The organism is Martinezella rhizogenes (assembly GCF_000799715.1).
In the GTDB taxonomy this organism is placed as follows: domain Bacteria; phylum Pseudomonadota; class Alphaproteobacteria; order Rhizobiales; family Rhizobiaceae; genus Rhizobium; species Rhizobium rhizogenes_C.
This window is the reverse complement of record NZ_JUHG01000004.1, coordinates 1-55,679: the sequence shown is the minus strand read 5'-3', so window position 1 is coordinate 55,679 and position 55,679 is coordinate 1. Positions and strand designations below refer to the sequence as shown.

The window sequence follows — 55,679 nt, the reverse complement described above, 5'->3', positions numbered from 1 at the left end:
CCATAGGTCAGCTGCACGATGCGTTCGGAGCGGATCGCCTTGCGCATGAGGGAGAGATCGGCCTTGTCCTCCAGCGCGCGGCGGGTGGCGACGACAAGCGTCGCCTGCTCGACGGTCTCGCGCATGTCGTCGGGCAGCACGGCGGCGATCTTGGCAAGCGCATCCGCGCCGGCTGCCGCCAGACGCGCATCGGCGGCGCGCGCCACCCAGCGGGAGCCGAGCACCAAGGCCTCGATCTCATCCTGGGAAAACATCATCGGTGGCAGCATGAAGCCAGGTTTCAGAACATAGCCGATGCCCGGCTCGCCCTCGATCATCGCGCCCTGCGACTGGAGGCTGGCGATATCGCGGTAAAGCGTGCGCAGGCTGACGCCGGTTTCACTCGCCAGAACCGCGCCGCTGACCGGACGACGATAGCGCCTCAGTGTCTGCAGCAGGGTCAGCAAGCGTTCCGAGCGCGCCATGGCGAACGAAGACCTATCGTTTCCATTCCACCCAGTCGCGCATCAGGCGATGGGCGATGGCGCCCTTGGGCGGGGAAGTGTTGCCGGAAGCCGAGACGTGATCGAGCATTTCGAGCGTCTCTTCCGGCGTGAACCAGCGGCAATCATCGAGCTCGGTGGCGTCGATATGGATCTCCGTCGACTTCGCCTCGGCATAACAGCCGATCATCAGGGAATGCGGCATCGGCCAGGGCTGCGAGGCGTGGTAGCGCACGCGGCCGACCTGGATCCCCGATTCTTCATGCGTCTCGCGGCGCACGGCATTCTCGATGGTTTCGCCCGGCTCGACGAAACCGGCGAGACAGGAATACATGCCCGGCGCGAAATGATGGCTGCGGCCGAGCAGGCAGAGATTTTTCTCCTCGTCGACCGTCAGCATGATGACAACGGGATCGGTGCGCGGGAAGATCATGTGCTCGCAGGCGGTGCAGACCCGCTTGTAGCCGCCAATGCGACTTTCCATCACCGAACCGCAACGGCCGCAAAAGCGATTGTCGCTGTTCCACCGCAGCAGGCTCATGCCCTGCGCCGCCTCACCGAGGATTTCGCCCTCGAGCAGGAAATCGCGCCAGAGCGAGCGCATGTCGGCGGGCTTGTAATGGCTGGCGAGGTCATCGGCATTGATGCGCACCGGCACGGCCAGCCGCGGCTCGCCGGTCTTGCGATAACCGAGCAGCACGGCCGCCTCCCAATCCGGATCGAGTTCCTGCAGCTCGTAGCGCGCAAACAGCGGATCGAGCACCTGACCGTCATGCTTCAGAACAAGCCTGTCCCTGGCGAAAGCAAGAATATGCGTGCCTTCCCTGGACAGCGCGCTCTGGATCGTTTCCTCGTCACGATGCTCGGCGTCCCGGTTGAGCTGGTTTTCCGCAAAGGCCGTGAGGCTGCTAGCTTCCGGGTGAGGCGCGTCCGAAGAGAAGATTGAATGGTTCATTGTGAAAGCGTGTCCCGCAACTTGGCTATGAAGCTGTTCATGTCTTCGTCCGTATAGGGTTCCGCCTTGCCGTGGCCCCAGATCGGACCGGGCCAGTTCGCGTCCCCTTCGAACCGTGCAATTACATGAACATGAAGCTGTCGGACGATATTTCCAAGAGCCCCGACGTTGATTTTTGTCGCTCCGGTCACGGTTTTCAGGGCGCTCGCGACCTTGTTGGTCTCGAAGGTCAGGAGAACCTGGTCCAGCGGCGTCAACTCGAATATTTCCGATATGCCGGGCCGGCGGGGCACTAGCACCAGCCACGGCCAGCGGCTGTCCTTCGACAGGCGCACGTCGCAAAGTCCGATGATCACAACGGAAACGCTGTCATTCGCCAGACGTTCGTCGAGCGTGAATTCCTTCAATGGGCGGTCCTCCAGAGTGTTTTATCAAATGTTTAGCAGTTTTTTTTGACCTTGGCTTGCTTTTGATGAGGATATTGCCGATATGTGCCTCCGGGAGGTTGGTGGTGGACGAGCCACTCGCCAACCGGGTCAGGTCCGGAAGGAAGCAGCCCCAACGAGCCCGGCACGGGTCATCGTGCCAGCCTCCCACCCTTTTTGAAAGCAAGGCCCGGCTTTCTGCGGGCAATAAGCAGGGCCATGAGCGACACCGAGCGACAAGCAAAAGATGCCGCTTCGACCGGCACCGGTTACCGGGTGCTGGCCCGCAAATACCGTCCCAAGGATTTCACAGACCTGATGGTCGGCCAGGAGCCGATGGTTCGCACGCTGACCAACGCGTTCGAAACCGGCCGTATTGCCCAGGCCTATATGCTGACCGGCGTGCGCGGTGTCGGCAAGACGACGACGGCCCGCATTCTGGCGCGCGCGCTCAACTATCGAACCCCCGAGATCGACCGCCCGACCATCGACCTGCGCGAGCCCGGCGAACATTGCCAGGCGATCATGGAAGGCCGGCATGTCGACGTCATCGAGATGGACGCCGCCTCGCATACCGGCATCGACGATATCCGCGAGATCATCGAGCAGGTGCGCTACCGTCCGGTTTCGGCGCGCTACAAGGTCTATATCATCGACGAAGTGCACATGCTGTCGACGGCCGCCTTCAACGGATTGTTGAAGACGCTGGAAGAGCCGCCGGAGCATGTGAAGTTCATCTTCGCCACCACCGAAATCCGCAAGGTGCCGATCACCGTGCTGTCGCGCTGCCAGCGCTTCGATCTGCGCCGCATCAGCGCCTCGGATCTTGTGGGACTGTTCACCACCATTTCGGCCAAGGAAGGCATCGAGGCGGAGACGGAAGCGCTCGCCATGATCGCCCGCGCCGCCGAGGGATCGGCTCGTGACGGCCTGTCGCTGCTCGACCAGGCGATTGCGCATGGCAGCGGCGTGGTCGTGGCCGATGCCGTTCGCTCGATGCTGGGTCTTGCTGACCGCGCCCGCATCGTCGATCTCTTCCATCACATCATCCAGGGCGATGTCGCGGCCGCCTTGGCGGAGTTCAACAGCCAGTACGAGGCCGGAGCCAACCCCGTCGTCGTATTGACCGACCTTGCGGATTTCACCCACCTCGTCACCCGCCTGAAATATGTGCCCGACGCTGCCAACGATCCGTCGTTGAGCGAAGTCGAGCGCAACAAGGCGGCGGAATTCGCGCAGGGCGTGGCGGTCACCACCCTGTCGCGCATCTGGCAGATGCTCCTGAAGGGCATACCGGAGACGGAAAGTGCTGCGCGCACCGCAGGTGCCGCCGAAATGGTGCTGATCCGACTGGCGCATGCCGCCCATCTGCCGGCCCCGGAAGATGCCGCGCGGCGGCTTGCCGAATTCTCCGACGGTAATGGCAATGGCGGCGCACGCCCCTCGCCCGCTTCGCCCAACGGCAATGGCGGCGGAACGCAGGTTTCCTATCAGGGCAACGTGATGGCCCGCGCGGTCGAGACAGCCGCGCCACGGCCGACGCCACAGGCACCGGTCGCCATGCTGCGCGCGGTTCCGAATACCCAGCCGGACTCTGCTCCCATCGGCCGCATCGAACAGAAGCCGGTTGAAGCGCCGAAGCCGCTGGTTGCCATCAATTCGATGACCGACATCGCCGAACTTGCCGGCCAGAAGCGCGATCCGAAACTGAAAGCCATGGTGCGCAGCTTCGTGCGTCCGGTGCGGCTGGAACCCGGCCGGCTCGACGTCAGCCTGACGCCGGGCGCGCCGGGCACGCTCTTGAACGAGCTTGCCGTTAAGCTGAAGGAATGGACCGGCATCCACTGGATCGTCAGCCTCAGCCGCGATGAAGGCGAGCCGACGGTAGTGGAAGCCGAGGCGAACGCGCAGCGGCAGCGGGTCGCCGATGCCCGGCAAGACCCCGATGTCGCGGCGATCCTGTCGCAATTTCCGGGCGCCAAGATCATCGACGTGCGCGTGCGTGCGCCCGATATCGAGGAAGAGGAACAGGTCGCCGCTCCGGCAGCCGCCGAATCCGACGAAGGCGATATCCTGCCGGGCGATGACATCGAATTCTAAAGGTACGGTGCGGAATCGAACAGCCGCGCGGCAAAATCTGCTGGGTGGCTTTCGAAACATATTGTACTAAATCATAATGAAAGACGCGGCAGAAGGACGAGCGACGATGCGCGACATCATGGGCATGATGGGTAAAGTGAAAGAAATGCAGGCCAAGATGGAGAAGATGCAGGCTGAGATCGCCGACATCCGCGTCGAAGGCAAGGCAGGCGGCGGCCTCGTCACCGTCACCGTCAACGGCAAGGGTCTGATGCTGGGCATCAAGATCGATCCGTCGCTCTTCAAGGAAGACGACGTCGAAATCCTCGAGGACCTGATCGTCGCCGCCAACAAGGACGCCCAGGACAAGGCCGAGGCGATCACCGCCGAAAAGACCCGCGAACTCACCGCCGGCCTGCCGATCCCGCCCGGCTTCAAGATGCCTTTCTGATAAGCACTCTTCCGAAGCGGTTTAGCGCGCCGTCTTGCGGATGAGTTCGCGGCCGATCGGTTTCGCCGGCTCGTTCCGCAGCACCAGCGATGTCGTCACGGCGCCATGCCGGGCGATGGTGTCGACGATGGTTTCAAGGTCGGCAGGCGACGGCACCAGCACCTTGAGCAGGAAACAATCTTCGCCTGTCAGCCGCAGGACCTCGATGATCTCCGGCATTTCCGAAAACTGCTTCAAATAGGGGCGGATATACTCATGCGTCGTCCTGAGCCGGATGACGGCCATCATGCCGAGACCGACGGCGGCGGGATCGACGATGGCGCGGTAGCCGGCGATGATGCCGCGCTCCTCCAGCCGCTTCAGGCGTTCGGACGCGGCCGGCTGCGACAGCCCGACGCGACGGCCGAGTTCCGATACGGAAATCCGCCCATCCGCTTGCAGGATCTCGATCATCGATAGATCGGTCGGATCCAGGTCTCTCTCGAAGCTTTCCATGTTTGAACCTTCAATTCATCGGTATGACCAATTTTTCTCCGATGGTTTGCAATGTCAACGACCGAAGCGCCATGTCAAATTTCCCACGTCAACAAACTGCGAGAGGAAAGATATGAGCGATATCATCATCCTGCCCGGCCTTGGCGGGTCCGGAGAAGACCATTGGCAAACCTTGTGGGAACGGCAGGACCCGCGAATGCGCCGGTTTCAACCGGCGAGCTGGGACAGGCCGGAGCTTTCGGACTGGATCGCCGCGCTCGATCGGGAAATCGGAAGGGCGAAGACGCCGCCGATCCTTGTCGGCCACAGCCTTGCCTGCCAGTTCATCGCGCATTGGGCGGTTTCCGCGAAAACGCAAATCCTCGGCGCGTTTCTCGTCGCGGTGCCGGACCCGACGGGAGAGATCTATCTGGGTGAAGCTCCCAGCTTCGCCAATCCGCCGCGCCGACGGCTGCCGTTTCCTTCCGTGCTCGTCGCCAGCACCGACGATCCCTATGGCCCGTTCGACTATGCCAAGGAAAGCGCCTCCGTCTGGGGCAGCGAGCTTGTCGATGTCGGCCCGCTCGGCCACATCAATGTCGGCTCGGGACTTGGTGATTGGCCGGAGGGTCGGGCGCTGTTCGAGCGCTTCCGCGCCCGAATCGGCTGACGGGCCACGCGATCCGTTTGGAAAACAGGCGGCGGGATGCTATGTCTCGGCATCCTTTTCGTCTTGATCGGAAGAACGTGATGAGCCTCACGACATTGCTTGTTTTCGCCGGTGCGCTGTTCATCGCGGCCGGATCGCCTGGCCCCAATATCGCCGCGCTGGTCGCGCGCGTGCTGACCAGGGGCGCTCGCGACGTGCTGCCCTTTCTCGCCGCCATGTGGATCGGTGAAGCTATCTGGCTGACCTGCGCGGTCGCGGGTCTTGCCACCATCGCCGAAACCTTCCACTGGGCCTTCGTCGCGATCAAATGGCTGGGCGTTGCCTATCTTCTCTATCTCGCCTGGAAAATGTGGTTTGCGGCGGCGGATGCCTCGGAAGAAAAGCTTCCGGAGGCGCAGTCGCCGGCAAGGCTTTTCTTCGCTGGCCTGACGGTGACGATGGGCAATCCGAAGATCATGGTGTTCTATGTGGCGTTGCTGCCCTCGATCATCGACCTCCATGCGGTCTCGCTTGCCGGCTGGGCCGAGCTGGTAGCGACGATGTTCGTTGTCTTGATCGTCATCGATCTGTCCTGGGCCATGCTCGCCGCCAAGGCCAGGGGCTTCCTCAAGAGCCGCCGCGCCGTGCGGATGGCCAACCGCGCCAGTGCCGGCACCATGGCGGGCGCTGCCGTCGCCATCGCCATGCGATAAGCTCTCGTGTCGACGGCCGGAATTTTCATGGGGCGAACGTCCCCTCCGCGATTCCGTTCCTTAAACATATGAGCTAAAAGCCTCCCATGGCAAAGCGAGTCACCGGCCCCGAAATCGAGAAACTCATCCAGCTGCTGGCGAAGGTGCCGGGCCTTGGCCCGCGCTCGGCGCGCCGCGCCGCATTGCACCTGATCAAGAAGAAGGATCAGCTGCTCGGCCCCCTCTCCCATGCCATGGGCGAGGCCTATGACAAGGTGAAGATTTGCTCACGCTGCGGCAATGTCGATACCGTCGACCCCTGCACCGTCTGCACCGACGACCGCCGCGATCAGGCGATCATCATCGTCGTTGAGGATGTCGCCGATCTCTGGGCGCTGGAACGCGCCGCAGCGATGAATGCCGCCTATCATGTTCTCGGCGGCGTTCTGTCACCACTCGACGGCGTTGGCCCCGACGATCTCAACATTCGCGGCCTGATCCAGCGCGTCGGCGAGGGTGGCATCCGCGAAATCATCATCGCCGTCAACGCCACCGTCGAAGGACAAACCACAGCACACTATATAACCGACCAGCTCGCCGGCCTGGAGGTGAAGATCACCCGATTGGCGCACGGTGTTCCGGTCGGCGGCGAGCTCGACTATCTCGACGAGGGCACGCTGACGGCAGCCTTGCGGGCGCGGACGGCGATTTGATTGCTACAATAAAGGATTGCGTATGAGGAGAGTGCGTACCCCCCTCTGTCACTTCGTGACATCTCCCCCACAAGGGGGGAGATCGGTAACCTGTGGTGCTGTCCTCGCCAAACAATCAACCACTGAATTCACAGCAACTTCGGGCCGTCGATATGGCATGAAGCATGCCGCCCACAATCTCCCCCCTTGTGGGGGAGATGTCACGTCAGTGACAGAGGGGGGTATCTCTCGGCATATTCTACACCTACTTATCCTCCTTCTCGCTCTCCTTCCCCTCCCCGCCTTCGCCGCCTCCAAGGCCGATGTCGAGGCGCAGTTCCAGACTTGGATCCAAAGGGATCTCTGGCCCGAAGCAAAAAAAGACGGCATTTCCGACAAGACCTTCCGGGCCGCCTTTGCCGGCGTGGCGCTGAACTGGAGCCTGCCCGACCTCGCCCCACCCGGCTTTCCGAAGCCCAAGGAGCAGAAACAGACCCAGGCGGAGTTTTCCTCCCCCGCGCCCTACTTCAACGAGGGACGGTTGCAGAGGCTGGCGGTGACCGGGCGCAGCTTCGCCTCGCAATATGGCCCGGCGCTGAAAAGGATCGAGAAGGTCTATGGCGTGCCCGGTCCGATCCTGCTTGCCATCTGGGGCCGCGAGACCGGCTTTGGCGCAGCAAAACTGCCGAACTCGGCGGTGCAGGTGCTCGCGACCAAGGCCTTCATGTCGACCCGCAAAGACATGTTCCGCACCGAGCTGATTGCCGGTCTGCGCATCCTCGAGCATGGCGACGTTGCGCCCGATCAGCTCCTGGGGTCCTGGGCCGGCGCACTCGGCCAGCCGCAGTTCATGCCGACCAGCTATCTGAAATATGCGGTCGATTTCGACGGTGACGGCCACCGCAACATCTGGACCTCCGTGCCGGATACGCTTGCCTCCATCGCCAACTATCTGGTGCAGAAAGGCTGGCAGCGCGGCCGCGGCTGGGGTTATGAAGTGACGATCCCGGCCAATGTTTCCTGCGCGCAGGAAGGGCCTGATCTCGCCAAGCCGATTTCGCAATGGACGTCGCTCGGGATCGCCAGGATCGCCGGCAAGGCATTTCCCTCCGACGAACTGCGCGCCGGCGGCATGATGCTGGTGCCGGCCGGCCGCGACGGGCCGGAATTCATCGTCACGCCGAATTTCTACACCATCAAGGAATATAATAATTCCGACCTCTACGGCCTCTATATCGGCAATCTCGCCGACCGCATCGCCTATGGCTCCGGCGCTTTCCAGGGCCCCTGGGGCGATGTCGGCAAGATGCTGCGCTCCGATGTCGCCGGCATGCAGAAGACTTTGGAACGCAAGGGCTACGACGTCGGCGGCACCGACGGCTTGCCGGGCTACAAGACGCGGCGGTCGATCGGCCAGTGGCAGGAAAAGAGTGGTATGAAGCCGACCTGCTATCCCGACAGCTCGATGCTTGGCGTGCTGAAATAGGCGAGAGAGCAAGCTACCTGCGCGAACATCTTGCAATTTGGCGGGAACGGGATTATATCCGCTTCAAATTCTTGATCGTGTGATGAGGAGTGGGCCGCAAGGACCCGCTCTTTTTTATTACCTCGATCTCCCAATTGCAGCACCCTGCAGGAGTGAACGCTTGTCGGAAGTGACAAACGCAGACAATATCAATGAACCGCGGCTGATCGTCGAAACCGGCCTTGACCAGCGCATCGCCGCCATCATCGAGCCCGTGCTTGTCGGCATGGACTATCGCCTGGTGCGCGTTCGCCTCATGAACCAGAACGGCCTGACATTGCAGGTTATGGCCGAGCGCAACGACGGCACCATGAACGTCCAGGGCTGCGAAGCGGTCTCAACGGCGATTTCGCCGGTGCTGGATGTGGAAGATCCGGTCGATAAGGCGTATCATCTGGAAGTCTCTTCGCCTGGTATCGACCGCCCGATGGTCCGCAAGTCGGATTTCGTCCGCTGGAACGGCCACATCGTCAAGTGCGAGACCTCGATCCTGGTGGATAACCGCAAGCGGTTCCGCGGCAAGATCACCGACGTCAATGACGATGGTTTCACGATCGAACGCGATCAGGTCGCTTATGGCGAAGAACCGAAGGTCACCATTCCGTTCAGCACACTGGCCGAGGCCAAGCTGATCCTGACGGACGATCTTATCCGCGATGCGTTGCGCGCCGACAAGCAGGCCAAGGCCGAGGCTGCGAACCAGAACGAAGCGGACGAAGAAGAATAACCGATCAACGAACCGCCTAACGGGACGGGAACCCCAGGGCAGGAAGACGGAGACTAAACATGGCAGTCAGTGCGAACCGGCTAGAACTTCTGCAGATCGCAGATGCAGTGGCGCGCGAAAAGGTCATCGACCGCGAGATCGTGCTTGCCGCGATGGCGGACGCGATCCAGAAGGCCGCGCGCTCGCGTTACGGCACGGAATCGAACATCCGCGCCGACATCAATCCGAAGACCGGCGAAATCCGTCTGCAACGCCTGCTCGAAGTTGTCGAAAAGGCCGAGGACTATTCTACGCAGATCCCGCTGGAACTGGCCCGCGACCGCAACCCGGATGCAGCCCTTGGCGACTTCATCGCCGATCCGCTGCCGCCGATGGATTTCGGCCGTATCGCCGCCCAGTCGGCCAAGCAGGTCATCGTGCAGAAAGTGCGCGAAGCCGAGCGTGACCGCCAGTTCGACGAATTCAAGGATCGCGTTGGCGAAATCGTCAACGGCACCGTCAAGCGCGTCGAATACGGCAACGTCATCGTCGATCTCGGCCGTGGCGAAGGCATTATCCGCCGCGACGAAATGATCCCGCGCGAGAACTTCCGCTACGGCGACCGCGTTCGCGCTTACGTTTACGACGTGCGCCGCGAACAGCGCGGCCCGCAGATCTTCCTGTCGCGCACGCATCCGCAGTTCATGGTCAAGCTCTTCACCATGGAAGTGCCTGAAATCTACGACGGCATCATCCAGGTGAAGTCGGTTGCCCGCGATCCGGGCTCGCGCGCCAAGATCGCCGTCATTTCGAACGACTCGTCGATCGATCCGGTCGGCGCCTGCGTCGGTATGCGCGGTTCGCGCGTTCAGGCCGTCGTCGCCGAGTTGCAGGGTGAAAAGATCGACATCATTCCGTGGTCCAACGAGCCGGCGAACTTCGTCGTCAACGCGTTGCAGCCGGCTGAGGTGTCCAAGGTCGTTCTCGATGAAGATGCCGAGCGCATCGAAGTCGTGGTTCCGGACGAACAGCTGTCGCTGGCCATCGGCCGCCGCGGCCAGAACGTCCGCCTCGCTTCGCAGCTGACCGGCTGGGACATCGACATCATGACGGAAGCGGAAGAGTCCGAGCGCCGTCAGAAGGAATTCAACGAGCGCACCAACCTGTTCATGGACGCGCTCGACGTTGACGAAATGGTCGGCCAGGTTCTGGCCTCGGAAGGCTTTGCCGCCGTCGAGGAACTGGCTTACGTCGAACTCGACGAAATCGCTTCCATCGATGGTTTCGACGAAGACACAGCCCAGGAAATCCAGACCCGCGCCCGCGAATATCTGGAGCGCCTGGAAGCTGAAATGGACGAGAAGCGCAAGGCGCTCGGCGTTGCCGACGAACTGCGTGAGATCAACGGCATGACCGCGCAGATGATGGTCGCCCTCGGTGAGGACGGCATCAAGACGATTGAGGACTTCGCCGGCTGCGCCGCCGACGACCTCGTTGGCTGGAGCGAGCGCAAGAACGGCGAAACGAAGAAGTTCGAAGGCCTGTTCTCCAAGCTCGAAGTCTCGCGCGTCGAAGCCGAGCAGATGATCGTACAGGCTCGCCTGTCGGCCGGCTGGATCACCGAAGCCGATCTCGCCACCGAGACCGAAGAGGTCGCGGAGGATGAGACCGAGCAAGAAGCATGACGAGCACCGAAGGGCCGAATACGCTACCTGAGAACGACGATCTCGGGGACGACGTGAACGGACGCATGTGCATCGTAACACGCGAAAGCGGATCGCCGGATGAGCTGATCCGCTTCGTCGCCGCTCCGGACGGGACCATAGTTCCCGATCTGAAGCGGCAGCTGCCGGGACGCGGCTGCTGGGTCAAGCTCGACCGGGCACTTGTGGACAAGGCAGTGGCGAAGAAACTGTTTGCCCGCGCCCTGAAGGCGGAGGTGACGGCACCGAGCGATCTCGGCGCCACCGTCGACCGCCTTCTTGTGGTGCAGCTTGCCGGGATGATGCACATGGCGCGCAAAGCGAGCCAGTTCGTCAATGGCTCGTCGAAGGTCGATGGCTCCGTTCGCAACGGATCGGCACTTGCCGTGTTCCACGCGATCGATGCCGCAGCCGACGGCGTTCGCAAGATCGACCAGGCCCGAAAGGCCTGGCATCTCGGGATGGAGACCGAAAAGGAAATACCGTCATTCCGTGTCTTCACGGAAGCGGAAATGGAAGAACTGATGGGCCAGAACGCTTTTATCCATGCCGCAGCGCTTGCAGGGCGGGCGGGTCAGGGTGTAGTGAAGCGCGCAAACCTGCTCGAACGGTACCGCAATGGCGGTCAGTCCCGGGCAACGGGCGGCGCTGGCCGGCGAAAACAATGACGCGGTCACCGGTCGATACCGGACGCCTCATTAAGGTACATGCATTGAACGACAGGGTCTGACGGACGTTTCCGAGGCCCTGTCCGAAGGAACGGGAACGGAATGACCGACAATCAAGACGACAAGACGCTGAGTGCATCGGGTAAGAAGACCCTCACCTTGAAGCCTTCAGGCGTGAACCAGGGCACCGTGCGCCAGGATATGGGCCGCGGTCGCACCAAGGCGGTCGTGGTTGAGACCCGCAAGCGCCGTCCGCTACGCCCAGAAGACGAAAAGCCGACGACGGCAGCTGCCGCGGCGCCATCCGTGACCCGCGTCGCGGAACCGACGCCGCAGCCGCCGCGCCCGCCGCAGCCGGCTCCGCGCATTCATCAGCCGGGTGGCCAGCAGCAGCAGCGGCCGCCGCAATCCAACCAGAACAACCAACCGCGCCCGCAGCAGGAACGTTCGTCGCGACCAGTGGTTCTGAACCATCTGTCGGCTGGCGAAATGGATGCGCGCCGCCGCGCGCTCGCAGAAGCCCAGATCCGTGATGCCGCCGATGCGGTTCGTCGCGCCGAGGACGAAGCCCGCCGCGCCGAGGAAGACGCCGCCCGCCGTATCGTCGAGCAGGCTGAAGCCGCCCGTCGCGCCGAGGAAGAGGCCGCTCGCGCCCTCGAACCCAAGGTCGAAGCACCTGCGCCGGTGGAAGCAGCGCAGCCCGCAACCCAGGCGGCTCCGGTCGTAGCCCGTCGTCCGGATGCTGCTCCGCAGCCTGCGCGCCCAGGCGCTCCCGCCGCTGAGGCACCGGCCAATCGCCGCCGGGTCAATGAAGAAGAAACCGATCGCGGTCCGCCGCGCGGCGGTGCCCCCGCTCGCGGCAAGGTCGTGCGTCCGGAACCGGCAAAGCCGGTCACCACTCGTCCGAAGACGGACGAAGAGCGCCGCCGTGGCAAGCTGACGGTCACGACCGCCAATGTCGACGAAGACGGCAGCGCCCGTGGTCGCTCGCTGTCGGCCATGCGCCGCCGCCAGGAAAAGTTCCGCCGCAGCCAGATGCAGGAAACGCGCGAGAAGATCACGCGTGAAGTCGTGCTGCCGGAAACCATCACCATCCAGGAACTGTCGCAGCGCATGTCCGAACGTGCCGTCGACGTCATCAAGTTCCTGATGAAGGAAGGCCAGATGATGAAGCCGGGCGACGTCATCGACGCCGATCTGGCAGAACTCATCGCCGCTGAATTCGGCCACACGGTCAAGCGCGTTTCGGAATCCGACGTCGAACTTGGCATCTTCAATGTTGGCGACGAAGACGGCGAACTGGTTTCCCGTCCGCCCGTCGTCACCATCATGGGTCACGTCGACCACGGCAAGACCTCGCTGCTCGACGCCATCCGCCACGCCAATGTGGTGGCCGGCGAAGCCGGTGGCATTACTCAGCATATCGGCGCCTACCAGGTCGAGCAGAACGGTCACAAGATCACCTTCATCGACACCCCGGGCCACGCCGCCTTCACGGCGATGCGTGCCCGTGGCGCCCAGGCGACCGATATCGCCATTCTGGTGGTTGCGGCCGACGACAGCGTGATGCCGCAGACGATCGAATCGATCAACCATGCGAAGGCTGCCGGCGTTCCGATCATCGTTGCGATCAACAAGGTCGACAAGCCGTCCGCCGATCCGCAGAAGGTTCGCAACCAGCTGCTGCAGCACGAAGTCTTCGTCGAAACCATGGGCGGTGAAGTGCTCGACGTGGAAGTGTCCGCGAAGAACCGCACCAACCTCGACAAGCTGCTCGAAGCCATCCTGTTGCAGGCGGAAATCCTTGATCTCAAGGCCAATCCGAACCGCACGGCCGAGGGCACCGTCATCGAAGCCCAGCTCGATCGTGGTCGTGGCTCCGTTGCCACCGTCCTCATCCAGAAGGGCACGTTGCGCCCGGGCCAGATCGTCGTTGCTGGCGATCAGTGGGGCCGCGTGCGCGCTCTGGTCAATGACAAGGGCGAACATGTGAAGGAAGCCGGTCCGGCCACTCCGGTCGAGGTCCTCGGCCTTTCGGGTGCACCGCTGGCCGGCGACAAGTTCGCCGTCGTTGAGAGCGAAAGCCGTGCTCGTGAAATCTCGGAGTATCGTCAGCGCCTGACCCGCGACAAGGCGGCTGCCCGTCAGTCCGTCCAGCGCGGTTCGCTGGAACAGATGATGATGACGCTGCAGAACACGGGCACCAAGGAATTCCCGCTGGTCATCAAGGGCGACGTGCAGGGCTCGATCGAAGCCATTGCCGGCGCGCTGGAGAAGCTCGGCACCGACGAGGTTCGTGCTCGCATCGTGCATTCCGGCGTCGGCGGTGTCACCGAATCCGATATCTCGCTGGCCGGAGCATCCGACGCGGCGATCATCGGCTTCAACGTCCGCGCCAACTCGCAGGCTCGTACGCTCGCCGAGCGCGAAGGCATCGAAATCCGCTACTACAACATCATCTACGATCTGGTGGATGACGTGAAGGCAGCGATGTCGGGCCTGCTCTCTCCGGAACGTCGCGAAACCTTCCTCGGCAACGCAGAAATCCTCGAGGTGTTCAACATCACGAAGGTCGGCAAGGTCGCGGGTTGCCGCGTCACCGAAGGCAAGGTCGAACGTGGCGTCGGCGTCCGCCTGGTGCGCGACAATGTCGTCATCCACGAAGGCAAGCTCAAGACACTCAAGCGCTTCAAGGACGAAGTCTCGGAAGTCAACGTCGGCCAGGAATGCGGTATGGCCTTCGAGAACTACGAAGACATCCGCGCCGGCGATACGATCGAATGCTTCCGCGTCGAGCACATCACCCGCACGCTGTAAAAGCGCGAAGTTGAAACAATGGAACGGGCGCCGGAACATGCAGTCCGGCGCCCGAACCTTTTGGGACCAAAGCAAATGGCAACACGACCAACTTTTTCCGCGCCTTCGCAGCGTATGCTTCGCGTCGGTGAACAAGTGCGCGCGGCGATCACGCAGGTCCTGCAGCGCGGTGAAGTGCGCGACGACCTGCTCGAGCGCACCGTGATCTCCATCTCCGAAGTGCGCATGTCGCCGGATCTGAAGGTCGCAACCGCGTTTGTGACGCCGCTTGGCGTTGCGGATCACGACATCATCATCGATACACTCAATCGTCACAGCAAATATATTCGCGGCCGCCTCGGGCAGCATCTTCGGCAGATGAAATTCATGCCGGAAATCCGCTTCAAAGACGATACCAGCTTCGACAACTACAAGAAGATCGATGCGCTGCTGCGTTCGCCGGAGGTCCAGCGCGATCTCAAGAACGACGACACCGATACCGACGAAAACCGATAACAGAGACAGCCAATGTCCAAACCACGCAAGCCCAAGGGCCGTCCGATTTCGGGCTGGCTGATCCTCGACAAGCCGGTTGATTTCGGCTCGACCGAGGCCGTTTCCAAGATCAAATGGCTGTTCAAGGCGCAGAAGGCGGGCCATGCCGGCACGCTCGATCCGCTTGCCTCCGGCATGCTGCCGATCGCGCTCGGCGACGCCACCAAGACCGTTCCCTACGTCATGGATGGCCGCAAGATATACGAGTTCACCGTCAGCTGGGGCGAGGAACGCGCCACGGATGACCTCGAAGGCGAAGTGACGCAAAGCTCGGACAAGCGTCCGGGCGAAGACGATATCCGCGCGCTGCTGCCAAACTACACCGGTGTCATCAACCAGATCCCGCCGCAGTTTTCAGCGATCAAGATCGCCGGCGAGCGTGCCTACGATCTCGCCCGCGAAGGCGAAACGGTCGAAATCCCGTCGCGCGAAGTCGAGATTTTTCGCCTGACGCTGCTTGCCTGCCCGGATGCCAACACGGCGCATTTTGAAGTGGAATGCGGCAAGGGCACCTATGTCCGGGCGCTTGCCCGCGATTTCGGCCGCGATCTCGGCTGCTACGGCCATATTTCCGGCCTGCGGCGCAGCTTCGTCGCTCCCTTCGCCGAGGAGGCCATGGTGCCGCTCGCCGATCTCGTCGCGCTTGAGGACATCGAGGACGCGGATGAGCGGCTCGCCGCCCTCGACGCGCTGCTGATCGATACGGCCGAGGCGCTGTCATCCCTGCCGCATCTCGTCATCAACGACGACCAGGCGCATCGCCTGAAGATGGGCAATCCCATTCTCGTGCGCGGCCGCGACGCGCCGGTTGCCGAAACCGAGGCCTATGCCACGGCGCGCGGCAAGCTGATCGCCATCGGCGAAATCGGCGAAGGCGAGTTCCGCCCGAAGCGGGTTTTTGGCTGAAACGCCCTCAAAGGGCTGCGGAAGAGGCGTTCCCGAACGCCTCTTCCCTTTGCACCCCAAATGGTCTATAGGCAGCGCCAGCATCGGGCCTGCTCGATTGCATTCGCGGCCAATGCTGGACGACATCCCGGCGTTTGGCGACTTATTTCCTCCTCATAGAAAGGACCATCCGATGTCGATTACTGCTGAGCGCAAAGCTGCGCTGATCAAGGAATACGCTACCGTCGAAGGCGATACCGGTTCTCCGGAAGTCCAGGTTGCTATCCTGACCGAGCGCATCAACAACCTCACGGGCCATTTCAAGGACCACAAGAAGGACAACCACTCCCGTCGTGGCCTTCTGACCATGGTCTCCAGCCGCCGTTCGCTTCTTGATTATCTCAAGAAGAAGAATGAAGGCCGCTATACCAAGCTGATCGCGAGCCTCGGCATCCGTCGCTAATGAATTTTCCGGCGGGCGTTCACCTGAACGTCCGCCGGATACTTTTGGGGCATATGTGCTCCGCCCGAACATGATCTCGAAGGATGCGAAGCAGCTTTCGAACGAGATCATGGTACAATTGAAGACCTGTTTTTGCGGTGCGCTCCATTTGCGCTAGATAAAACAGACCCGGCAGCCCGGATGGGCCGGTGCTGCCAACAACAACCGTTGACCTGTCATGGGGCAGGATTGCCGGATGCTTTCAGCCGAAGCCGCAGGTTTCGGCCGACCCTTGAAAGCCTCTCGTTGTCTTGCCCGTGATGCGTCACATTCGTGCGGTTGAAGATGCGCCTTGCCGACCCCGGCGACGGCGCCTTTTCCCGCATCACGCAAGGATAAGATATGTTCGATATCCATACCGTCGAAATCGAGTGGGCAGGCCGCCCGCTGAAGCTCGAAACCGGCAAGATCGCCCGTCAGGCTGACGGCGCCGTCATGGCGACCTACGGCGAGACCGTGGTTCTTGCCACCGTCGTTTCGGCCAAGTCGCCGAAGCCGGGCCAGGACTTCTTCCCGCTCACCGTCAACTACCAGGAAAAGACCTACGCAGCCGGCAAGATTCCCGGCGGCTACTTCAAGCGCGAAGGACGCCCGAGCGAAAAGGAAACTCTGGTTTCCCGCCTGATCGACCGCCCGATCCGCCCGCTCTTCCCGGAAGGCTACAAGAACGACACCCAGGTCGTCGTCACCGTCATCCAGCATGACCTTGAAAACGATCCGGACGTCCTGGCAATGGTTGCGACCTCGGCAGCCCTCACCCTGTCGGGCATTCCCTTCATGGGCCCGATCGGCGGCGCTCGCGTCGGCTACATCAACGGCGAATACGTGCTCAACCCGCATCTCGACGAGATGACCGAGTCGAGCCTCGACCTCGTCGTCGCCGGCACGCAGGAAGCCGTGCTGATGGTTGAATCCGAAGCCAAGGAACTGTCCGAAGAAGTCATGCTCGGCGCGGTCATGTTCGGTCATCGCGGTTTTCAGCCGGTCATCGACGCGATCATCAAGCTCGCCGAAGTTGCCGCCAAGGAGCCCCGCGATTTCCAGCCGGAAGATCATTCCGCTCTCGAAGCCGAGATGCTGTCGATCGCCGAAGGCGAGCTGCGCACCGCCTACAAGAACACGCAGAAGGCTGAACGCTACGCTGCCGTCGACGCCGTCAAGGCCAAGGTCAAGGCACACTTCTTCCCGGAAGGCGCTGAAGCCAAGTATTCCGCCGAAGTCATCGGCGCCGTCTTCAAGCACCTGCAGGCCAAGATCGTTCGCTGGAACATCCTCGACACCAAGAGCCGCATCGACGGCCGCGACCTGTCGACCGTTCGCGCGATCGTTTCGGAAGTCGGCGTCCTGCCGCGCACGCACGGCTCCTCGCTCTTTACCCGCGGTGAAACGCAGGCAATCGTCGTTGCCACCCTCGGCACCGGCGAAGACGAGCAGTATGTCGACAGCCTGACCGGCATGTACAAGGAACGCTTCCTGCTGCACTACAACTTCCCGCCCTACTCGGTCGGCGAAACTGGCCGCATGGGCTCCCCGGGCCGCCGCGAAATCGGCCATGGCAAGCTCGCATGGCGCGCTGTTCGCCCGATGCTGCCGACGGCGGAACAGTTCCCCTACACGCTCCGCGTCGTATCTGAAATCACCGAGTCCAACGGCTCGTCCTCGATGGCCACCGTCTGCGGCACCTCGCTGGCGCTGATGGATGCGGGCGTACCGCTCGCAAAGCCGGTTGCCGGTATCGCCATGGGCCTGATCAAGGAAGACGAACGCTTCGCCGTTCTCTCCGACATCCTGGGTGACGAAGATCATCTCGGCGACATGGACTTCAAGGTTGCCGGCACCGACGGCGGCATCACTGCCCTGCAGATGGACATCAAGATCGAAGGTATCACCGAAGAGATCATGAATGTCGCCCTGAACCAGGCCAAGGGCGGTCGTCTGCACATCCTCGGCGAAATGGCCAAGGCCATCTCCGAAAGCCGCGGCCAGCTCGGCGAATTCGCACCGCGCATCGAAGTCATGAACATCCCGGTCGACAAGATCCGTGAAGTCATCGGCTCCGGCGGCAAGGTCATCCGCGAAATCGTCGAAAAGACCGGCGCCAAGATCAACATCGAAGACGACGGCACCGTCAAGATCGCCTCGGCCTCCGGCAAGGAAATCGAAGCGGCCCGCAAGTGGATCCACTCGATCGTTGCTGAGCCGGAAGTCGGCCAGATCTACGAAGGCACGGTCGTCAAGACCGCCGACTTCGGCGCTTTCGTCAACTTCTTCGGCGCCCGCGACGGCCTTGTCCACATCTCGCAGCTCGCTTCCGAGCGTGTTGCCAAGACCCAGGACGTCGTCAAGGAAGGCGACAAGGTCTGGGTCAAGCTGCTCGGCTTCGACGAGCGTGGCAAGGTCCGCCTGTCCATGAAGGTTGTCGATCAGGCAACCGGCCAGGAACTCGCCGCCAAGAAGGACGACGCGGCCGAATAAGCTGCGCCTTCACTTAAGTTCCGGGGCGCGGGATTCGTTTCCGCGCCCTTTTTCTATCCGCTGACCGCACGAGATCACGCCCATGAGCCGCGACGCCTTGAAGACCCTGTTCCATCCTTTTGCCTCCGGCACTGTCGCCACGCCCGGCGAAGGCGAGCGCATCCTGTTTCTCGGCGCGGAAGCGGGCTTTTCCCTGCCGGCCGACTTTGCCGCCGAGCTTTCCGCCGTCCAGGGTTTCAGGCCCTTCTACCGCCAGCTACAGGCTCAGCGGGTCAACGTGACGCCGGAGATCGAGGGCGAGGATTATGACGGCGCGCTGGTGCTCTGCACCAAGCACAAGGGCGAGAACGAAGCCTCTATCGCCACGGCCCTTTCGCGCGTGAAGGTGGGCGGGCTGATCGTCGTTGCCGGCGCCAAGGAAGACGGCATCCAGCCGCTGCGCAAGCGCGTCGAAGGCTTCGGCCTCAGTGTCGAATACATGCCGAAATATCACGGCGTTGCCTTCTGGTTCGGCCGCCCGGCCGATATCGGCGCGCCGGCCGCGCAGCTGGTGAAGCCCGCCACGCGCGTCGACGGCCGCTTTACCGCGACGGCGGGCATGTTCTCGCATGACCGCATCGACGCCGGCTCCGAACTGCTTGCCTCACGCCTGCCGACCGATTTCTCCGGCGATGCCGCCGATTTCGGCGCCGGCTGGGGCTATCTCTCGGTGGAGCTGGCGACCAAGTCGCCTCGGATCGCGCGTATCGACCTCTACGAGGCCCACTACGACGCGCTAGAGGCTGCCCGGGCCAATCTCCTCGCAAACTGCCCGAAGGTCGCCCAGCGCTTCTTCTGGCACGATCTGGCCGGCGAGCCGGTCAAGGACAAGTACGACCTGGTGATCATGAACCCGCCCTTCCATGAAGGCCACGCCGCCGAGCCTTCGCTTGGCCAGGCGATGATCAAGACCGCATCCTCGGCGCTCCGCAACGGCGGCCGCCTGATGCTGGTCGCCAATCGCGGCCTGCCCTACGAGCCGGTGCTGGCGGAAAACTTCAAGGAAAGCGGCGAAACCTGCCGCAATGCGCGCTTCAAGGTGCTGTGGGCGAAGAAGTAAGCGGCGGATCGGACGTCAAATCCGGTGATAGACCCTATGCTCGACAAGATTTCGGAGCGTGGCTTCATCATTCGATTTGGTGCCGATCCTCGGCATGAGCCAGAGTCGGTTCACCACAATAACAGCTCGACCTTTGCTCGAAAGTGCATATGGGCGCTTCGCGATATTGGTGCGCCCGAAGCCGCTGAGAAACTGTAAGCGCTGTTGCGGGATCACCTTTCGAGCCTGAGCTCAAGCCAAAACGCCGGCATGGATCAAACGCGATCCAGGAACTCAAGCACTCGGATGGTGAGTAGCGCGGTTGCATCGGCGTCATATGACGAGAGCGAGCTGTCGGCGAAGTAGTGCTGATCGCCGGGGTACAGGAAAAGCTCCGCGTCCTCGACCCTCTCCACGATCTGGCGGGCGGCGTCGATGTCGCCCTCGCCGACGAAGATTGGGTCGTTGTCCATACCGTGAATCTGGACCGCGACGCCGTCCGGCCAAGGTCCGAAGGCCCACTCGCCCCTGATCGGCAGGCAAGAGTAGAAGAGCAAGGCTCCGCGGGCTCCAGGCCGGGTCTGTGCCAGCTTCTGCGCCGGCAGCACACCGAACGAGAACCCGGCGTAGACGATCTCGGGAGGTAGTTCGTCGGCGAAGCGGACGCCCCGCTCCCGCATGTCGTCGAATCCGATCTCACCGATATAGGCGAGACCCTCATCGATGCTCCGGAACGTGCGTCCGTCGAACAGGTCCGGTGTGTGCACGATGTGACCGGTGGCCCGCAAGTCGTCGGCGAAGGCGCGCACACCCGGGGTCAGCCCCTGTGCGTGGTGGAACAACAAGACCTCGGCCATGCGGAGCCTCCGGGTTGGATGGTCTGGCACAGGTTCGGCCACTTTACAGAGTCATTGCCTCGCCGGGAAGAGTGCGGACGCGTTACAGAAATAACGTCGGCAAACTGCCAGACCGCCCCATTGAATTGCCTTTGAACAAGCACGGAAGTCCACCAGTCTGAAAAGTGCCGCTGATGTCTTGCTGCATGGGACCGGGCTACCCCGAGCGAAAGCCCGCTACGTGCCCGCTCCATCCGCCCATTCGCGGCTCAGAACCGCATAGATATACTCATCACCCCAAACACCGTTGAAGCGGTCGTTCTCGATCAGATGCGCCTCCCGGCGCAGGCCCAGCCGTTCGACGACACCGACGGAGCCGGTGTTTTGCGCATCCAGCCGTGCGAAAATCCGGTGCAGGCCGAAAGTGCTGAAGCTCAGATCGATGACCGCTCGCACCGCCTCGGTCGCATAGCCTTTGCCGGCATAGGCCGGATTGAAGATATAGCCGACCTCGGCTTGCAGCGCGGCCTTGCTGGCGAGTTTCAGGCTGACATCACCCAGCAGGGCACCATCCTCCCGCCGAATGACCGCCCAGCGCAAGGAGCTGCCATCGTCCGAGAGACACGAATTCAGGCTGGCGTCGAAACGCTCCCGCATCACCTGTGCCGACGGCGGGTCGCGGTAGAGGAAACGATAGATGTCAGGCAGGGAACGATAGGCGCTATAGGCCTCGAAATCCTCGGGCATGAAGCCGCGAAGGATGAGACGTTCGGTGGATGCGAAGGGTACGGCGTTCGTGAACGTCATCGGGAAGCCCGGCGGGATCATCCAAGAAGATTACCCCTCGCGGCACCTGGCCGCGAGGGGTATCCAATTGCGATTTACTCGGTATCAGCGCTGGCCAATACCTCCAGCGTCGGCATCGAGGTGATGTTGTAGCCGGCATCGACGAAGTGGATTTCACCGGTGACGCCTGCCGACAGGTCGGACAGGAGATAGAGCGACGAGGAGCCGACCTGGTCGATGGTGACCGACCGGCGCAGCGGCGCGTTGCGCTGGTTCCACGACAGGATGGCGCGGGCGTCGGAAATGCCGGCGCCGGCGAGCGTGCGGATCGGGCCGGCGGAGATGGCGTTGACGCGGATGCCGCGCGGGCCGTAATCGGCGGCGAGATAGCGCACGGAGGCTTCCAGAGCCGCCTTGGCAACGCCCATGACGTTGTAGTTCGGGATGACCCGCGTCGAGCCGTTATAGGTCAGCGTCAGCATGCTGCCGCCTTCTGTCATCAGCTCGGCGGCGCGCTTGGCGATCTCGGTGAAGGAGAAGCAGGAAATCACCATCGTGCGGGTGAAATTGTCGCGCGTGGTGTTGGCGTAGAGGCCCTTCAGCTCGCTCTTGTCGGAAAAGCCAATGGCGTGGACGATGAAATCCAGCTTGCCCCAGCGCGCCTTGATCTCCTCGAACACGGCGTCGACGGAGGAGAGGTCCTCGACGTCGCAGGGCAAGAGGAAATCCGAACCGACTTCGGCCGCGAGCGGCTTGACGCGCTTGCCGAGCGCTTCGCCCTGGAAGGTGAACGCCAGTTCCGCGCCTTCGGCAGCCAGCGCCTTCGAAATGCCCCAGGCAATGGAATGATTGTTTGCAACGCCCATGATGAGGCCGCGCTTACCCTGCATGAAACCCGTCATTGCTTTATCCGTTGTAGCGCTGGAACACGAGCGTGGCATTGGTGCCGCCGAAACCGAAGGAATTGGAGAGGGCGATGTCGATCTTGGCATCGTCGATGCGCTTGCGCACGACCGGCACGCCTTCGAATTCCGGGTCGAGTTCAGTGATATGGGCGCTTTCGCCGATGAAGCGCTCCTGCATCATCAGGATCGAATAGATCGATTCCTGTACGCCGGCAGCACCCAGCGAATGGCCCGTCAGCGACTTGGTCGACTGGATCGGCGGGATCTTGTTGCCGAAAACCTCGCGGATAGCGCCGATTTCCTTGCTGTCGCCGACCGGCGTCGAAGTGCCGTGGGTGTTGATGTAGTCGATATCGCCCTTCACGGTGGCGAGCGCCTGGCGCATGCACCGCACCGCACCCTCGCCCGACGGAGCAACCATGTCGTAGCCGTCGGAGGTGGCGCCGTAGCCGACGATTTCGGCATAGATCTTGGCGCCCCGCGCCTTGGCGTGCTCCAGTTCCTCGAGCACCAGCACGCCGGCGCCGCCGGCGATGACGAAGCCGTCACGGCTGACGTCATAGGCGCGCGAGGCGGTTTCCGGGTGATCCTCGTTGAACTTGGAGGACATGGCGCCCATGGCGTCGAACAGGTTCGACATGGTCCAGTCGAGATCCTCGTGGCCGCCGGCGAACATCACGTCCTGCTTGCCCCACTGGATCATTTCGGCGGCGTTGCCGATGCAATGCGCCGAGGTCGAGCAGGCGGACGAGATAGAGTAATTGACGCCGTAGATCTTGAACCAGGTGGCGAGCGTCGCCGAGGCCGTCGACGACATCGCCTTCGGCACGGCAAAGGGGCCGACGCGCTTCGGGCTGTTGTTCTTGCGGGTAATGTCGGCGGCTTCGATCAGCGTGCGGGTCGAGGGGCCGCCCGAGCCCATGATGATGCCCGTGCGCTCGTTGTTGCTGATGTCGCTCTCTTCGAGGCCGCTATCGGCGATCGCCTGCTTCATGGCGACATGGTTCCAGGCACCGCCCTGCGACAGGAAGCGCATGGCGCGGCGATCCACCAGATCGGTCGTGTCGATCTTGGGCGAGCCCCAGACCTGGCACTTGAAACCATGCTCGGCGAAATCGTTCGAAAACGAGATACCTGACTTGGCTTCGCGCAACGACGCCGTAACTTCCCGCGCATCGTTCCCAATGGATGAAACGATACCCAGACCCGTGACAACAACCCGTCTCATGTCGATGACCTTTTCTAAAACGTCTGTCTTTGTGGAGGCGGCAGAGCCGCGGTTCAGGCGGCCTTGTCCTTTGACAGGCCGACGCGCAGGTCCGATGCCTGATAAATGACTTCGCCGTCGGCCTTCAAGTAACCGTCGGCGGTTCCGAGGACGAGGCGGCCGCGCATGACGCGCTTGAAGTCGATGCCGTATTCGAGGAGCTTCGTGTCCGGACGAACCATGCCCTTGAACTTCACTTCGCCGGTGGATAGCGCCATGCCACGGCCCGGCTCGCCGAGCCAGCCGAGGAAGAAGCCAGTCAACTGCCACATGCCATCAAGGCCGAGGCAGCCCGGCATGATCGGATTGCCAGCGAAATGGCAGGGAAAATACCAGTCGTCGGGACGCACGTCATATTCGGCGCGAATATAGCCCTTGTCGAAGGCACCACCTGTTTCGGAGATATCTGTAATGCGATGAACCATCAGCATCGGTGGCAAGGGAAGCTGCGCGTTGCCCGGACCGAACAATTCGCCGCGGCCGCAGGCCAGGATTTCCTCATAGTCGAAGCTGGATTGTCTCGTCGTCATAAAAATTCCGTTCCCCCGCATGGATGCCGTGGATGTGAAGCTTTAGTGCAAGATCGAGGGAAAATGAAGCGTAAGCATGACACGCTCATTTTGCCGCCCGATGGACGCACTTCGCTATATGTGGTCGTCGCATACAGGAACGCTAGAGCTGCTGCCAGTGGCAAATGCGGCAAGAGCCCTATTTTTACGGCGATTGACGACCTTCCCACCCCATCGAAACTATTGAAAGCAATCCGTGCAAAAGTTATATGGCTTAATCAAGAATTATAGAGATCAGGAATCCGGAGCTCTCTGAATGGCGGAAGAAGCCGAAATCGCGATCGAAACCAGGCTGCGCAGCGCCGGCCTGAGGCCGACCCGACAGCGCATCGCGCTGGGCGATCTTCTTTTTGCCAAGGGCGACCGCCATCTGACCGTCGAGGAGCTTCACGAGGAAGCCGTCACCGCCGGCGTTCCGGTCTCGCTCGCCACCGTCTACAACACGCTGCATCAATTCACGGAGGCTGGTCTCATCCGCGTGCTGGCCGTCGAAAGCGCCAGGACCTATTTCGACACCAACGTCTCCGACCATCACCACTTCTTCGTCGAAGGCCACAATGAAGTGCTGGATATTCCAATCAGCAATCTGACGATCGCCAACCTGCCGGAGCCGCCGGTGGGTATGGAAATCGCCCATGTCGACGTTGTCATCCGCCTGCGCCGCAAGCAGCGGTGAACCACGAGCCCAGCTCACATCACATCGTCGGGATGCCGGCCGGGCCTATGATGATAGGTCGGGAAGGTCCAGCCGAACCAGAGCGCGCCGCCGCGCACGGCAAAGGCGGCGGCAACGCCGAGCCCCGCCGAGGCATAGAGCGGCAGCATCGTCGCGTTGGCAGCGGTGAAGACGCCGGCGCCAACAAGGGCGGCGGTCACATAGATTTCCGGCCTCAGCAGTACCGATGGTTCGTTTGCGAGCAAATCCCGCAGAATGCCGCCAAAGGTCGCCGTCAGCGCGCCGGTGACGATGGCGACCGTGGGCGAGCCTGTCGCCGCCATGCCCTTGGCCGCCCCCATGACGCAATAGGCCGACAGGCCGATCGCATCCAGCCAGAGCAGCAGCCGATAGCGTGATTCGACCAGATGCGCGGTGAAGAAGAACACCGCGCCGACACCGGCGCAGATGATGATATAGGTCGGGTTCAATACCCAGAAGACCGGCACGCGGCCGAGGATGATATCGCGAAGCGTGCCGCCGCCGATGCCGGTGACCGCGGCAAAAAACAGGAAGCCAATCAGATCAAGCTGCTTGCGCGAGGCCGCCAGCGCGCCGGTCGCGGCAAAAAGCGCGACGCCGGCATAGTCGAGAAACGAAAGAAGCGACATCGGGAGCTCCAACAGAATGCCGGCGGCGATTTTGGCGGAGTGAATCACGGCCGCAAGGGCCGCGCAAGCAGGCAGGCGTAAAGATGTCGGAGCGGACGCGACAACCCCCGCGGTCGCGCCGTGCTTTGGAGAGGAAACCCCGTTGAAATCCCTGCTGATCGTGATCCTCAATCTCGTCGCGTTCGTCATCCTGCCCGTCACGGCGCAAGCGCAGCAATCGCTGCTGCAGGATCCGGTGGCCTATGAGAAGGATCACTTCACCAAACGCTGCGAGGGCCAGGCAAGCTTCGGCGACGGCTTTGCCACAGAGCGGGACTTCAACAACGATAAGCTGATGGACATCGTCGTCAACGAGGGCGAGATCACCTGCAAGGGCGAAAAAGGGCCTGACTGCACCGACGAGGGTTGCCCTTATAATTTCTACGTCCATGTCGTCGAGGGCGGCTATATCCTCGTCGCCACGGCGCGGATCTACGGCTATGATTTCATTCAGCGCTTCGGCAACATGGTGCTGGTCATGAAGATGCACCCACGCTTCTGCGACCGCACCGACAGCGCTCCCTGCGAGATCACTGTCCGCGTCCGCGGCGTCAAATTCGTCACTGTTTCGAAAAAGTAGCGCCTACGGCATAAGACCGCAACTACGCTCAAAACACGTAGTTACGGCTTGGACACCTGTTACGGTCCGGGATAAAACGCCGAGGTGCGGCCGACGGCATAGTAGCCGACGAGGCCGATCCATTCGCGCACGCCGGTCGACAACAGCTGCGCGTTCAGCGACGGCTGGGTGAAATCGAAGCCGAGCGTCTCCTTGCCGGTGCTGCGGTAATCCACGGGCCAGGGCACGACGTCGATACCTTGCTTGCGGAAGATGCCCACGGAGCGCGGCATATGGAAGCCGGAGGTGATCAGCAGGCAGCCGGACAGCCCGTTCTGCGCCAGCAGCTCTTTCGTGTTGACGGCGTTTTCGAAGGTGGTGCGCGAGGTCTTGTCCTCAACGAGGCGATCCTTGTCGATACCAAGCGCCGTGAAGAAGCGCTCGGAGATGACGGCATCGCCCTCGTAGTCGCCGCCGATCGAGCCGTCGCCGCCGGAGACAACGATCCGCGCCTGCGGATATTTCTGCGCCAGCCGCAAGGCCTCGATCAGACGGTCGCCGGCCGAATCAAGCTCATAGCCGCCGCGCACCGTCGTCACCTGGTTCTGCGTGGCACCGCCGAGAACGATCATGCATTTCAGATCCGCCGGGTCGGCCGCGACATGCGGAAAGCGCTCTTCCAGACCCTGGACGACATAGGCGCCGGCCGTCGTATAAAGCGCCACAAACAGGATCAGGATCGACAGCAGCGACGAGGCAAGCGCGATCCAGCGCCTGCGGACGAGGACGCCGATGAAGGCCAGCAGGCCGAAGAGAAAGGCCAGGGACAGCGGCTGACCGAAAATCCAGACAAGTTTGGAAAAAACGAACAAAATGTATCCTCGCGCTTGTCGAGCCGAAGCTCCAATGGGCGTTGGTGGAAAACGATTCGTCTTTTCCTAGCAGATTTTTGTGCACTGCAATGTGGCTATTTCGATCTCTTCACCATCGACGTCGTCACCATGAGGCGCTGATTGAAGCGGCGCTGTAGCGGTCGCGGGATGAAAAGGGTCGCGAACGCAAGGACAAGCGCGACCATCGACACCAGCCAGAGCGCATGCGAGCCAAAGGCGCCGGCCAAGAGAGCGCCTAGGACGGCGCCGATGATCATGCCGCTCCAGGGCACGATCTGCACCGTCCAGAGGAAATCGCGGTCGCCAAGGATAAAACGGCCAATCCCGCGCCCAAAGCGCGACAGCGCGCCGGTGACATAGGTGAGCCCGATCGGCAGACCCTCGATATGCTCGACCGTGGCATTGACCATGCCCATCGCCAGCACCACCAGATAGAACTGCACGAGGATTAGCGACGGTGCCTCGAAACCCGCCGCCAGCGCCAGGAGAATGCTGACGCAGGCGAGCACGACAAAGGCCCGCCGATCGGCGGCATGGGCAACGACGATCCCCAGCGCATTACCGCCGATAAAGGTGACGATCGCCGCAAACAGCACCGCCGCATGGCCAAAATCCCCCGTCCCAAGCGCAATCGCCGCCCGCGTCGTATTGCCGGTCATGAAGGACACGAAGTTCCCGGTCAGCATCAACCCGACCGCATCGGTCATCCCGGCGATAAAGGAAATCGAGGCGACAAGCAGAAACCCCGTCACCGTACGACGGGTCTTGATGAGGCGACGGCGACGCTGTCTGGTCATGGCCGAATCGGGGTGGGTTGGCGGGAGAGTGGAAGCTAGCATGAAGTGGGTGGGATGCGGAGGGGTTGATCGGGGCGCGCGTGCGGATTGGGGAGAAGACTATAGTCTCTTTTTTGCGAAGGCCCGCCCTGAACCGGATTTCAGATATTTCTCGAATGCGAAGGCCCGTGCCTCATCGGAAAAGGCGATGTAGGTTTTGAGAGACCATGGCGCATATTTTGAGGTATGCGGGACCTCCTTGGCACTATGCTTTGCCAATTGGGCTTTCAGGTCGCCAGTGACGCCGACATAGTGGCGATCGGGGAACTCAGTGCATGTGAGGATGTAGACATACTTCATGCGAAGGCATGATAGTGCGTCCGAGCAGGCACGCAACCATTGCGATACATTATTGCTACTGGCGGCAATAGCAATCTCGAGAGGATGGGAGAAAAATTCGCGTCGAGTGGAAAAAAGCCCGCTTACGTTGCTTCGCAACTTCAGCGCGGCAGCCTTCGCTGCCTTCTCGCCTTCAGCCCATCAAGCCCTCCGGGCTTGCCGAGTCGAAGCTCGCAGAGCGAAGGCTGGTGGAGCTAAGCGGGATCGAACCGCTGACCTCTTGCATGCCATGCAAGCGCTCTCCCAGCTGAGCTATAGCCCCATCAAGATGGTGCCGGTTAAACCGGCCCTGGGTCCCCTCGAAGCGTTTCGCCCGTCGGGGTGGCGGCTTATTACTTCTGGTTTTTACAGATAGCAAGCCGAAATTTTCGGCCCGGAAAACTTTTCTTGTTTTACCGGGCCGACTATCCGCAAATCAAACGTCGTCGTCGTCGCCGGTAACGCCGATGATGTCGCTCATATCGTCATCATCTTCGTCTTCGTCGGCTTCAAGGAAGGTGTCGTCGTCATCGTCGCCGATTTCGACATCGTCATCGCCGATATCGTCGGGGATCTCGTCGGCGGTGGCCGCCTCATCGGCGTCCTCCAGCGAGACCAGCTCGACTTCGGTGTTTTCGGTATCGACTTCAGCCACTTCCTCTTCTTCCGGAATCTCCTTGGCAGCGGAGGTTTCCTCGAAGTAGGACAGGGGCCAGGACTTGCCGGTATAGGGCGAGACGACCGGGTCCCGGTTCAGGTCATAGAATTTCTTGCCGTTGTCCGGATCGGTACGTTTTGTTCCAAGTTCCGCTTTCGCCACTGTCAAAGCCTCATGAATGGCCGAATCAATATTCGGCAAGCCGGGAAAGCCGGCCTTTTAAGGGAAATTATCAGCCGGTCCCCTTAATCGTTACCGCAGGCCCTGTCAAAGCCAAACTTTATATACGGCGAGAAGGGTTTTCCCCGCATACCGGGATGACCCGGCAACATCTCTGTGATATCGAGCCCGCGTGAACCGCAGGGCAGCTGGCGCAACCGGACCGAAGTCAGCGATAATGCGGCGTAAATAACGGCATTGCAAAGGAATTGCCCATGCCGCACGACACTCATTCGCGGCCCGTGACAGCGCGCCGCTCGACCAACCTTTCCGGCACCATCCGCGTTCCCGGCGACAAATCCATTTCGCACCGCGCCTTCATGTTCGGCGGCCTTGCCTCCGGCGAGACCCGCATCAGCGGCCTGCTCGAAGGCGAGGATGTGCTCAACACCGGCAGGGCCATGCAGGCCATGGGCGCCGGGATAGAGAAGATCGGCGATGAATGGATCATCAGGGGCGTCGGCAACGGCGCACTGCTGGCTCCGCAGGCTCCCCTCGACTTCGGCAATGCCGGCACCGGCAGCCGCCTGACCATGGGTCTCGTCGGCGTCTATCATTTCGAATCCACCTTCATCGGCGACGCCTCGCTCTCCAAGCGGCCGATGGGCCGCATCCTCGATCCGCTCCGGCAGATGGGCGTGCAGGTCAAATCCAGCGACGGCGACCGGCTGCCGGTGACGCTGCATGGACCGGAAACGGCCAATCCGATTACCTACCGCGTGCCGATGGCCTCGGCGCAGGTCAAATCCGCAGTCCTGCTCGCCGGCCTCAATGCGCCGGGGATCACCACCGTCATCGAACCGGTCATGACCCGCGACCATACGGAAAAGATGCTGGCCGGCTTCGGTGCCGAACTTTCGGTCGAGACCGACCGCGACGGCGTGCGCACCATCCGCCTTCAGGGCCAGGGCAGGCTTTCCGGCCAAACCATCGACGTTCCCGGCGATCCCTCCTCGACCGCCTTTCCGTTGGTTGCGGCGCTGATCGCTCCAGGCTCCGACATCACCATCCGCAATGTGCTGATGAACCCGACCCGCACCGGCCTGATCCTGACGCTGCAGGAGATGGGCGGTGATATCGAGGTTCTCGATAAGCGCCTTGCCGGTGGCGAGGACGTCGCGGATCTGCGCGTGCGGGCGTCGGCGCTCAAGGGCGTCACGGTGCCGGCCGAGCGGGCGCCGTCGATGATCGACGAATATCCGGTACTTGCCGTTGCCGCCGCGTTTGCGGAAGGCGTCACGGTCATGCTCGGCCTGGAAGAACTGCGGGTGAAGGAATCCGACCGGCTTTCGGCGGTTGCCGAGGGGCTGACGCTCAACGGCGTCGATTGCACGGAAGGCAAGGATTCGCTTACAGTGCGGGGCCGGCCGGATGGGAAAGGCCTCGGCAATGCCGGTAGTGAGGTCAAGACCCATCTCGACCACCGCATCGCCATGAGCTTCCTCGTGATGGGGCTCGCCTCGGAGCATCCGGTCAGGGTCGACGATAGCGCGATGATTGCCACCAGCTTTCCGGAGTTTTTTGATCTGATGGCGAAACTCGGCGCCGATATGGACGTGGAAGGAAGCATATCCTAGTGACGACACCGTTTACGATCGCCATCGACGGACCAGCCGCGGCAGGCAAGGGAACCTTGTCGCGCCGGATCGCCGACCAATATGGCTTCCACCATCTCGACACCGGTCTGATCTACCGGGCAACAGCCAAGGCCCTGCTCGATGCCGGCCTGCCGCTCGATGACGAGGCCATGGCGGAGACGATGGCGCGCAAGGTCGATCTTGCCGGGCTCGACCGTGCCGTCCTGTCGAAACACGAGATCGGCGAGGCAGCGTCGAAGGTCGCCGTCATGCCGGCGGTGCGTCGGACGCTGGTCGAGATGCAGCGCACCTTCTCACGCAAGGAGCCGGGCACGGTTCTCGACGGGCGCGACATCGGCACCGTCATCTGCCCGGATGCGCCGGTGAAAATCTATGTCTCGGCCTCGGCCGAAGTCCGCGCGAAGCGGCGTTACGACGAAATTACCGATGCCGGCGGTAGCGCCGACTATCAGGCTATTTTCGAAGACGTGAAACGGCGTGACGCGCGCGATATGGGCCGCACCGACAGCCCTCTACGGCCGGCGGAAGACGCACACTTGCTTGATACTTCAGAAATGAGTATAGAAGCGGCGTTTCAGGCGGCAAAGTCGATCATCGACGCCGTTCTGAGCCGAAATGCCTAACATGCGAGCGGCCTTTGCGTGCCTTGTGCACGGAGCCGCCGATTTTTAGAAGCCTGACATTCCGTCCAAGCGCCGGATAGCTTTCCCAAGGGGAAGCGGACTGGATGCAGGCCTGTTCAACACGAACCACCGGCGCATCAGTGTCCAAAATGCATAATAAGGACACGCCAGGAGATTTTATGTCTGTAGCTACCCCCTCTCGCGAAGATTTCGCAGCTCTTCTCGAAGAGTCCTTTGCCAAGAACGATCTGGCCGAAGGCTATGTCACCAAGGGCATCGTCACCGCCATCGAGAAGGACGTCGCCGTTGTCGACGTTGGCCTCAAGGTCGAAGGCCGCATTGCCCTGAAGGAATTCGGTGCGCGCGCCAAGGACGGCACGCTCAAGGTCGGCGATGAAGTCGAAGTCTACGTCGAGCGTATCGAAAACGCGCTGGGCGAAGCCGTTCTGTCGCGCGAAAAGGCTCGCCGCGAAGAAAGCTGGATCAAGCTCGAAGCCAAGTTCGAAGCTGGCGAACGCGTTGAAGGCGTCATCTTCAACCAGGTCAAGGGCGGCTTCACCGTCGATCTCGACGGCGCTATCGCCTTCCTGCCGCGCTCGCAGGTCGACATTCGTCCGATCCGCGACGTGACCCCGCTGATGCACAACCCGCAGCCCTTCGAAATCCTCAAGATGGACAAGCGCCGCGGCAACATCGTCGTGTCCCGCCGTACGGTTCTGGAAGAATCCCGTGCCGAGCAGCGTTCTGAAATCGTTCAGAACCTCGAAGAAGGCCAGGTTGTTGACGGCGTCGTCAAGAACATCACCGATTACGGTGCGTTCGTTGACCTCGGCGGCATCGACGGCCTGCTGCACGTCACCGACATGGCATGGCGCCGTGTGAACCATCCGTCGGAAATCTTGTCCATCGGCCAGCAGGTCAAGGTACAGATCATCCGCATCAACCAGGAAACCCACCGTATCTCGCTCGGCATGAAGCAGCTCGAGAGCGATCCGTGGGATGGCATCCAGGCCAAGTATCCGGAAGGCAAGAAGATTTCCGGTACCGTTACGAACATCACCGACTATGGTGCGTTCGTCGAGCTGGAGCCGGGCATCGAAGGCCTGATCCACATCTCGGAAATGTCCTGGACCAAGAAGAACGTACACCCCGGCAAGATCCTGTCCACGACGCAGGAAGTCGAAGTGGTCGTTCTCGAAGTCGATCCGACCAAGCGCCGTATCTCGCTTGGCCTGAAGCAGACGCTCGAAAATCCGTGGGCTGCATTCGCTCGCAACCATCCGGCCGGCACTGAAGTCGAAGGCGAAGTCAAGAACAAGACCGAATTCGGCCTGTTCATCGGCCTCGACGGCGACGTGGACGGCATGGTGCACCTCTCCGACCTCGACTGGAACCGTCCGGGCGAACAGGTCATCGAGGAGTTCAACAAGGGTGATGTCGTCAAGGCTGTCGTTCTCGACGTCGATGTCGACAAGGAACGCATCTCGCTCGGCATCAAGCAGCTCGGCAAGGATGCGGTTGGCGAAGCCGCTGCTTCTGGCGACCTGCGCAAAAACGTAGTCGTTTCCTGCGAAGTTATCGCAGTCAACGACGGTGGCATCGAAGTGAAGCTCGTCAACCACGACGACATCACCTCGTTCATCCGCCGCGCCGATCTGTCGCGTGACCGTGACGAACAGCGTCCGGAGCGTTTCTCGGTCGGTCAGGTTGTCGACGCCCGCGTCACCAACTTCTCCAAGAAGGACCGCAAGATCATGCTGTCCATCAAGGCTCTGGAAATCGCGGAAGAGAAGGAAGCAGTTGCTCAGTTCGGTTCGTCCGACTCCGGCGCTTCGCTCGGCGACATCCTGGGTGCGGCTCTGAAGAACCGCGGCACCGAATAATCCTCGGCAAGCCTGATAGAAATAGAAAACCCGCCGGAGCGATCCGGCGGGTTTTTGTTTGACCTTCGTACGGTCCGGCTATTCCCAACTCGTCATGCGTCGATAGAAATCGAAGGCGTGATCGGACAGGGGATCGACCGGTGATGGTGCCGGCAACGCCGCTATTTTCGGCGCAACAGATATGACCGAAGTGGAAACGACCTCAGCGTCGGTTTCCTCGGAGACTGGGGCGGCGGCGGCAGTGGGTTGATCCGTCGCCTCGGGCTCAGAATCATCATCGCTGTCATCGCGTGCCGTCTCGCCGCCTTGCCCCTGTTCGCGCTCTTCATCGACCAGTTCGACACGGTCGACCCGTTTCGGATCATCGTCAGCAGGGGTATCGGCCGGAAGATAGTGCGCGATCGCAAAGGGAATGCCGAGCAGCGGAGCGATTGTGGTTCCCGTCTGCGCCACGGCCGCCGCCATGTCCATGGTCGTCATCGGCGGCGCGTTGACCTGTGGTTTGCCAGGAAGCGCGGCGGGCGGCGCATTCTGCGCCTCTTCGGAGGAAACCGCGGTCTGACCCGCCAAGGCGGCGGTAAGATTCCTGACGCTCTCGTCACGGGCCGCCTGCGGTAATGGTTGCAGATCCTGCCGATTGGCGGCAAGCGCCTGCGCAATGAGGCGCCCAGCCAGCGGCGTATCGCTCCGGGTGAGCTGCGAAGGATCGGAGCCGGTAACATCAATCGGGGGGGCGATGACGACCTGCAGCCCTTGCTTGATATCGGCCTGTAGCTGCTGGATGTCGCGCGGTACCGGCGGCGGCGTGAGGGGAGATCGGATCAACGCGATTTCCGTTGGAAGCTTTGCTTCGCCTGGCGCCGACGGCTGGAGCGAGGTGGCGGGGAGTGCCTTGTCTCCGACGATGACGGCAATCTGCGGAGGGGTGTTCTCTTTAATAACGGGCACATTCGCGCCCTGCGGACTAGCAGGCTGATTTGGAGTGGTTTGCGGCATCACGACAGCCTCAAGCACAGGCATGGCCTCCGGAACCGGGACTGCTACGGGGCTGACAATTGTCTGGATGATAGCCACGGCTGTTTGTGGCGGAGTTTGAACCGTGGACGGTGAAGGAAGAGCTGTGACAGGCGCAGGAGACGGCGCCGCCATCTTCTCGGGCAAGGCTGTCGGCACAGCCGTTGTCGTATTGGCGAGAGACGGCGTTGACGTCCTCTCGGCTGATGGGGCAGCCATTGCCGTATTGGCAGCCGCCTCTGGGGTCCTTGACGTCGTCTGTGCCGGGACCGGCGCCTGTTGCTGCCCGACCACATCCGGTTCTCCGGCATTCTGGCCATAGGAATTGACCACCGCCCTGATGACCGCATCGGGCTCCTGCGTCAGGGATGTATCCAGGCTGATGGCGATCTGCACCGCTTGCGGGCTATCCGGATTGTCGAGGGCTGCAGCGAGCAGAGGCAGGGGAACCGGCGTTTTCACCTGTGCATTCAACTGCTGTTGCACAGCGGCGAGTTGCTGCGGCGGCAGGCTGCGGATTGCGTCGGCCAGCCGCTGCGCGAAGACCACGTTGCTCTCATCCGGTTCGCGCGGAACATTCAGCGCCACGCTCGCGGCATCGATCGCCGACAGCAGGCTTTCGAACATCCGCTCGCGCGCCGCCACCAGCAGCATGTTCAGCTTGCCCTCGACGCTGGCATTCACCGCACTGGACAGAACGGCGAGCGGTGTTGCCGCCGTCTGGACGCCAGACGTTTCGGCGGTCGCGACCACCGGCTTCTCAATGGGTGCACCCACAACGGAGACTGCGGCAACGGGAGACAACATGACATGCTCCTCTGTCTGGCAAGACGGCGATGGAAGCGGAGGGCAGGTTCAATCAAGGTCCGCTCATGTGGACCGTCGCTATTCGAACGCCGGGGCCGGCAAGGCACCGCAAGAAGGCGCCGATCGAATGCATGCAATCAGAGGCAGAATAGCAGTGTGTCTGTTAACAGATTGCTAAAGAAAAAGCCGGCGCAGCGGAGGCGGCACCGGCTTTTTCAGTCATTTTATCTTTTGCGCGGCTGATCAGCTATGCGCGAAAATATCGGTCTCTTCCCAGCCGAGGAGATCGAGCTTGGCGCGGGTCGGCAGGAAGGTGAAGCAGGCCTCCGCATGCTCCATGCGGCCATCGCGCACGAGGCGTGCCGTCAGCTTGTCACGCAGCGCATGCAGATAGAGCACGTCGGAAGCGGCATATTCGAGCTGCGCCGGCGACAGCTTCTCCGCCGCCCAGTCGGAGGATTGCTGCGCCTTGGAAATATCGACCTCGAGCAGTTCCTTGAGATTGTCCTTCAGGCCATGGCGGTCGGTATAGGTGCGGCAGAGGCGCGAGGCGACCTTGGTGCAGAAGACCGGCGTGGTGGTGACGCCGAAGGTGTGGAACAGAACGGCGATATCGAAGCGACCATAATGAAAGATCTTCTGGCGGGCGGGATCGGCAAGCATGGCGACGAGATTGGGCGCTTGGCTCTGGCCGGAGGCGATGCGGATCACATCGGCGGTGCCGTCGCCCGACGAAAGCTGCACGACACAGAGCCGGTCGCGGCGGGGAACAAGGCCCAGCGTTTCGGTGTCGACGGCAATGGCGCCGGTGTAGCGAGCGGCATCGGCGGCGGAAATATCGCCTTCGTGATAGCGGATGGTGGCGGCCATGAAACTCTCCCGGCTTACTGTCGTCTGAAACTTGTTATTGCCCTGTTTTATAGAACAGACAGGGACATAGCGATACCGCGCAGGGCCTAGAATGTCGGCGGCGTATTGATCCAGAGCAGTATGGTCTCGCCGTCGTGACGGTTGCGCCAGGAGTGATCGCGGCGGCTTTCGAAGTAGAGGGAATCGCCCGGCATCAGGTCGAAGAACTGGTCGCTGTCGAGCACCAGCTCCAGCCGGCCGGCGAGAACATGGATGAACTCCTCGCCATCGTGACGATAAGCGCCCTCACTGGTGGCGCCCGGTGCCAGGACGAAACGGTGGCAATCCATCATCGTGCGCCCCTCAGCGAGAAGCTGCACGGTGACGCCCGGCGTCGTCTCCGGCCAGGCACGCCATTCGCCCGACCGGATCAATGCTGGCACATCCTCGCGCTCCTCGCCCGACAGCCGCGAGACCGTCGTTCCGTAATAGTCAGCCAGATCGTGCAACGTCTTGAAGCTCACGCCCTGCGAGGTCCGCTCCAGCGTCGACAGGGTCGAGGATGTCACGCCCATGTCGGCGGCGACCTGATCCAGCGTCTTTCCGGCTGTATGGCGCAAGGCCCGCAGCTTACGGCCGATGCCGGAGGACGCCGCCTGCTCGCCATTGTCCGCGCCCGGCAGGGTCGCATCTTCCGTCTCCAGCGCTTCGCGGATAGCGGCGGGATTGAGCCCGCGCTCGGCGCGGAACCAGGAAATCCGTTTCAGCCGCGCAACGTCCTCGGCGCTATACTGACGGTGCCCGGTGTCGGAGCGGCTGGGAACGACCAGACCCTGGCTTTCCCATAGCCTCAGCGTCGAGGCCGACACGCCCGCCAGACGCGCCGCCTCCGCCACCTTGTAGCGCACGGGCTCGATGCTGTTCATTTGCCAATGATTCCTGATCTTAGTCTTTTGATTTGCTTAGCATGGATGGCCGGCTTGCGTGAGCCTCGACCGGTTTCTTGTCACCCCCACAAAATGCCGCTTGATATCTTGCAGGAAAAATGTAGGAATTTTTCTAAAGAACTTGCAGAAGTTCTGCAAGATAATTCGAACTTTCTTTATCTCTGGAGAACAGCGCGATGACCCTGACAGACCGGAAGAATGCCGCCATTTCCCGCGGCGTCGGCATGACCACGCAGATCTATGCCGACCGGGCTGAAAACTCGGAGATCTGGGACAAGGAAGGGCGTCGCTATATCGACTTCGCCTCCGGCATCGCCGTGGTCAACACCGGCCATCGCCATCCCCGCGTCATCGCCGCCGTCAAGGAACAGCTCGACCGTTTCACCCACACCTGCCATCAGGTCGTGCCCTATGAAAGCTACGTGCATCTTGCCGAGCGTCTCAATGCGCTGACGCCGGGCGATTTCGCCAAGAAGACCATCTTCGTCACCACTGGCGCCGAGGCGGTCGAGAATGCCATCAAGATCGCCCGCGCCGCAACCGGCCGCTCGGCCGTCATCGCCTTTGGCGGCGGCTTCCATGGCCGGACCTTCATGGGCATGGCGCTGACCGGCAAGGTCGTGCCCTACAAGGTCGGCTTCGGCTCGATGCCGGGTGATGTCTTCCATGCGCCCTTCCCCGTGCCGCTGCACGGCGTCACCGTCGAACAGTCGCTGGCCGCGCTGAAGAAACTGTTTGCCGCCGATGTCGATCCACAGCGCGTCGCCGCCATCATCATCGAGCCGGTGCAGGGCGAAGGCGGTTTTTACTCGGCACCAGCCTCCTTCATGAAGGCGCTGCGGGAACTTTGCGACCAGCACGGCATTCTGCTCATTGCCGATGAAGTTCAGACGGGCTTTGCCCGCACCGGCAAGATGTTCGCCATGGACCATCACGAGGTCGCGCCCGACCTCATGACGATGGCAAAGAGCCTCGCCGGCGGCTTCCCGCTTGCCGCCGTCACCGGCCGGGCCGAGATCATGGATGCGCCGGGACCGGGTGGCCTCGGCGGCACCTATGGCGGAAATCCGATCGGTATCGCCGCCGCCCATGCCGTGCTCGACGTCATCGTCGATGAAGACCTGTGCAACCGCGCCAACCAGCTCGGCTCGCGGCTGAAGCAACGGCTGGAATCGCTGCGCGACAAGGTGCCAGAAATCGTCGACATTCGCGGTCCCGGCTTCATGAACGCCGTCGAGTTCAACGATGCGACGACGAAGCTGCCAAGCGCGGACTTCGCCAACAGGGTGCGCCTGATCGCCCTGGACAAGGGCCTGATCCTGCTCACCTGTGGTGTCCACGGCAATGTCATCCGCTTCCTCTCGCCGATCACCATCCAGGACGGCGTGTTCAGCGAGGCGCTCGACATTCTGGAAGCCTCGATGCTGGAAGCAAGCGCCGGCAAATAACGGCGCTCGCGCCAATCCTATTCCCACAACGCCCGGCGCGATGGCCGGGCAATATCCTCTCCGGAGTGCATATCATGACCTTCACGACCGCAATGACCAAGCATGTTCCCTTCTCCTCGCCCTTCCTGCGCGACGCCGGCTATATCAATGGCGTCTGGACGGCGGGCGGTGCGACGAAGACCTTCGATGTCATCAACCCGGCAACCGGCGAAGTGCTGGCGAGCCTGCCCGATATGGGTGCTGCCGAGACCACGGCAGCGATCGATGCTGCCTATGCCGCGCAAGCCGCCTGGGCCGCACGCCCGGCCAAGGAACGCAGCGCCATCCTGCGCAAGTGGTTCGACCTGATGGTCGCCAATGCCGATGAGCTGGGCGCCATCCTGACGGCCGAAATGGGCAAGCCGCTCCCCGAGGCCAAGGGCGAGATCCTTTATGCCGCTTCCTATGTCGAATGGTACGCGGAAGAGGCCAAGCGCATCTATGGCGAAACCATTCCCGCCCCATCCAACGACAAGCGAATGCTGGTCATCCGGCAGCCGGTCGGTGTCGTCGGCACGATTACCCCCTGGAACTTCCCGGCGGCAATGATTGCCCGCAAGGTTGCGCCGGCGCTCGCCGTCGGCTGCACGGTCGTCTCCAAGCCCGCCGAGCAGACGCCGCTGTCGGCGATCGCGCTGGCGGTGCTGGCCGAGCAGGCAGGAATTCCGGCCGGCGTTTTCAACGTCATCGTCGGTGTCGATGGCCCGGCGATCGGCCGTGAGCTCTGCGGCAATGCCAAGGTGCGCAAGATCAGCTTCACCGGCTCGACAGAAGTCGGCCGCATCCTCATGCGCCAGTGCTCCGATCAGATCAAGAAAGTCAGCCTGGAGCTTGGCGGCAATGCCCCGTTCATCGTCTTTGACGATGCCGATCTCGACGCCGCCGTCGAAGGCGCGATCGCCTCCAAGTATCGCAATGCCGGCCAGACCTGCGTCTGCGCCAACCGCATCTATGTGCAGTCCAATGTCTATGATGCCTTCGCAGCCAAACTCGCCGCCAAGGTGGCCGAGCTTGCGGTCGGAGATGGCTTCACGCCTGGCGTTGCCATCGGCCCGCTAATCGACGAGCAGGGCATTGCCAAGGTCGAGGATCATGTCCGCGATGCCGTATCAAAGGGCGCGAAGGTGCTGACCGGCGGCAAGCGCATCGACGGCCCCGGCACCTTCTTCACGCCGACCATTCTCACCGGCATCGACCGGACCATGAAGGTCGCCCGCGAGGAGACCTTCGGGCCGGTGGCGCCGCTCTTCCGTTTCGAGACGGTGGACGACGTCATCGCGCAGGCCAACGATACGGAATTCGGCCTCGCCGCCTATTTCTTCGCCGGCGATCTGAAGAAGGTCTGGCGGATTGCCGAGGCGCTGGAATACGGCATGGTCGGCATCAATACCGGCCTGATGTCGGCAGAAACCGCGCCCTTTGGCGGAATCAAGCAATCCGGCCTTGGCCGCGAAGGCTCGCGCCATGGCGCCGACGACTATCTCGAAATGAAATACCTCTGCATCGGAAACCTGTGATGTAGCCGGCTAATTATGTTGTCGTAATGAGGACGCGGCCCTGCCACAGCCGGGCCGCCGTCAGCTTTCCGGAATAGAAGGCGCCGGTATCGATGTTGAGCCGCAGCCCATTCGCGTCGGCTTCCTTCACCGGCGTGTGGCCGTGAATGATCAGCTTCGGCAGCGGCTGCGCGCTGTCATGGAAGCGCGAGCGGATGTAGACGAGATCGTCATCCGCCTGCTCCGCGATCGGCCGGTCCGGATCGATGCCGGCATGGACGAACAGCACCTCCGGCGTGTCGAGCAGGATCGGCAGGCTGCGGAGGAAATTGATATGGTCGTCGGGCAGCCAAGTCCGGATGAAGGTGTCGAGCTTTTTTTGCTGGGGATATTGTTGCCGCAAAGTCTGGATATCCGCACCATAGGACTTCAGCGTCGCGTCGCCGCCGAGCGCCACCCAGTCGTCCAGGGATACGTCTCCGTCGATATACTCCAGCATCGCCATTTCATGATTGCCGGTGAGGCAGATCCGGTCGAAACCGTTCGGCGGCGGCGCCATCAGCCGGCTGATGACCCGCGCCGAGGCCGGACCGCGATCGATATAGTCGCCAAGCATGATAATCAGCTTGCGGCCGGGTAGCGTGGCGGCATCGGTGAAAATCTTGCGCTCCAGCGCGCTCAGGAGATCGTAACGTCCATGTACGTCGCCGATCACATAGGTGGGCATATCGAGGAGATCGAGCCGCTCACGACGCCGCTGCTGGCCGAAGCCACGCGTCACTTTTTCGCGTATCGTATTTGCCACCATGAAACTCTCTCATCGAAACATCAGCATTCCGAGCGCTCTAACCCACATCAGCAAGAATGATCGAAAAACGACGATTCTTTGCCGAGTCATGGACATAAACGCTTCCGTCAGCCCTCTACGTCGCCGCAAGCCGTCAAGAAAACGTTACCTTGCGGCAAAGCGTCCTGAATGGGCTTATTTCGCACGTCAAAAGTTGACATGAGGTATCCACAATCCTATCGCGCTCGATAGCTCAAGAGGAGGACTTTTCATAGCCACGACCATCACTAGGCTCAGCCTTGCCGCCGCTCTCACTCTCGCCCTTGCCGGGCAGGCCTTTGCACATGCGCATCTGAAATCGGCTGAGCCCGCCGACAAAAGCACGGTCGCAAGCTCGCCCAGTGAACTGGACCTGACCTTCACGGAGAGCCTGAACCTCAAATTCTCCGGTGTCAAAGTGACCGGCCCGGGCAAGGCCGTCGTCAAGCTCGGTGATCCCGATCTGGCGCGGAACGGAACCGGCCTAACGGTTCCGGTTTCCGAAGCCCTCGGCGCGGGCACCTATGCCGTCGAATGGCATGTCCTTTCCACCGATGGCCATAAGACCAATGGCAGCTACACCTTCACCGTGAAGCCTTGATCGACCCGGACACAGCGCTGGCAGTATGCCGCTTCCTTCACGATGCATCGCTGATGCTTCTGTGGGGCACCTCGGCCTATCTTTGCCTTATGGTGCCGAAAGCACTGGCTGACAGGGTCTGGCATATGTTCATCAGCGTATCCGTCGCCGCCGCTTTGGTTGCCGGCCTGACGACCGTCATTTCGCTGCCGCTTGCTGCCGCCGGTATCGGCAGCGGCTGGAGCGACGCCATCGATGCCGGCACGCTCCACGCGGTCCTGTTTGAGACGACGGTGGGGCAAGCCTGGCTCGCACAGGCTGTGGCCGCACTCATCCTCCTTCTCGCTTTGCCGCTGCCGGGAGATTGGCGTCATAGGGGCATCGCGCTTGGTTCCGGCTTCGGCCTCGCCGCACTCGTGCTGACCGGGCACGCCTCGATGCATGAGGGCTGGCTGAGGATGGCGCATAGCGCCAACGATATGCTGCACGTTCTGGCCGGTGGCGGCTGGCTGGGCGCTCTGGTGCCGCTGATCCCCATTCTCCGGCTTCTGAGTCGGCCCGAGTACCGGGTGGAGGCGCTGCTGGCGCTAAGGCGCTTCTCGACGACCGGGCACATCGCCGTAGCGCTGGTGATCGCGTCGGGCATCGTCAATACGATGCTGGTCCTGAAGCATCTGCCGACGGACTGGTCATCGCCCTATCAGGCGCTGCTTGGCCTCAAGATCGCGCTGGTCGCCGGCATGAGCCTGCTGGCGATCGTCAATCGTTATGTTCTCGTGCCGCGTATCGGGCACGATCAGGCGCGAGCGCTGAATACCATCCGCCTCGGCAGTATCGCCGAAATCGTCCTCGGTGTCGCCGTCATCGCGCTGGTCGCCGTCTTCGGCGTGCTCGAGCCGGTCTGAGCGTCAAGCCGATAGCAGCTTCACCACCGCCTGAACAGCTTCGGCGTCGTCCGTCTTCGGCTTGTATTCGAGCCCCACCCTGCCCTCGTAACCATGGGCGAACAGCCAATTCAGCCGGTCAACGAGATCAATCTCACCCGTGCCCGGATCATTGCGGCCGGGGTGATCGGCGATATGGACATGGACGATACGATCGATGCGCCCGGCAACGACCTCCTCGGTGCGCTCGCCCATCACGGCCGAATGATAGATGTCATAGACAATGCCCACTTCCGGCCGGCCAACCTCGTCGACGATATCAAGACCTTCCACTGTCGAGGACAGATAGTAGCCGGCATGATCGACCAGCGTGTTCAGCGGTTCAAGGCCGAGGTGCACGCCCGAGCCCTCCAGAATATCGGCGCCGGCGCGCAGGGCGCAGATCAAGGCGGCGCGCTGCTCGGCGCGTGAAAACTCCGGCAGATCGTCGCCCGCCTGCGCAATCAGAACCGGAGCGCCGAGGCGTTGGGCCACCTTGACGGATTTCCCCAATCCCTCCAGCCAGGCCTCCTTATTAGCCGGATTCGTCAGCGCGATCATCGGCTCGGCGACAATGCCGGCAACGGCCATACCCGTTTCCGCGACTGCTGATGCGATCGCATCCAGATCCTTGTTCGTCCAGCGCCAGAACTCGACCGCACTCAGGCCCGCCCGATGCGCCAGGCTGATACGATCAGCAAAATCATCGCCCTCGCGAGCAAACAGCCATTCGATACAGGCCGAAAATTGTCGCATGAAAATCCCCTCTCCCAAACAGACCTAGAGAAGTGCGACAGAGCAGCGGCGACGGCAAGGGGCTTGCGGCTAGAATTGCGGGGCGGGCCGCCGCATCGGGGGCCTGATGGCCTCGACATTCATGGCGGTCAAGACCCGCATGTCCCGGCGGAAATCCGAGGGCGTCATGCCGGCGATATGTCGGAAGGACTTGTTGAAGGCGCTGATCGAGCCGAAGCCGCTGTCCATCGCCACCTGCAGCACGTTGGCGCCATCCCGCATCAGCATCGCCTGGGCGCGCGACAGGCGCAGCAGGTTGACATATTTGGCGAGCGTCATGCCCGTGCATTTCTTGAAGAGGTTCATCGCATATTTCGGATGCAGGTCCGCCGCCTTGGCGATATCGACCGTATCGATATCATGCAGAAAATTGCCGGCAATGAAATCGCACATGCGCGCCAGGCTGCGGGACGATTGCGGATGCACCTGCCCACCCATCTCGGGCTCGCGCTTTTCCGGCAGCATGAGATAGGGCTCGAAGGCGATGCGTTCCAGGCGCAGCAGGAGTTCGGCGACCGCATGGCCGGCCTTGGCCGGATCGCCGGAGACGGCATAGCGATACCAGCGCGCGAAATTTTCGTTGTCGGCGGCATCGGTCGCCGAGGTCACCAGGATCTGTCCCCGCATCAACCGGCCGGAAATATCGAGCGGCAGGCGCATGCGGAAAAAATGCACCAGCGGCAGATGCGCGCCGGCATAGATCGAATCCTCCGACGAATCGTCCATCTGATGCGGCTGCCCGCCCCAGAACAGACAGATATCCCCAGCCCGCAGCTGAACTTCATGATCGTTCATGCGATAATGCACGGTGCCACGCATGATATAGTTGATCTCGACCTGCGCATGCCAATGCGGCTTCGCCATCAGGGGAGGATGGGTATGAAACATCTGCAGGGTGGTCGGCAGCCCCTCAATGCTGCTCGCACCCGGCTGATAGACCGCTCGATCACCCACCTTACTTTTCGCCAAGTCAATGTTCCCTTTTTAGGAGACAGAAGCGTACCGACAGATAGTTTAAGCGCGTTCGTTAGAGGACGGCAATTGAAAAGGGAGGATTTTCAATGCGTTTAAAACTTCTTGGCGCGACAACACTCGCCGCCATGCTTGCATCCGGCTCCGCATTCGCCGAGCAAACCACCATTACCGTCTGGAGCTGGAACGTCGCCGCATCGGCGCTGAAATCCACGCTTGAGGGCTTCAACAAAAAATATCCGGATATCAAGGTCGATGTGCAGGACATCGGCAACCCACAGGTCTTCGATAAGATGCTGCCCGCTTGCGCCGCCGGTGGCGACGGCCTGCCGGACATCATGTCGATCGAGAACCACAAGGCCTCGATCTTCTGGAACCGTTTCCCGGACTGCCTGACCGATCTGACGAAGCTCGGCTACACGGACGAACTCAAGAAGCAATTCCCGGATTTCAAGCGCGCCGAACTCGAAGTCGGCGATGCCGCCTATGCCATGCCCTGGGATTCCGGTCCAGTCGCGGTGTTCTACCGCCGTGATCTCTACGAGAAGGCCGGCGTCGATCCGGCAACGATCAAGACCTGGGACGATTTCATTGCCGCCGGCAAGAAGATATCCGCCGCCAATCCCGGCGTGATCATGGCGCAGGCCGATCTCAACGGCGACAGCGAATGGTTCCGCATGCTCGCCAACGAGCAGGGCTGCGGCTATTTCTCGGATGACAGCCAAAGCATTGCCGTCAGCCAGCCCGGCTGCATCAAGGCCTTGGACAAGGTCAAGGAGATCAAGGACGCGGGCCTGCTGAGCGCGGCGAACTGGGACGAGAAAATCCAGTCGAACAATGCCGGCAAGGTCGCATCGCAGCTGTATGGCGGTTGGTATGAAGGCACTATCCGTTCCACCTCGCCGGATCTCGCCGGCAAATGGGGCGTCTACCCGATGCCAAGCATGACGGCTGACGGCCAGCACGCAGCCAATCTCGGCGGTTCGTCGCTGGCGATTGCCAGCAGCTCGAAGAACAAGGAAGCCGCCTGGAAGTTCCTGGAGTATACGCTTGGCACCAATGAGGGCCAGGTCACCATGCTGAAATCCTTTGGTCTCGTGCCGTCGCTGCTGACGGCGGTCAAGGATCCCTTCGTCAACGAGCCACTGCCATACTGGGGCGGCCAGAAGGTCTGGGCCGATATTCTCGCAACCCTGCCGAAGATCCGCCCGAGCCCTGGCACGCAGTATTTCAGCGACGCCGACGCAGTCATCAAGGCGGTACAGACGAAGTACCTTGCCGGCGGCTATCCGGACGGAAAGGCAGCGCTAGACGACGCGGCCCAGCAGATCGCCTCGGCGACCGGACTGCCGATTGCAAAATGAGTGACACAGCCGGGCGTGCCTCCCAAGCCGCGCCCGGCATCCCCGCCGCCCGAAAGGCGGCGGGGATGTGGTTTTGCACGTCATCTCATTGAGTACAAAAGGAGAAGGTTTTCATGCGGTTGCGAAACCGGAGCGCTTACGCGTTCCTTGCGCCCTATCTTCTGGTGTTCGCCGCCTTCTGGATCTGGCCGATCATCAATTCGTTCCTGATCTCGTTCCAGAATACGCGCGTCAATCCCTGGGTCTTCAGCGCCTCGGTCAATTGGGGACGCCTGTTCGGCGACCCGGCCTTCTACAACGCGCTTACCAATACGCTGATCATTCTGGTGATCCAGGTGCCGGTGATGATCTCGCTCGCCACCATCATGGCGGTGCTGTTGAACTCGCCGCTTCTGAAGGCACGCGGCCTCTTTCGCTTTGCCTTCTTCGCTCCCGTCGTCGTCGGCGAAGTCGCCTATGCCGCAGTCTTCCGGCTGATGTTCAACCTCGATTTCGGCATTATCAACAAGCTTCTTAGCGGTGTCGGCATCGGGCCGGTTTCGTGGTTCGCCGATTCGCATTCCGCCATGCTGTTGATCATCATCGCCGTGACCTGGCGCTGGGCCGGCTACAACGCCATCATCATCCTCTCCGGGCTGCAATCGATCCCCGAGGATGTCTATGAGGCCGCCACGCTCGACCGCGTCGGTCCCATCCAGCAATTCATCCACATCACGCTGCCGCTCCTGAAGCCGATTATCCTCTTCTGCGTGGTGCTGTCGGTCATTGGCACGATGCAGCTCTTCACCGAACCGTATCTGATCACCAACCGCGGCGGCCCCGGCGGCGCAACCGAAACGCTCGGCCTGCTGCTCTATCGCCAAGGCTTCCAGTCGACCAACTTCGGCTATGCCTCCGCAATCGCTTACACCATGGCGGCACTAGCCGTGGCGATCTCTCTCCTCAATCTCTGGGTGGGGCGCGAACAAAAATGAAATCGAAATCAAAATCCACTTTGAAGCGTTCGATCGCGCTCCACGCGCTGTTGGTGCCGCTCGCGCTTATCTGGCTGTTTCCGCTCTGGATGATGTTCATCTTCTCGACTATGCCAGACGAGGGTATCTTCAGCCCATCCATCATCCTGACACCGTCGACGAGCTTCCTCGACAATGTCAAAAACCTGCAGGCCGACACCAACTTCTTCGGCGCGTTGACGATCTCCATCGTCGTCGCGATCGTCTATACCATCCTGTCGGTTTTCCTGACATCGATGGCCGGATGGGCGCTGGCCCGCTACCGCTTCGTCGGCCAGTCCCTCGTCATCGGCATCATCCTCGGAACGATCACGCTGCCCTATTCGGTCGTCATCATTCCGCAATTCATCATGGTGGCGAAAAATTTCGGGCTGGCGAATACCTGGGTCGCGCTGATCGTGCCGCCGCTGTTCAATTCGCTCGGCGTGCTGTTCATGCGCCAGGCCTTCTCGATGATGCCAGCCGAGCTTTTCGACGCCGCCCGCGTCGAGGGCGTCAAGGAGTGGCAGATCTTCCTGCGCATCGCCCTGCCGCTCGCAAGGCCGACCATGGCCGCGCTCGCCATCATCCTGTTCCTCGCCTCCTGGAACAACTACCTCTGGCCGCTGCTGATCAACTCCCGGCCGGGCATGATGACGGCGCCGGTGGCATTGGGAACGCTGATCGGCCTCACCAAGGTCTCCTGGGGCGGTATCATGGCCGGGGCGGTCATGCTGACGGCGCCGATCCTCGTCATCTTCGTTCTCCTGCAACGTCATTTCATCGCCGGCATCGCCGCTGGCGCAATCAAGTAATTCCGGGAGATCCCGTATGGCAGAACTGTCCCTTACCAATATCGTCAAACGCTACGGTTCGCTGGAAATCATCCACGGCGCCAATCTCGAGGTGAAGGACGGCGAATTCGTCGTCTTCGTCGGGCCTTCCGGATGCGGCAAGTCCACGCTGCTGCGCATGATCGCCGGGCTGGAGGATATTACCAGCGGCGAACTCAGCATCGGCGGGCGCGTCGTCAATGATGTCGAGCCGGCCGATCGCGGCATTGCCATGGTCTTCCAGTCCTATGCGCTCTATCCGCACCTGACCGTAGAGCAGAACCTCAATTTCGGCCTGCGCATGAACGGCAATCCAAAGGCCGACACCGATCGCCGCGTCAAGCAGGCTTCCGAGATCCTGCAGATCACCGAGCTGATGCAGCGCCGGCCGAAGCAACTCTCCGGCGGCCAGCGCCAGCGTGTCGCCATCGGCCGCGCCATCGTGCGCGAACCACAGATCTTCCTATTCGACGAGCCGCTCTCCAACCTCGACGCCGAACTGCGCGTGCAGATGCGCGTCGAAATCTCGCGCCTCCACAAGAAGCTCGGCACCACCATGATCTACGTCACGCACGACCAGACGGAGGCGATGACGCTGGCCGACAAGATCGTCGTGCTGCGCGGCGGCAATATCGAACAGATCGGCGCGCCGCTTGATCTCTATGACGATCCCGTCAACCAGTTCGTCGCCGGCTTTGTCGGGTCTCCGAAGATGAATTTCCTGCTTGCCGAGGTCGTCGACAATCAGCCCGGCCGCATCGCGGTGGTCCTGCGCAACCAGCGCAATGTCCGCCTGTCGCTGCCGACCACAACCGCTCGGGTCGAAATCGGCGAGCAGGTAACACTCGGCGTTCGTCCCGAACACTTCCTCGAGGCCGGGCGCGGCGATGTCGACATCACCGTCGACGTCGACGTCGCCGAGCATCTTGGCAATACCAGCTACATCTACGCCAATGTCGCCGACGGCGAGCAGATCGTGATCGAGCGTGAAGAATCCCGCAATGCCAACAACCGGGACACGCTCACCGTCGCCCTCTCCGCCGCCAAGACATTCCTGTTCGACAGCGCCGGCAACCGATTGCGATAGGCGCCCATTCCAGCCCCTCCCAAGACAGCATGAAGATTGAGGAAAGGATAGTTTCATGAGTACAGACGCACCCATCCGCTGGGGCATCATCGGCCCCGGTACGATCGCGCGGACATTTGCAGACGGCGTTGCGCATTCGCGCGGCGGCAAGCTCGTAGCAATCGCCAGCCGCAATCCCGACAAGCCGGGCCTCGGCGACAACTTCCCCGGCGCACGCATCGTCAATGGCTACGAAGCGTTGCTCGCCGACAAGGACATCGACGCCGTCTACATCGCCACGCCGCATACCGGCCATGCCGAATGGGCCATCAAGGCGATCCGCGCCGGCAAGCATGTCCTCGTCGAAAAACCGATCGCTCTCTCCGCCTATGATGCCGAGGCGATCTATTACGAAGCCAAGAAGGCCGGCGTCTTTGCTGGCGAAGCCTTCATGTACCGCGTGCATCCGCAGACGGCGAAGCTGATCGAGCTGGTGAAAAGCGGCGTGATCGGCGACATCCGCATCATCCGCACGTCCTTCGGCTTCAACATGGGCAGCGTCAAGCCGGAGCACCGGCTGTTTGCCAACGAAACCGCTGGCGGCGGCATTCTCGATGTCGGCGGCTATCCCGTGTCGATGGCGCGGCTGATTGCCGGCGCCGCCGACGGCAAGCCGTTTCTCGATCCCGACAAGGTCTCGGGCGTTGCCCATCTCGGCCAGACAGGCATCGACGAATGGGCGTCAGCGGTGCTGAAGTTCCCGAACAACATCATTGCCGAAGTCTCCTGCTCGATCATGGCGAACCAGGACAATACGCTGCGCATCATCGGCTCCGAAGGCCGCATCGAGGTCAAGGACTTCTGGTTCGCCTCCGGCCACAAGGGCGGCGTCGGCAAGATCGAGCTCATCAAGGGCGGCGAGACGCAAGTCATCGAGGTCAAGGAAGAGCGCTGGCTCTATTCCTTCGAAGTCGATGCCGCCGGCGACGCCATCCGCGCCGGAGCCAAGGAATTCGCCTATCCGGGCATCGGCTGGGCCGACTCAATCGGCAACCTGCGCGTTCTCGACCAATGGCGCGCCACCATCGGCCTCGAATATGAGGTTGAAAAGGCAACGCGGCGAACGACGAACATCGCCGGCGCACCCGTCACCAAGGGCAACAGCGTTCCGAAGCGCTCCATCCCCGGCATCGCCAAGCCGGCCTCGATCGTCACGCTCGGCTTCGAGTTCTTCCCGAATTTCGCCGCGGCATCGCTGACGCTCGACGCCTTCTACGAGGCCGGCGGCAATGCCTTCGACACAGCCTATGTTTATGGCGCCGGCAAGACCGAGGCGATTTTCGGCGATTGGCACACCAGCCGGAAGGTTCCGCGCGAGGAGATCGTGCTGATCGGCAAGGGCGCGCATTCGCCGCTCTGCTACCCGGACATGATTGCCAAGCAGCTCGACCAGTCGCTCAACCGGCTAAAGACCGACTATGTCGACATCTACTTCATGCATCGCGACAACACGGCCGTTCCGGTCGGTGAATTCGTCGATGCCATGGATGCCGAGGTCAAGGCTGGCCGTATTCGCGGCATCTTCGGCGGCTCCAACTGGACCCGCGCCCGCTTCGACGAGGCGATCGCCTATGCCGAGAAGAACGGCAAGACGGCGCCATCAGCCCTTTCCAACAACTTCTCGCTGGCGGAAATGCTCGACCCGATCTGGGCTGGATGCGTCGCCGCCTCCGACGACGAGTGGAAGACCTGGCTGAACGCCAAGCAGATCCCGAACTTCGCCTGGTCGAGCCAGGGGCGCGGCTTCTTCACCGACCGCGCCGGCCGTGACAAGCAGAGTGATGAGGAGCTGGTGCGCGTCTGGTATTCCGACCGCAACTTCGGCCGCCGCGACCGCGCGATCGAACTGGCGCAGAAGCTCGGCCGCAACCCGATCCATATCGCGCTCGCCTATGTCGTCGCCCAGCCTTTCCCGGTCATCCCACTGATCGGCCCACGCACCATCGCCGAACTGGAAGACAGCCTCTCGGCACTCGACATCAAGCTGACGCCCGATCAGGTGAAGTGGCTCGAAGGCTGATATCGGCCGACCATCGGCCCGGAAAACCGGGCCGATTGCTGACCAGGTCAGCTGAAACTGAAAACATAAATAGCCCATTCGATTTACGAATGGGCTATTTGTTTTATTGTAATCTGATCGACACGACCGCTACGCACACGGCCTGCGTTTATGGCGCAATGAGCAGGCCGCAAAAGCCATACCATCAGCCTTCCGTTTTGATTATCTTGCTCATGTTGACGCCGGTGACGCGAAAACCGGTTATGTCATAGACATGCTTGGCGCGCTTATTGTCCTCTGCAACACGCAGCTTTATCTGCTCGAAACCCGTTCGAGCCAGCTCGGTTTCCAAGGCTTTCAGCGCCTGTTTGCCAAAGCCTTTTCCCTGATGTGCCGCGAAGATATAGAAATCTTTGATGAATACGGAGCGGTTTGCCAGATCAGGCCGATACCAAAGATAGCCCACGACACTTTCGGTTTCCGACGTTTGGTTTATGACACAGCGCATGACCTCGTCAGGCGTGTCGACGCCAAGTGGCAGATCGTCCGCAACTTCCCGTCTGGCCTGCGCTAGGGCCTCAAGACTGGAAAGCCCATAATTCGCCGAAATCTCGGCGGCGTAGTCAGGGATGAAATATTCGAGGTAGTCCGAATACTCTCCGTCCCGCATTGATCTGAATGAAATCATGATATTTCGTGTCCTTGAGACTAAGGCGAGCAGCCGGTTTAGCAATCACGCAGCGAAATCGAATGCCTTGGTTTCGGAGCCTTCAAAGCCGAGGAGATAGGTCTTCCGCTCGAGACCACCAGCAAATCCCCGCAAGTCCCCCGCCGCACCGAGGACACGATGGCATGGCGCGATGATGGAGATCGGGTTCCTGCCATTGGCGGCGCCAACAGCCCGGATGGCTTTGGGCGCACCGATCTGCTCGGCGATCTCAGTATAAGAGCGCGTCTCGCCGAAGGGGATGGTGAGCAGCGCCTGCCATACTTTCTTCTGAAACTCAGTGCCCCAGAAATCGAGCGGAAGATCAAAGATCCGCCGTTCCCCGGCAAAATATTGACGCAACTGCCGTTCCGTTTCCACCAGTACCGGATGGTGCTCATCCTCCGCGACGATGGTCAGGGGCACACGGCCCGGCCGGTCATTGTCCCAGAGGATCGCCGCTAGACCTTCACGGCTGGCGACAAGCTTTAGCTGGCCGACCGGCGACGTCACCAGCTTGCAGACATAATCCTTCCCCGCGCCGCGCACTGTCTTGGCCATATCGATATCCTCCTGCTCGGAACCAGAACGAATGAGCCGGACGGCACTCTTCCGTCTTCAGCTCGACAATGGTGATTCGGCTACGTCACCGACAATATCAATATGATCTGGGCGACCGGGAACAGCCCACCCGAAAAGCGTTTCCATTGGGCGAAAACGCTATATTTCCGCGTCTGGCGGACTATCGAGTGCGGCTGCGTCCTGCGGCGAGAACCTTTGCCATGTCGATGAAGGCCCTCAGCTTGGGTTGGGTCTCGCTGCGAGCGGGAAAAAACAGGAAGAGGCTGTCAGGCGGCGGCGCGAAGGCTTCGAGAACGGGCACCAATAGTCCACGCTCGAGTTCGGCTTCCGCCCCCCGGTCGGACGTATAGATCAGGCCCATGCCTTGCACAGCCAGCGATCGAAGCAAGTGGCTGTCATTGACGATCACACCTCCCGGAACCCGAATGGAGACTGACTGACCGTCGCGAACGAATTCCCAGTCGTAAATGGATCGCGACCCGGGGAAGCGAAAGCGGATGCACTCATGCATCGCCAGATCTTGCGGTGTTTCCGGCCGGCCTCTCGCCTCAAGATAGGCGGGTGCTCCGAGCACACGCCAGCGAAATGGCGGCGACACCCTGGTCGCGATCATATCGTTCGCGATGAATTCTCCGATACGGATTCCGGCGTCGTAGCCAGCCGAGACCAACTCGACATCCGCGTCTTCCACGCCGATTTCAACGCTGACCTCGGGATAGGTTCGGCGAAAGAGGGGCAGGATAGGCTCGATGACGAGTGGCACCGCCAGACGATGGACGCAGAGGCGTAGCAAGCCGGCCGGCCGCGCGCGCAAGCGGCTGAGATCCTCGATGGCACGCTCGATCTCCCCCGCCGCCGGCCGCAATCGTGACAGCAGCAAGGCGCCCGCCTCCGTCAGCGCGACCTTGCGCGTCGTGCGATGAAACAGCGGCAGGCCCAGGCGGCGCTCCAGCGACTGGACCGCCTGGCTGACGGCCGCCGGCGTCACGCCGATATCGGCGGCGGCCGCGCGGAAGCTGGCGCGCTCGGCGACGGCGAGGAATTCGGACAGACCATCGAAGGCGTCAGAGCGGGGCATGACATCCTAATTACAAAGCTACACTTAATAGCCTATAAATAGATAAGCATGTTTTTTTGTCCAATAGCAGCCTTACCTTCAAAAGGAAACAATCAGCCTGATTGAAGGAAATGGATATGACCGACCTTGCTTCGAGGGCAACCATCCGATCAACCCGGGAAACCGCACAAACTGGCTGGACACTTGCCGTGACCAGCATCGGTTTCGTGATCGTCCAGCTCGACATCACGGTCGTCAATGTCGCTTTGCCGCAAATCGCCGGGGAGTTCGCGACACCAACCTCAGCACTGCAATGGATCATCGATGCCTATTCGCTAGCATTCGCGACACTCTTGTTAACGGCGGGCGTCGCCGGCGACCGATTTGGAAGCCGGCGCATCTTCCTGGCAGGCCTTGCCCTTTTCGCGGTCGCATCACTTGCATGCGGACTTGCGCCGTCGGTGTCGGCCCTGATTGCCGCGCGCGCGGCGCAGGGCATGGGTGGCGCCCTGATACTCCCGACATCCCTGGCTCTGATTGCCCACGCCTGCGGCGACAATGAGCCCGCCCGGATCAGAATGATTGGTTGGTGGAGCGCTTCCGGCGCGCTGGCGGTCGCCGCCGGGCCGGTCATCGGGGGCCTCATCATCTCCGGCCTCGGCTGGCGCCCGATCTTTCTCGTCAACCTGCCGCTCTGCGTGCTCGGCGCCTGGTTAACGTGGTCCAAGGTCGCCGAAACCGAAACTCATGTGGATGGCCGGTTCGACCTCGCGGGGCTGATTGCCGCCGCTCTGGCATTATTCGTCCTGACCGGAGCCGTCATAGAGGCCGGGGCCTGGGGCTGGGCCGATCCGTGGGTACTCGCCGGGTTCTGTGGCGCCGCGATCATCGGCCTTGCATTCCTGAAGATAGAGGCCGCGACCGCCAAGCCCATGCTGCCATTGGGATTGCTCCGCTCACCAGGCTTCTCGGCGGCAGCCTTCGTTGGCGCGGTCATCAGCCTGACCTTCTTCGGATTGGTCTTCGTTCTCAGCCTCTATTTCCAGCAGATCAGGGGATATTCGCCTGCAGTGGCGGGGTTGGCATTTCTACCGCTTACCGCCATCATCACGCTTGCCAATGTCGCGAGCGGGCAGCTCAGCGCGCGGATCGGCTTCCGGCTGCCAATGGTCGCGGGAATGCTGATCGCGGCGACGGGCAACGGACTGCTGCTCTTTCATCGGCTCGACAGCAACGCCTCCTTTCCGATCATCGCGGTCGGCCTTCTCCTAATTTCGACAGGTACCGGCGTGGCGGCGCCCGCCATGGTGGCTGCAGCCCTTGCCAAGGTCGAGCGCATGCGCTCCGGTACGGCATCCGCGGTGCTGACCACGGCGCGACAAGTTGGTGGCACGATGGGCATAGCGCTCTTCGGCGCATTCGTTGCCGGCGGAACCCAGATGATCCCGATTGGCGCTACGCTGGTCTTCATTGTCTCGGCCGCCCTCTTGCTGCTCGGCGCCGGTATCGCATGGCTGGGGCGCTGAGACGGCGGCGTGTGGGCTAGCTTCTCATGATAACATCGTCAGGCAATTGCCTTCGCAATGACCTCCGCGGCAGCAAAACCCGTTTCGCAGGCGCCATGGGCCGTGGAATAACGGGTTGAAGAGCAGGCCTCACCGGCAAAGAAAAGACGCTGATCATGAGGCGCGGCAAGCGCCTGCCGCAGATCGAAAGCGCCGGGCACCGCATAGGAGTAGGATCCGCCGACAAAAGGCTCACTTGCCCAGGCGGACATGACCGCCGGCGACAACATGCCTTTAACGCTGGAACCAAAGAAATGCTTCAGCTGTTCCACTGAGAAATCGAATGCCGCGCCGATCCCCTCCCGCTCCAGATCATGGGCAAGATCGCCGGCGAAATAGGCCTCGATCACGGGGGCGCCGAAAGGCTTCAGCTGATAGGATCCGGTTCGGCCGCCATGATAGGAGCCAAGGAGATGGGCATCGACGGGAAAAGCCTCCGGCGTCCGCACCTGCAGGAAAAGTTTGTTCGCCAGGCCAAGCGGCAACTGCGCCGCCGCCTCGATCTTGTCGGGAAGCGGCGGCCAGAACGTAATCCCCTCGACCGCGAGAACATTCGTGGAAACGGCGATGATGACGGCCCTTGCCCTCAGATCGCCCTTCGCTGTCGATAGAACGACATGATCGGCGGCGCTGTGGTCGATGCGGCGGACTTCCGCTCCGGTATGAACCTGAAGCGGCGCCGCATAGGTCGCGATGAGCGTTCCATAACCCTGCCGCACCCGCCAATCTGGGCCTGGCCCCGGATCGTAACGGCTCTGATCAATAGTGGAGGATCGGTCTAGTTCGGCGCCGGTGATGAAGGCACCAAGCGCGTGGATATACCCATTCCAGGAATTTCCCGCCGCAAGCAACGCCGACAGCGCCGCGTCCTCCTCGCCGTCATAGGCGTAGATCCGTTCGAAGAATGCGTTGGCCGCGATGCGCGCCGCCTTGGCGTCGCTGTCATCCTTCTGCAATTGTCGCCCGCCCTCGCTCCAGGGCGCCGGCGTGCGATCGACCGTCAGGCCGATCTCCTCGGCGATCCCCGTCCAGGCATTCGTCCTTGCGCCATGCAGCCAGCCGCAACCGAGGTCGAGCGCAAAACCGCTGAGTTCGGCCGGATGCACTGTCCGCGCCCGGCCGCCAATACGGTCGGAGGCTTCGAGCAGCACGAGCGACAGATCGGGCCGTAGCGCCTGCAGCCGCCGCGCCGCGCCAACGCCAGCCGCTCCCGCACCGATAATGGCGACATCGACACTGCCGCCTGCCAAGGTTTCACCCGACATTTCGTTTCCTTGAGGAGACACCGCTTACCTTGCGATCAATCATGTTGACCGTATAGCAGGCACCTGCCCAGGGGATTAAGGGCAAAAATCGACATGAGGTCATGATCGGCATTCATGGGTCAGTCGCCGCGCTTGGGAATTAAAACGCAAAAAGCCCCTTGATGGGGCTTTGTTGGGATCGGAGATTTGTCTTTCTTTTGGAAAGTTGGTTTTGTGGGTAGGCTTTGACCCGTTCGTTGCTTCGGACAGTCCAGTGGACTGTCCGATCGAGCGTTGCTCGACCGCGCCTCACCCTTGAGGTTCTGGTCCTCCGGACGACGCGCTACCATTGCCAGCGAAGATGAAGTCTTCGCGCCAGCGATAGTGGTCTTGGAGGGGAAAGGTTTG

The 55,679-nt window shown here is 61.7% G+C and carries 55 protein-coding genes, 1 tRNA gene and 1 other RNA gene (1 of these 57 running past the window's edge); 31 read left to right on the top strand and 26 right to left on the bottom strand.

Annotated elements, in window-relative coordinates; all coding sequences use genetic code 11:
- The 3 genes in view from EX00_RS03125 to EX00_RS03115 are tightly spaced (at most 13 nt apart) and all read right to left on the bottom strand, a layout consistent with a single transcriptional unit that may run on beyond the window.
- Positions 1 to 464, bottom strand: the 5' portion of a protein-coding gene (locus EX00_RS03125; RefSeq protein ID WP_047454049.1) for a helix-turn-helix transcriptional regulator. It extends 223 nt beyond the left edge of the window; only the first 464 of its 687 coding nucleotides appear in the window; it begins with the start codon at positions 462 to 464; its stop codon lies beyond the left edge, outside the window.
- Between the two features lie 13 nt (positions 465 to 477).
- On the bottom strand, positions 478 to 1,437 hold the full coding sequence (nudC, locus tag EX00_RS03120) for an NAD(+) diphosphatase (protein WP_047454047.1): 960 nt from the start codon (positions 1,435 to 1,437) through the stop codon (positions 478 to 480).
- Complete coding sequence (locus EX00_RS03115; protein ID WP_047454045.1) at positions 1,434 to 1,844, bottom strand: HIT family protein; 411 nt, start codon at positions 1,842 to 1,844, stop codon at positions 1,434 to 1,436. Before EX00_RS03115 ends, nudC begins: the two co-directional genes overlap by 4 nt.
- Positions 1,845 to 1,937: 93 nt before the next feature.
- Here EX00_RS03115 and ffs point away from each other — a divergent pair.
- From ffs to EX00_RS03105, 3 genes are all read left to right on the top strand, one after another.
- Positions 1,938 to 2,034: signal recognition particle sRNA small type (ffs, locus tag EX00_RS30925), an RNA gene on the top strand.
- A gap of 47 nt (positions 2,035 to 2,081) precedes the next feature.
- Positions 2,082 to 3,962: a DNA polymerase III subunit gamma/tau gene (locus EX00_RS03110; protein WP_047454043.1), complete on the top strand. Its 1,881-nt coding sequence runs from the start codon at positions 2,082 to 2,084 to the stop codon at positions 3,960 to 3,962.
- A gap of 106 nt (positions 3,963 to 4,068) precedes the next feature.
- Complete coding sequence (locus tag EX00_RS03105; RefSeq protein ID WP_007690284.1) at positions 4,069 to 4,392, top strand: YbaB/EbfC family nucleoid-associated protein; 324 nt, start codon at positions 4,069 to 4,071, stop codon at positions 4,390 to 4,392.
- A 21-nt stretch (positions 4,393 to 4,413) separates the two neighbouring features.
- Here the strand turns inward: EX00_RS03105 and EX00_RS03100 are convergent, their stop codons facing one another.
- The gene (locus EX00_RS03100) at positions 4,414 to 4,887 is read right to left on the bottom strand and encodes an Lrp/AsnC family transcriptional regulator (protein ID WP_047454037.1); all 474 of its coding nucleotides are present in this window, start codon (positions 4,885 to 4,887) and stop codon (positions 4,414 to 4,416) included.
- Positions 4,888 to 4,999: 112 nt separating this feature from the next.
- Between EX00_RS03100 and EX00_RS03095 the strand changes: the two genes are divergently transcribed.
- From EX00_RS03095 to EX00_RS03035, 13 genes are all read left to right on the top strand, one after another.
- Complete coding sequence (locus EX00_RS03095) at positions 5,000 to 5,536, top strand: RBBP9/YdeN family alpha/beta hydrolase (protein ID WP_047454035.1); 537 nt, start codon at positions 5,000 to 5,002, stop codon at positions 5,534 to 5,536.
- Positions 5,537 to 5,616: 80 nt separating this feature from the next.
- Positions 5,617 to 6,228 carry a LysE family translocator gene (locus EX00_RS03090; protein ID WP_047454032.1) on the top strand — a complete coding sequence of 204 codons (612 nt, stop codon included), beginning with the start codon at positions 5,617 to 5,619 and terminating at the stop codon, positions 6,226 to 6,228.
- 86 nt (positions 6,229 to 6,314) lie between these two features.
- Positions 6,315 to 6,920, top strand: a complete 606-nt coding sequence (recR, locus tag EX00_RS03085; protein WP_047454030.1) for a recombination mediator RecR — start codon at positions 6,315 to 6,317, stop codon at positions 6,918 to 6,920.
- A 22-nt stretch (positions 6,921 to 6,942) separates the two neighbouring features.
- Positions 6,943 to 8,385 carry a lytic murein transglycosylase gene (locus EX00_RS03080; protein WP_404944005.1) on the top strand — a complete coding sequence of 481 codons (1,443 nt, stop codon included), beginning with the start codon at positions 6,943 to 6,945 and terminating at the stop codon, positions 8,383 to 8,385.
- Positions 8,386 to 8,545: 160 nt separating this feature from the next.
- Complete coding sequence (gene rimP / locus EX00_RS03075) at positions 8,546 to 9,151, top strand: ribosome maturation factor RimP (protein ID WP_047454028.1); 606 nt, start codon at positions 8,546 to 8,548, stop codon at positions 9,149 to 9,151.
- A gap of 59 nt (positions 9,152 to 9,210) precedes the next feature.
- Entirely contained in the window at positions 9,211 to 10,815 is a 1,605-nt protein-coding gene (gene nusA / locus EX00_RS03070) for a transcription termination factor NusA (protein WP_047454026.1), read from the top strand.
- Positions 10,812 to 11,501: an RNA-binding protein gene (locus EX00_RS03065; protein WP_047454025.1), complete on the top strand. Its 690-nt coding sequence runs from the start codon at positions 10,812 to 10,814 to the stop codon at positions 11,499 to 11,501. Before nusA ends, EX00_RS03065 begins: the two co-directional genes overlap by 4 nt.
- Before the next feature lie 102 nt (positions 11,502 to 11,603).
- Entirely contained in the window at positions 11,604 to 14,318 is a 2,715-nt protein-coding gene (gene infB, locus EX00_RS03060) for a translation initiation factor IF-2 (RefSeq protein WP_047454023.1), read from the top strand.
- A 75-nt stretch (positions 14,319 to 14,393) separates the two neighbouring features.
- Positions 14,394 to 14,813 (top strand): 30S ribosome-binding factor RbfA, encoded by a 420-nt coding sequence (gene rbfA, locus EX00_RS03055; protein WP_047454119.1) that lies wholly within the window; start codon positions 14,394 to 14,396, stop codon positions 14,811 to 14,813.
- Positions 14,814 to 14,825: 12 nt separating this feature from the next.
- Positions 14,826 to 15,758, top strand: a complete 933-nt coding sequence (gene truB, locus EX00_RS03050; protein ID WP_047454021.1) for a tRNA pseudouridine(55) synthase TruB — start codon at positions 14,826 to 14,828, stop codon at positions 15,756 to 15,758.
- A 172-nt stretch (positions 15,759 to 15,930) separates the two neighbouring features.
- Positions 15,931 to 16,200, top strand: a complete 270-nt coding sequence (gene rpsO, locus EX00_RS03045; RefSeq protein WP_047454019.1) for a 30S ribosomal protein S15 — start codon at positions 15,931 to 15,933, stop codon at positions 16,198 to 16,200.
- 381 nt (positions 16,201 to 16,581) lie between these two features.
- A complete protein-coding gene (gene pnp, locus EX00_RS03040) occupies positions 16,582 to 18,714 on the top strand; it encodes a polyribonucleotide nucleotidyltransferase (RefSeq protein ID WP_047454018.1) in 2,133 nt (710 codons plus the stop codon).
- 82 nt (positions 18,715 to 18,796) lie between these two features.
- On the top strand, positions 18,797 to 19,813 hold the full coding sequence (locus tag EX00_RS03035) for a class I SAM-dependent methyltransferase (RefSeq protein ID WP_047454016.1): 1,017 nt from the start codon (positions 18,797 to 18,799) through the stop codon (positions 19,811 to 19,813).
- Positions 19,814 to 20,067: 254 nt separating this feature from the next.
- On the opposite strand, the gene EX00_RS03030 is transcribed toward EX00_RS03035, so the two are convergent.
- The 5 genes from EX00_RS03030 to fabA form a co-directional block, all read right to left on the bottom strand.
- Complete coding sequence (locus tag EX00_RS03030) at positions 20,068 to 20,649, bottom strand: dienelactone hydrolase family protein (RefSeq protein WP_047454014.1); 582 nt, start codon at positions 20,647 to 20,649, stop codon at positions 20,068 to 20,070.
- A 216-nt stretch (positions 20,650 to 20,865) separates the two neighbouring features.
- Positions 20,866 to 21,456: a GNAT family N-acetyltransferase gene (locus EX00_RS03025; RefSeq protein ID WP_047454012.1), complete on the bottom strand. Its 591-nt coding sequence runs from the start codon at positions 21,454 to 21,456 to the stop codon at positions 20,866 to 20,868.
- A gap of 53 nt (positions 21,457 to 21,509) precedes the next feature.
- Positions 21,510 to 22,316: an enoyl-ACP reductase FabI gene (gene fabI, locus EX00_RS03020; RefSeq protein ID WP_047454009.1), complete on the bottom strand. Its 807-nt coding sequence runs from the start codon at positions 22,314 to 22,316 to the stop codon at positions 21,510 to 21,512.
- A 4-nt stretch (positions 22,317 to 22,320) separates the two neighbouring features.
- On the bottom strand, positions 22,321 to 23,547 hold the full coding sequence (fabB, locus tag EX00_RS03015; protein WP_047454007.1) for a beta-ketoacyl-ACP synthase I: 1,227 nt from the start codon (positions 23,545 to 23,547) through the stop codon (positions 22,321 to 22,323).
- A 53-nt stretch (positions 23,548 to 23,600) separates the two neighbouring features.
- Positions 23,601 to 24,116 (bottom strand): 3-hydroxyacyl-[acyl-carrier-protein] dehydratase FabA, encoded by a 516-nt coding sequence (gene fabA, locus EX00_RS03010; RefSeq protein ID WP_047454005.1) that lies wholly within the window; start codon positions 24,114 to 24,116, stop codon positions 23,601 to 23,603.
- Positions 24,117 to 24,411: 295 nt separating this feature from the next.
- On the opposite strand from fabA, the gene irrA reads away from it, so the two are divergent.
- On the top strand, positions 24,412 to 24,831 hold the full coding sequence (irrA, locus tag EX00_RS03005) for an iron response transcriptional regulator IrrA (RefSeq protein ID WP_047454003.1): 420 nt from the start codon (positions 24,412 to 24,414) through the stop codon (positions 24,829 to 24,831).
- Between the two features lie 14 nt (positions 24,832 to 24,845).
- Here irrA and EX00_RS03000 read toward each other — a convergent pair whose 3' ends face one another.
- A complete protein-coding gene (locus tag EX00_RS03000; protein ID WP_047454001.1) occupies positions 24,846 to 25,481 on the bottom strand; it encodes a trimeric intracellular cation channel family protein in 636 nt (211 codons plus the stop codon).
- A 142-nt stretch (positions 25,482 to 25,623) separates the two neighbouring features.
- Between EX00_RS03000 and EX00_RS02995 the strand changes: the two genes are divergently transcribed.
- Positions 25,624 to 26,100 (top strand): hypothetical protein, encoded by a 477-nt coding sequence (locus EX00_RS02995; RefSeq protein WP_047453999.1) that lies wholly within the window; start codon positions 25,624 to 25,626, stop codon positions 26,098 to 26,100.
- Positions 26,101 to 26,159: 59 nt separating this feature from the next.
- Here the strand turns inward: EX00_RS02995 and EX00_RS02990 are convergent, their stop codons facing one another.
- From EX00_RS02990 to EX00_RS02975, 5 genes are all read right to left on the bottom strand, one after another.
- Entirely contained in the window at positions 26,160 to 26,951 is a 792-nt protein-coding gene (locus EX00_RS02990) for a YdcF family protein (RefSeq protein ID WP_047453997.1), read from the bottom strand.
- 95 nt (positions 26,952 to 27,046) lie between these two features.
- Positions 27,047 to 27,769: a YoaK family protein gene (locus EX00_RS02985; RefSeq protein ID WP_047453995.1), complete on the bottom strand. Its 723-nt coding sequence runs from the start codon at positions 27,767 to 27,769 to the stop codon at positions 27,047 to 27,049.
- 99 nt (positions 27,770 to 27,868) lie between these two features.
- Positions 27,869 to 28,108: a GIY-YIG nuclease family protein gene (locus tag EX00_RS30920; protein WP_080761195.1), complete on the bottom strand. Its 240-nt coding sequence runs from the start codon at positions 28,106 to 28,108 to the stop codon at positions 27,869 to 27,871.
- A gap of 225 nt (positions 28,109 to 28,333) precedes the next feature.
- A tRNA-Ala gene (locus tag EX00_RS02980) sits at positions 28,334 to 28,409 on the bottom strand.
- A gap of 153 nt (positions 28,410 to 28,562) precedes the next feature.
- A complete protein-coding gene (locus EX00_RS02975) occupies positions 28,563 to 28,946 on the bottom strand; it encodes a TIGR02300 family protein (protein ID WP_047454115.1) in 384 nt (127 codons plus the stop codon).
- Positions 28,947 to 29,218: 272 nt separating this feature from the next.
- On the opposite strand from EX00_RS02975, the gene aroA reads away from it, so the two are divergent.
- From aroA to rpsA, 3 genes are all read left to right on the top strand, one after another.
- Positions 29,219 to 30,580, top strand: a complete 1,362-nt coding sequence (aroA, locus tag EX00_RS02970) for a 3-phosphoshikimate 1-carboxyvinyltransferase (protein ID WP_047453994.1) — start codon at positions 29,219 to 29,221, stop codon at positions 30,578 to 30,580.
- Complete coding sequence (gene cmk / locus EX00_RS02965; RefSeq protein ID WP_047453992.1) at positions 30,580 to 31,224, top strand: (d)CMP kinase; 645 nt, start codon at positions 30,580 to 30,582, stop codon at positions 31,222 to 31,224. Before aroA ends, cmk begins: the two co-directional genes overlap by 1 nt.
- 179 nt (positions 31,225 to 31,403) lie before the next feature.
- Entirely contained in the window at positions 31,404 to 33,107 is a 1,704-nt protein-coding gene (gene rpsA / locus EX00_RS02960; protein ID WP_047453991.1) for a 30S ribosomal protein S1, read from the top strand.
- 78 nt (positions 33,108 to 33,185) lie between these two features.
- On the opposite strand, the gene EX00_RS02955 is transcribed toward rpsA, so the two are convergent.
- The 3 genes from EX00_RS02955 to EX00_RS02945 all read right to left on the bottom strand — a co-directional run bounded on the left by EX00_RS02955 (position 33,186) and on the right by EX00_RS02945 (position 36,703).
- Positions 33,186 to 34,928, bottom strand: a complete 1,743-nt coding sequence (locus EX00_RS02955) for a hypothetical protein (protein ID WP_047453988.1) — start codon at positions 34,926 to 34,928, stop codon at positions 33,186 to 33,188.
- Positions 34,929 to 35,171: 243 nt separating this feature from the next.
- Positions 35,172 to 35,798 (bottom strand): ribonuclease D, encoded by a 627-nt coding sequence (locus EX00_RS02950; protein ID WP_047453986.1) that lies wholly within the window; start codon positions 35,796 to 35,798, stop codon positions 35,172 to 35,174.
- An 86-nt stretch (positions 35,799 to 35,884) separates the two neighbouring features.
- Complete coding sequence (locus EX00_RS02945) at positions 35,885 to 36,703, bottom strand: MerR family transcriptional regulator (protein ID WP_047453984.1); 819 nt, start codon at positions 36,701 to 36,703, stop codon at positions 35,885 to 35,887.
- A gap of 197 nt (positions 36,704 to 36,900) precedes the next feature.
- Here EX00_RS02945 and EX00_RS02940 point away from each other — a divergent pair, with 197 nt between their 5' ends.
- Both EX00_RS02940 and EX00_RS02935 read left to right on the top strand, forming a co-directional pair.
- A complete protein-coding gene (locus EX00_RS02940) occupies positions 36,901 to 38,172 on the top strand; it encodes a 4-aminobutyrate--2-oxoglutarate transaminase (protein ID WP_047453982.1) in 1,272 nt (423 codons plus the stop codon).
- A 74-nt stretch (positions 38,173 to 38,246) separates the two neighbouring features.
- A complete protein-coding gene (locus EX00_RS02935) occupies positions 38,247 to 39,728 on the top strand; it encodes an NAD-dependent succinate-semialdehyde dehydrogenase (RefSeq protein ID WP_047453981.1) in 1,482 nt (493 codons plus the stop codon).
- 13 nt (positions 39,729 to 39,741) lie between these two features.
- On the opposite strand, the gene EX00_RS02930 is transcribed toward EX00_RS02935, so the two are convergent.
- Positions 39,742 to 40,515: a metallophosphoesterase family protein gene (locus tag EX00_RS02930; protein WP_047453979.1), complete on the bottom strand. Its 774-nt coding sequence runs from the start codon at positions 40,513 to 40,515 to the stop codon at positions 39,742 to 39,744.
- Between the two features lie 250 nt (positions 40,516 to 40,765).
- Between EX00_RS02930 and copC the strand changes: the two genes are divergently transcribed.
- Both copC and copD read left to right on the top strand, forming a co-directional pair.
- Complete coding sequence (gene copC, locus EX00_RS02925; RefSeq protein WP_052210650.1) at positions 40,766 to 41,134, top strand: copper homeostasis periplasmic binding protein CopC; 369 nt, start codon at positions 40,766 to 40,768, stop codon at positions 41,132 to 41,134.
- Complete coding sequence (gene copD, locus EX00_RS02920; protein ID WP_080761194.1) at positions 41,131 to 42,018, top strand: copper homeostasis membrane protein CopD; 888 nt, start codon at positions 41,131 to 41,133, stop codon at positions 42,016 to 42,018. Before copC ends, copD begins: the two co-directional genes overlap by 4 nt.
- A 3-nt stretch (positions 42,019 to 42,021) precedes the next feature.
- Here copD and EX00_RS02915 read toward each other — a convergent pair whose 3' ends face one another.
- Positions 42,022 to 42,792, bottom strand: a complete 771-nt coding sequence (locus EX00_RS02915; RefSeq protein ID WP_047453975.1) for a TIM barrel protein — start codon at positions 42,790 to 42,792, stop codon at positions 42,022 to 42,024.
- 69 nt (positions 42,793 to 42,861) lie between these two features.
- Positions 42,862 to 43,806 (bottom strand): helix-turn-helix domain-containing protein, encoded by a 945-nt coding sequence (locus EX00_RS02910; protein ID WP_052210648.1) that lies wholly within the window; start codon positions 43,804 to 43,806, stop codon positions 42,862 to 42,864.
- 86 nt (positions 43,807 to 43,892) lie between these two features.
- Here EX00_RS02910 and EX00_RS02905 point away from each other — a divergent pair, with 86 nt between their 5' ends.
- The 5 genes from EX00_RS02905 (at position 43,893) to EX00_RS02885 (ending at position 50,138) form a co-directional block, all read left to right on the top strand.
- Complete coding sequence (locus tag EX00_RS02905; protein WP_047453971.1) at positions 43,893 to 45,167, top strand: ABC transporter substrate-binding protein; 1,275 nt, start codon at positions 43,893 to 43,895, stop codon at positions 45,165 to 45,167.
- 113 nt (positions 45,168 to 45,280) lie between these two features.
- Positions 45,281 to 46,141, top strand: a complete 861-nt coding sequence (locus EX00_RS02900) for a carbohydrate ABC transporter permease (RefSeq protein WP_047453969.1) — start codon at positions 45,281 to 45,283, stop codon at positions 46,139 to 46,141.
- Positions 46,138 to 46,974, top strand: coding sequence for a carbohydrate ABC transporter permease (locus EX00_RS02895; protein ID WP_047453967.1), 837 nt, complete (start codon positions 46,138 to 46,140; stop codon positions 46,972 to 46,974). Before EX00_RS02900 ends, EX00_RS02895 begins: the two co-directional genes overlap by 4 nt.
- A gap of 16 nt (positions 46,975 to 46,990) precedes the next feature.
- Complete coding sequence (locus EX00_RS02890) at positions 46,991 to 48,079, top strand: ABC transporter ATP-binding protein (RefSeq protein ID WP_047453964.1); 1,089 nt, start codon at positions 46,991 to 46,993, stop codon at positions 48,077 to 48,079.
- 55 nt (positions 48,080 to 48,134) lie between these two features.
- Positions 48,135 to 50,138, top strand: a complete 2,004-nt coding sequence (locus EX00_RS02885) for an aldo/keto reductase (RefSeq protein ID WP_047453963.1) — start codon at positions 48,135 to 48,137, stop codon at positions 50,136 to 50,138.
- Between the two features lie 184 nt (positions 50,139 to 50,322).
- Here the strand turns inward: EX00_RS02885 and EX00_RS02880 are convergent, their stop codons facing one another.
- From EX00_RS02880 to EX00_RS02870, 3 genes are all read right to left on the bottom strand, one after another.
- Positions 50,323 to 50,805 (bottom strand): GNAT family N-acetyltransferase, encoded by a 483-nt coding sequence (locus EX00_RS02880; protein ID WP_047453961.1) that lies wholly within the window; start codon positions 50,803 to 50,805, stop codon positions 50,323 to 50,325.
- 45 nt (positions 50,806 to 50,850) lie between these two features.
- Positions 50,851 to 51,384: a methylated-DNA--[protein]-cysteine S-methyltransferase gene (locus tag EX00_RS02875; protein WP_047453959.1), complete on the bottom strand. Its 534-nt coding sequence runs from the start codon at positions 51,382 to 51,384 to the stop codon at positions 50,851 to 50,853.
- Between the two features lie 181 nt (positions 51,385 to 51,565).
- Positions 51,566 to 52,483 (bottom strand): LysR family transcriptional regulator, encoded by a 918-nt coding sequence (locus EX00_RS02870; RefSeq protein WP_047453958.1) that lies wholly within the window; start codon positions 52,481 to 52,483, stop codon positions 51,566 to 51,568.
- Positions 52,484 to 52,599: 116 nt separating this feature from the next.
- On the opposite strand from EX00_RS02870, the gene EX00_RS02865 reads away from it, so the two are divergent.
- The gene (locus EX00_RS02865; protein WP_202903684.1) at positions 52,600 to 53,988 is read left to right on the top strand and encodes an MFS transporter; all 1,389 of its coding nucleotides are present in this window, start codon (positions 52,600 to 52,602) and stop codon (positions 53,986 to 53,988) included.
- A 38-nt stretch (positions 53,989 to 54,026) separates the two neighbouring features.
- On the opposite strand, the gene EX00_RS02860 is transcribed toward EX00_RS02865, so the two are convergent.
- Positions 54,027 to 55,292, bottom strand: a complete 1,266-nt coding sequence (locus EX00_RS02860) for a flavin monoamine oxidase family protein (RefSeq protein WP_047453956.1) — start codon at positions 55,290 to 55,292, stop codon at positions 54,027 to 54,029.
- A gap of 119 nt (positions 55,293 to 55,411) precedes the next feature.
- On the bottom strand, positions 55,412 to 55,679 hold a 268-nt coding region (locus tag EX00_RS31845; protein ID WP_210165814.1), incomplete at its 5' end, for a hypothetical protein.

What these genes read in the sequence shown, in the direction of transcription:
- nudC (WP_047454047.1), bottom strand. Translation starts at nt 1,437, where the DNA reads ATGAACCATTCAATCTTCTCTTCGGACGCGCCTCACCCGGAAGCTAGC.
- EX00_RS03110 (WP_047454043.1), top strand. Translation starts at nt 2,082, where the DNA reads ATGAGCGACACCGAGCGACAAGCAAAAGATGCCGCTTCGACCGGCACC.
- EX00_RS03105 (WP_007690284.1), top strand. Translation starts at nt 4,069, where the DNA reads ATGCGCGACATCATGGGCATGATGGGTAAAGTGAAAGAAATGCAGGCC.
- EX00_RS03100 (WP_047454037.1), bottom strand. Translation starts at nt 4,887, where the DNA reads ATGGAAAGCTTCGAGAGAGACCTGGATCCGACCGATCTATCGATGATC.
- EX00_RS03095 (WP_047454035.1), top strand. Translation starts at nt 5,000, where the DNA reads ATGAGCGATATCATCATCCTGCCCGGCCTTGGCGGGTCCGGAGAAGAC.
- EX00_RS03090 (WP_047454032.1), top strand. Translation starts at nt 5,617, where the DNA reads ATGAGCCTCACGACATTGCTTGTTTTCGCCGGTGCGCTGTTCATCGCG.
- recR (WP_047454030.1), top strand. Translation starts at nt 6,315, where the DNA reads ATGGCAAAGCGAGTCACCGGCCCCGAAATCGAGAAACTCATCCAGCTG.
- EX00_RS03080 (WP_404944005.1), top strand. Translation starts at nt 6,943, where the DNA reads ATGAGGAGAGTGCGTACCCCCCTCTGTCACTTCGTGACATCTCCCCCA.
- nusA (WP_047454026.1), top strand. Translation starts at nt 9,211, where the DNA reads ATGGCAGTCAGTGCGAACCGGCTAGAACTTCTGCAGATCGCAGATGCA.
- EX00_RS03065 (WP_047454025.1), top strand. Translation starts at nt 10,812, where the DNA reads ATGACGAGCACCGAAGGGCCGAATACGCTACCTGAGAACGACGATCTC.
- infB (WP_047454023.1), top strand. Translation starts at nt 11,604, where the DNA reads ATGACCGACAATCAAGACGACAAGACGCTGAGTGCATCGGGTAAGAAG.
- rbfA (WP_047454119.1), top strand. Translation starts at nt 14,394, where the DNA reads ATGGCAACACGACCAACTTTTTCCGCGCCTTCGCAGCGTATGCTTCGC.
- truB (WP_047454021.1), top strand. Translation starts at nt 14,826, where the DNA reads ATGTCCAAACCACGCAAGCCCAAGGGCCGTCCGATTTCGGGCTGGCTG.
- rpsO (WP_047454019.1), top strand. Translation starts at nt 15,931, where the DNA reads ATGTCGATTACTGCTGAGCGCAAAGCTGCGCTGATCAAGGAATACGCT.
- pnp (WP_047454018.1), top strand. Translation starts at nt 16,582, where the DNA reads ATGTTCGATATCCATACCGTCGAAATCGAGTGGGCAGGCCGCCCGCTG.
- EX00_RS03035 (WP_047454016.1), top strand. Translation starts at nt 18,797, where the DNA reads ATGAGCCGCGACGCCTTGAAGACCCTGTTCCATCCTTTTGCCTCCGGC.
- EX00_RS03030 (WP_047454014.1), bottom strand. Translation starts at nt 20,649, where the DNA reads ATGGCCGAGGTCTTGTTGTTCCACCACGCACAGGGGCTGACCCCGGGT.
- EX00_RS03025 (WP_047454012.1), bottom strand. Translation starts at nt 21,456, where the DNA reads ATGATCCCGCCGGGCTTCCCGATGACGTTCACGAACGCCGTACCCTTC.
- fabI (WP_047454009.1), bottom strand. Translation starts at nt 22,316, where the DNA reads ATGACGGGTTTCATGCAGGGTAAGCGCGGCCTCATCATGGGCGTTGCA.
- fabB (WP_047454007.1), bottom strand. Translation starts at nt 23,547, where the DNA reads ATGAGACGGGTTGTTGTCACGGGTCTGGGTATCGTTTCATCCATTGGG.
- fabA (WP_047454005.1), bottom strand. Translation starts at nt 24,116, where the DNA reads ATGACGACGAGACAATCCAGCTTCGACTATGAGGAAATCCTGGCCTGC.
- irrA (WP_047454003.1), top strand. Translation starts at nt 24,412, where the DNA reads ATGGCGGAAGAAGCCGAAATCGCGATCGAAACCAGGCTGCGCAGCGCC.
- EX00_RS03000 (WP_047454001.1), bottom strand. Translation starts at nt 25,481, where the DNA reads ATGTCGCTTCTTTCGTTTCTCGACTATGCCGGCGTCGCGCTTTTTGCC.
- EX00_RS02985 (WP_047453995.1), bottom strand. Translation starts at nt 27,769, where the DNA reads ATGACCAGACAGCGTCGCCGTCGCCTCATCAAGACCCGTCGTACGGTG.
- EX00_RS30920 (WP_080761195.1), bottom strand. Translation starts at nt 28,108, where the DNA reads ATGAAGTATGTCTACATCCTCACATGCACTGAGTTCCCCGATCGCCAC.
- aroA (WP_047453994.1), top strand. Translation starts at nt 29,219, where the DNA reads ATGCCGCACGACACTCATTCGCGGCCCGTGACAGCGCGCCGCTCGACC.
- rpsA (WP_047453991.1), top strand. Translation starts at nt 31,404, where the DNA reads ATGTCTGTAGCTACCCCCTCTCGCGAAGATTTCGCAGCTCTTCTCGAA.
- EX00_RS02955 (WP_047453988.1), bottom strand. Translation starts at nt 34,928, where the DNA reads ATGTTGTCTCCCGTTGCCGCAGTCTCCGTTGTGGGTGCACCCATTGAG.
- EX00_RS02950 (WP_047453986.1), bottom strand. Translation starts at nt 35,798, where the DNA reads ATGGCCGCCACCATCCGCTATCACGAAGGCGATATTTCCGCCGCCGAT.
- EX00_RS02945 (WP_047453984.1), bottom strand. Translation starts at nt 36,703, where the DNA reads ATGAACAGCATCGAGCCCGTGCGCTACAAGGTGGCGGAGGCGGCGCGT.
- EX00_RS02940 (WP_047453982.1), top strand. Translation starts at nt 36,901, where the DNA reads ATGACCCTGACAGACCGGAAGAATGCCGCCATTTCCCGCGGCGTCGGC.
- EX00_RS02935 (WP_047453981.1), top strand. Translation starts at nt 38,247, where the DNA reads ATGACCTTCACGACCGCAATGACCAAGCATGTTCCCTTCTCCTCGCCC.
- EX00_RS02930 (WP_047453979.1), bottom strand. Translation starts at nt 40,515, where the DNA reads ATGGTGGCAAATACGATACGCGAAAAAGTGACGCGTGGCTTCGGCCAG.
- EX00_RS02915 (WP_047453975.1), bottom strand. Translation starts at nt 42,792, where the DNA reads ATGCGACAATTTTCGGCCTGTATCGAATGGCTGTTTGCTCGCGAGGGC.
- EX00_RS02905 (WP_047453971.1), top strand. Translation starts at nt 43,893, where the DNA reads ATGCGTTTAAAACTTCTTGGCGCGACAACACTCGCCGCCATGCTTGCA.
- EX00_RS02900 (WP_047453969.1), top strand. Translation starts at nt 45,281, where the DNA reads ATGCGGTTGCGAAACCGGAGCGCTTACGCGTTCCTTGCGCCCTATCTT.
- EX00_RS02895 (WP_047453967.1), top strand. Translation starts at nt 46,138, where the DNA reads ATGAAATCGAAATCAAAATCCACTTTGAAGCGTTCGATCGCGCTCCAC.
- EX00_RS02890 (WP_047453964.1), top strand. Translation starts at nt 46,991, where the DNA reads ATGGCAGAACTGTCCCTTACCAATATCGTCAAACGCTACGGTTCGCTG.
- EX00_RS02885 (WP_047453963.1), top strand. Translation starts at nt 48,135, where the DNA reads ATGAGTACAGACGCACCCATCCGCTGGGGCATCATCGGCCCCGGTACG.
- EX00_RS02880 (WP_047453961.1), bottom strand. Translation starts at nt 50,805, where the DNA reads ATGATTTCATTCAGATCAATGCGGGACGGAGAGTATTCGGACTACCTC.
- EX00_RS02875 (WP_047453959.1), bottom strand. Translation starts at nt 51,384, where the DNA reads ATGGCCAAGACAGTGCGCGGCGCGGGGAAGGATTATGTCTGCAAGCTG.
- EX00_RS02870 (WP_047453958.1), bottom strand. Translation starts at nt 52,483, where the DNA reads ATGCCCCGCTCTGACGCCTTCGATGGTCTGTCCGAATTCCTCGCCGTC.
- EX00_RS02865 (WP_202903684.1), top strand. Translation starts at nt 52,600, where the DNA reads ATGACCGACCTTGCTTCGAGGGCAACCATCCGATCAACCCGGGAAACC.
- EX00_RS02860 (WP_047453956.1), bottom strand. Translation starts at nt 55,292, where the DNA reads ATGTCGGGTGAAACCTTGGCAGGCGGCAGTGTCGATGTCGCCATTATC.